At 71.1% G+C, this 56,742-nt stretch carries 51 protein-coding genes (2 of these 51 cut by a window edge); 26 read left to right on the top strand and 25 right to left on the bottom strand.

Annotated features, from left to right (window positions below; translation table 11 throughout):
- The 4 genes from AB0F88_RS37900 to pdhA form a co-directional block, all read right to left on the bottom strand.
- Positions 1–1,445, bottom strand: the 5' portion of a protein-coding gene (locus tag AB0F88_RS37900) for an ABC transporter ATP-binding protein (protein WP_362695720.1). The gene continues 298 nt to the left of window position 1, outside the view; the window shows 1,445 of its 1,743 coding nt (coding positions 1–1,445); the start codon lies at positions 1,443–1,445; its stop codon lies beyond the left edge, outside the window.
- Between the two features lie 892 nt (positions 1,446–2,337).
- Entirely contained in the window at positions 2,338–3,891 is a 1,554-nt protein-coding gene (locus AB0F88_RS37895; protein ID WP_362695718.1) for a 2-oxo acid dehydrogenase subunit E2, read from the bottom strand.
- 13 nt (positions 3,892–3,904) lie between these two features.
- The gene (locus AB0F88_RS37890) at positions 3,905–4,882 is read right to left on the bottom strand and encodes an alpha-ketoacid dehydrogenase subunit beta (protein ID WP_362695716.1); all 978 of its coding nucleotides are present in this window, start codon (positions 4,880–4,882) and stop codon (positions 3,905–3,907) included.
- Complete coding sequence (pdhA, locus tag AB0F88_RS37885) at positions 4,879–5,970, bottom strand: pyruvate dehydrogenase (acetyl-transferring) E1 component subunit alpha (protein WP_362695714.1); 1,092 nt, start codon at positions 5,968–5,970, stop codon at positions 4,879–4,881. Before pdhA ends, AB0F88_RS37890 begins: the two co-directional genes overlap by 4 nt.
- 431 nt (positions 5,971–6,401) lie before the next feature.
- Here pdhA and purS point away from each other — a divergent pair, with 431 nt between their 5' ends.
- The 4 genes from purS to purL all read left to right on the top strand — a co-directional run bounded on the left by purS (position 6,402) and on the right by purL (position 10,361).
- On the top strand, positions 6,402–6,647 hold the full coding sequence (gene purS, locus AB0F88_RS37880; RefSeq protein ID WP_362695712.1) for a phosphoribosylformylglycinamidine synthase subunit PurS: 246 nt from the start codon (positions 6,402–6,404) through the stop codon (positions 6,645–6,647).
- A gap of 175 nt (positions 6,648–6,822) precedes the next feature.
- Positions 6,823–7,257, top strand: a complete 435-nt coding sequence (locus tag AB0F88_RS37875; protein WP_362695710.1) for an ATP-binding protein — start codon at positions 6,823–6,825, stop codon at positions 7,255–7,257.
- Positions 7,258–7,425: 168 nt separating this feature from the next.
- Complete coding sequence (gene purQ / locus AB0F88_RS37870; protein ID WP_362695708.1) at positions 7,426–8,109, top strand: phosphoribosylformylglycinamidine synthase subunit PurQ; 684 nt, start codon at positions 7,426–7,428, stop codon at positions 8,107–8,109.
- Complete coding sequence (gene purL / locus AB0F88_RS37865) at positions 8,106–10,361, top strand: phosphoribosylformylglycinamidine synthase subunit PurL (RefSeq protein ID WP_362695706.1); 2,256 nt, start codon at positions 8,106–8,108, stop codon at positions 10,359–10,361. Before purQ ends, purL begins: the two co-directional genes overlap by 4 nt.
- 299 nt (positions 10,362–10,660) lie before the next feature.
- Here the strand turns inward: purL and AB0F88_RS37860 are convergent, their stop codons facing one another.
- Complete coding sequence (locus AB0F88_RS37860) at positions 10,661–11,644, bottom strand: hypothetical protein (protein WP_362695704.1); 984 nt, start codon at positions 11,642–11,644, stop codon at positions 10,661–10,663.
- A 242-nt stretch (positions 11,645–11,886) separates the two neighbouring features.
- Here AB0F88_RS37860 and AB0F88_RS37855 point away from each other — a divergent pair, with 242 nt between their 5' ends.
- The 3 genes from AB0F88_RS37855 (at position 11,887) to AB0F88_RS37845 (ending at position 16,311) form a co-directional block, all read left to right on the top strand.
- The gene (locus AB0F88_RS37855; RefSeq protein WP_362695702.1) at positions 11,887–13,935 is read left to right on the top strand and encodes an adenylate/guanylate cyclase domain-containing protein; all 2,049 of its coding nucleotides are present in this window, start codon (positions 11,887–11,889) and stop codon (positions 13,933–13,935) included.
- 57 nt (positions 13,936–13,992) lie between these two features.
- Positions 13,993–14,661: a Crp/Fnr family transcriptional regulator gene (locus tag AB0F88_RS37850; protein WP_344747629.1), complete on the top strand. Its 669-nt coding sequence runs from the start codon at positions 13,993–13,995 to the stop codon at positions 14,659–14,661.
- 165 nt (positions 14,662–14,826) lie between these two features.
- Positions 14,827–16,311 carry an MFS transporter gene (locus tag AB0F88_RS37845; protein WP_362695700.1) on the top strand — a complete coding sequence of 495 codons (1,485 nt, stop codon included), beginning with the start codon at positions 14,827–14,829 and terminating at the stop codon, positions 16,309–16,311.
- Here the strand turns inward: AB0F88_RS37845 and AB0F88_RS37840 are convergent.
- Positions 16,297–16,962, bottom strand: coding sequence for a TetR family transcriptional regulator (locus AB0F88_RS37840; protein WP_362695778.1), 666 nt, complete (start codon positions 16,960–16,962; stop codon positions 16,297–16,299). The two genes, AB0F88_RS37845 and AB0F88_RS37840, sit on opposite strands and share 15 nt — an antisense overlap.
- Positions 16,963–17,044: 82 nt before the next feature.
- Here AB0F88_RS37840 and AB0F88_RS37835 point away from each other — a divergent pair, with 82 nt between their 5' ends.
- Entirely contained in the window at positions 17,045–18,481 is a 1,437-nt protein-coding gene (locus AB0F88_RS37835; RefSeq protein WP_362695698.1) for an MFS transporter, read from the top strand.
- 197 nt (positions 18,482–18,678) lie between these two features.
- Here AB0F88_RS37835 and AB0F88_RS37830 read toward each other — a convergent pair whose 3' ends face one another.
- Positions 18,679–20,769: a PhoX family phosphatase gene (locus AB0F88_RS37830; RefSeq protein ID WP_362695776.1), complete on the bottom strand. Its 2,091-nt coding sequence runs from the start codon at positions 20,767–20,769 to the stop codon at positions 18,679–18,681.
- 172 nt (positions 20,770–20,941) lie between these two features.
- On the opposite strand from AB0F88_RS37830, the gene AB0F88_RS37825 reads away from it, so the two are divergent.
- Positions 20,942–21,397, top strand: coding sequence for a sterol carrier family protein (locus tag AB0F88_RS37825; protein ID WP_362695774.1), 456 nt, complete (start codon positions 20,942–20,944; stop codon positions 21,395–21,397).
- A 42-nt stretch (positions 21,398–21,439) separates the two neighbouring features.
- Here the strand turns inward: AB0F88_RS37825 and AB0F88_RS37820 are convergent, their stop codons facing one another.
- Positions 21,440–23,041 carry a hypothetical protein gene (locus AB0F88_RS37820; protein ID WP_362695696.1) on the bottom strand — a complete coding sequence of 534 codons (1,602 nt, stop codon included), beginning with the start codon at positions 23,039–23,041 and terminating at the stop codon, positions 21,440–21,442.
- Between the two features lie 160 nt (positions 23,042–23,201).
- Between AB0F88_RS37820 and purF the strand changes: the two genes are divergently transcribed.
- Positions 23,202–24,647, top strand: a complete 1,446-nt coding sequence (gene purF / locus AB0F88_RS37815) for an amidophosphoribosyltransferase (RefSeq protein WP_362695694.1) — start codon at positions 23,202–23,204, stop codon at positions 24,645–24,647.
- A 28-nt stretch (positions 24,648–24,675) separates the two neighbouring features.
- Positions 24,676–25,701 (top strand): phosphoribosylformylglycinamidine cyclo-ligase, encoded by a 1,026-nt coding sequence (purM, locus tag AB0F88_RS37810; protein WP_362695692.1) that lies wholly within the window; start codon positions 24,676–24,678, stop codon positions 25,699–25,701.
- A 313-nt stretch (positions 25,702–26,014) separates the two neighbouring features.
- Here the strand turns inward: purM and AB0F88_RS37805 are convergent, their stop codons facing one another.
- Together AB0F88_RS37805 and AB0F88_RS37800 are read right to left on the bottom strand one after the other, a co-directional pair.
- Positions 26,015–26,248 (bottom strand): DUF3073 domain-containing protein, encoded by a 234-nt coding sequence (locus AB0F88_RS37805; protein WP_344747622.1) that lies wholly within the window; start codon positions 26,246–26,248, stop codon positions 26,015–26,017.
- A gap of 149 nt (positions 26,249–26,397) precedes the next feature.
- Positions 26,398–27,504 carry a Glu/Leu/Phe/Val dehydrogenase dimerization domain-containing protein gene (locus tag AB0F88_RS37800; protein ID WP_362695690.1) on the bottom strand — a complete coding sequence of 369 codons (1,107 nt, stop codon included), beginning with the start codon at positions 27,502–27,504 and terminating at the stop codon, positions 26,398–26,400.
- 179 nt (positions 27,505–27,683) lie between these two features.
- Here AB0F88_RS37800 and AB0F88_RS37795 point away from each other — a divergent pair, with 179 nt between their 5' ends.
- Entirely contained in the window at positions 27,684–28,541 is an 858-nt protein-coding gene (locus AB0F88_RS37795) for a hypothetical protein (RefSeq protein WP_362695688.1), read from the top strand.
- A 318-nt stretch (positions 28,542–28,859) separates the two neighbouring features.
- On the top strand, positions 28,860–29,063 hold the full coding sequence (gene bldC / locus AB0F88_RS37790; RefSeq protein ID WP_013133571.1) for a developmental transcriptional regulator BldC: 204 nt from the start codon (positions 28,860–28,862) through the stop codon (positions 29,061–29,063).
- Between the two features lie 211 nt (positions 29,064–29,274).
- Here bldC and AB0F88_RS37785 read toward each other — a convergent pair whose 3' ends face one another.
- On the bottom strand, positions 29,275–29,997 hold the full coding sequence (locus AB0F88_RS37785) for a TetR/AcrR family transcriptional regulator (RefSeq protein ID WP_362695686.1): 723 nt from the start codon (positions 29,995–29,997) through the stop codon (positions 29,275–29,277).
- Between the two features lie 135 nt (positions 29,998–30,132).
- Between AB0F88_RS37785 and AB0F88_RS37780 the strand changes: the two genes are divergently transcribed.
- From AB0F88_RS37780 to AB0F88_RS37770, 3 genes are all read left to right on the top strand, one after another.
- Positions 30,133–31,221: a LacI family DNA-binding transcriptional regulator gene (locus AB0F88_RS37780; protein WP_362695684.1), complete on the top strand. Its 1,089-nt coding sequence runs from the start codon at positions 30,133–30,135 to the stop codon at positions 31,219–31,221.
- A 123-nt stretch (positions 31,222–31,344) separates the two neighbouring features.
- A complete protein-coding gene (locus AB0F88_RS37775; protein ID WP_362695682.1) occupies positions 31,345–31,593 on the top strand; it encodes a hypothetical protein in 249 nt (82 codons plus the stop codon).
- Positions 31,594–31,807: 214 nt separating this feature from the next.
- Positions 31,808–32,713, top strand: a complete 906-nt coding sequence (locus tag AB0F88_RS37770; protein ID WP_362695680.1) for an N-acetylmuramoyl-L-alanine amidase — start codon at positions 31,808–31,810, stop codon at positions 32,711–32,713.
- Positions 32,714–32,733: 20 nt separating this feature from the next.
- On the opposite strand, the gene AB0F88_RS37765 is transcribed toward AB0F88_RS37770, so the two are convergent.
- Positions 32,734–34,272, bottom strand: coding sequence for a N,N-dimethylformamidase beta subunit family domain-containing protein (locus tag AB0F88_RS37765; protein WP_362695678.1), 1,539 nt, complete (start codon positions 34,270–34,272; stop codon positions 32,734–32,736).
- 131 nt (positions 34,273–34,403) lie between these two features.
- On the opposite strand from AB0F88_RS37765, the gene AB0F88_RS37760 reads away from it, so the two are divergent.
- Positions 34,404–36,044, top strand: coding sequence for a beta-N-acetylhexosaminidase (locus AB0F88_RS37760; RefSeq protein ID WP_362695676.1), 1,641 nt, complete (start codon positions 34,404–34,406; stop codon positions 36,042–36,044).
- Between the two features lie 196 nt (positions 36,045–36,240).
- Here AB0F88_RS37760 and AB0F88_RS37755 read toward each other — a convergent pair whose 3' ends face one another.
- The 5 genes from AB0F88_RS37755 to AB0F88_RS37735 all read right to left on the bottom strand — a co-directional run bounded on the left by AB0F88_RS37755 (position 36,241) and on the right by AB0F88_RS37735 (position 39,529).
- Complete coding sequence (locus tag AB0F88_RS37755) at positions 36,241–36,444, bottom strand: heavy-metal-associated domain-containing protein (protein WP_362695674.1); 204 nt, start codon at positions 36,442–36,444, stop codon at positions 36,241–36,243.
- A 399-nt stretch (positions 36,445–36,843) separates the two neighbouring features.
- Positions 36,844–37,953, bottom strand: coding sequence for a quinone-dependent dihydroorotate dehydrogenase (locus AB0F88_RS37750; protein WP_362695672.1), 1,110 nt, complete (start codon positions 37,951–37,953; stop codon positions 36,844–36,846).
- An 11-nt stretch (positions 37,954–37,964) separates the two neighbouring features.
- Complete coding sequence (locus tag AB0F88_RS37745; RefSeq protein WP_362695670.1) at positions 37,965–38,309, bottom strand: STAS domain-containing protein; 345 nt, start codon at positions 38,307–38,309, stop codon at positions 37,965–37,967.
- Entirely contained in the window at positions 38,306–39,013 is a 708-nt protein-coding gene (locus AB0F88_RS37740) for a GAF and ANTAR domain-containing protein (RefSeq protein WP_362695668.1), read from the bottom strand. The genes AB0F88_RS37745 and AB0F88_RS37740 overlap by 4 nt, the downstream gene beginning before the upstream one ends.
- A 45-nt stretch (positions 39,014–39,058) precedes the next feature.
- Positions 39,059–39,529, bottom strand: a complete 471-nt coding sequence (locus AB0F88_RS37735; RefSeq protein WP_362695666.1) for a GAF domain-containing protein — start codon at positions 39,527–39,529, stop codon at positions 39,059–39,061.
- 186 nt (positions 39,530–39,715) lie between these two features.
- Here AB0F88_RS37735 and AB0F88_RS37730 point away from each other — a divergent pair, with 186 nt between their 5' ends.
- The 4 genes from AB0F88_RS37730 to AB0F88_RS37715 all read left to right on the top strand — a co-directional run bounded on the left by AB0F88_RS37730 (position 39,716) and on the right by AB0F88_RS37715 (position 42,392).
- Positions 39,716–40,099: a hypothetical protein gene (locus AB0F88_RS37730; RefSeq protein WP_362695664.1), complete on the top strand. Its 384-nt coding sequence runs from the start codon at positions 39,716–39,718 to the stop codon at positions 40,097–40,099.
- Between the two features lie 324 nt (positions 40,100–40,423).
- Positions 40,424–41,128 (top strand): phosphatase PAP2 family protein, encoded by a 705-nt coding sequence (locus AB0F88_RS37725; protein ID WP_362695662.1) that lies wholly within the window; start codon positions 40,424–40,426, stop codon positions 41,126–41,128.
- A gap of 40 nt (positions 41,129–41,168) precedes the next feature.
- Positions 41,169–41,834, top strand: a complete 666-nt coding sequence (locus tag AB0F88_RS37720) for a phosphatase PAP2 family protein (RefSeq protein WP_362695660.1) — start codon at positions 41,169–41,171, stop codon at positions 41,832–41,834.
- 291 nt (positions 41,835–42,125) lie between these two features.
- Positions 42,126–42,392, top strand: coding sequence for a hypothetical protein (locus AB0F88_RS37715; RefSeq protein ID WP_362695658.1), 267 nt, complete (start codon positions 42,126–42,128; stop codon positions 42,390–42,392).
- Between the two features lie 605 nt (positions 42,393–42,997).
- On the opposite strand, the gene AB0F88_RS37710 is transcribed toward AB0F88_RS37715, so the two are convergent.
- The gene (locus AB0F88_RS37710; protein ID WP_362695656.1) at positions 42,998–44,899 is read right to left on the bottom strand and encodes a glycoside hydrolase family 15 protein; all 1,902 of its coding nucleotides are present in this window, start codon (positions 44,897–44,899) and stop codon (positions 42,998–43,000) included.
- A gap of 494 nt (positions 44,900–45,393) precedes the next feature.
- On the opposite strand from AB0F88_RS37710, the gene AB0F88_RS37705 reads away from it, so the two are divergent.
- Entirely contained in the window at positions 45,394–46,320 is a 927-nt protein-coding gene (locus AB0F88_RS37705) for a hypothetical protein (RefSeq protein ID WP_362695654.1), read from the top strand.
- Positions 46,321–46,512: 192 nt separating this feature from the next.
- On the opposite strand, the gene AB0F88_RS37700 is transcribed toward AB0F88_RS37705, so the two are convergent.
- Positions 46,513–47,487: an AraC family transcriptional regulator gene (locus AB0F88_RS37700; RefSeq protein ID WP_362695652.1), complete on the bottom strand. Its 975-nt coding sequence runs from the start codon at positions 47,485–47,487 to the stop codon at positions 46,513–46,515.
- 80 nt (positions 47,488–47,567) lie between these two features.
- Here AB0F88_RS37700 and AB0F88_RS37695 point away from each other — a divergent pair, with 80 nt between their 5' ends.
- From AB0F88_RS37695 to AB0F88_RS37685, 3 genes are all read left to right on the top strand, one after another.
- Positions 47,568–48,404 carry an NAD(P)H-binding protein gene (locus AB0F88_RS37695; RefSeq protein WP_362695650.1) on the top strand — a complete coding sequence of 279 codons (837 nt, stop codon included), beginning with the start codon at positions 47,568–47,570 and terminating at the stop codon, positions 48,402–48,404.
- 210 nt (positions 48,405–48,614) lie between these two features.
- Entirely contained in the window at positions 48,615–49,127 is a 513-nt protein-coding gene (locus AB0F88_RS37690; protein WP_362695648.1) for an anthrone oxygenase family protein, read from the top strand.
- Positions 49,128–49,353: 226 nt separating this feature from the next.
- Positions 49,354–50,508 (top strand): serine hydrolase domain-containing protein, encoded by a 1,155-nt coding sequence (locus tag AB0F88_RS37685; RefSeq protein ID WP_362695646.1) that lies wholly within the window; start codon positions 49,354–49,356, stop codon positions 50,506–50,508.
- 168 nt (positions 50,509–50,676) lie between these two features.
- Here AB0F88_RS37685 and AB0F88_RS37680 read toward each other — a convergent pair whose 3' ends face one another.
- The 6 genes from AB0F88_RS37680 to AB0F88_RS37655 form a co-directional block, all read right to left on the bottom strand.
- Positions 50,677–51,534, bottom strand: a complete 858-nt coding sequence (locus AB0F88_RS37680) for an NAD(P)-dependent oxidoreductase (RefSeq protein WP_362695644.1) — start codon at positions 51,532–51,534, stop codon at positions 50,677–50,679.
- A 230-nt stretch (positions 51,535–51,764) separates the two neighbouring features.
- On the bottom strand, positions 51,765–52,796 hold the full coding sequence (locus AB0F88_RS37675; protein WP_362695642.1) for an ABC transporter ATP-binding protein: 1,032 nt from the start codon (positions 52,794–52,796) through the stop codon (positions 51,765–51,767).
- Positions 52,793–53,527: a molybdate ABC transporter permease subunit gene (gene modB, locus AB0F88_RS37670; protein WP_362695772.1), complete on the bottom strand. Its 735-nt coding sequence runs from the start codon at positions 53,525–53,527 to the stop codon at positions 52,793–52,795. The genes AB0F88_RS37675 and modB overlap by 4 nt, the downstream gene beginning before the upstream one ends.
- Before the next feature lie 76 nt (positions 53,528–53,603).
- Positions 53,604–54,011, bottom strand: coding sequence for a TOBE domain-containing protein (locus AB0F88_RS37665; protein WP_362695640.1), 408 nt, complete (start codon positions 54,009–54,011; stop codon positions 53,604–53,606).
- A gap of 305 nt (positions 54,012–54,316) precedes the next feature.
- A complete protein-coding gene (locus AB0F88_RS37660; RefSeq protein ID WP_362695638.1) occupies positions 54,317–55,297 on the bottom strand; it encodes an SMP-30/gluconolactonase/LRE family protein in 981 nt (326 codons plus the stop codon).
- Positions 55,298–55,606: 309 nt separating this feature from the next.
- A complete protein-coding gene (locus AB0F88_RS37655) occupies positions 55,607–56,329 on the bottom strand; it encodes a helix-turn-helix domain-containing protein (protein ID WP_362695636.1) in 723 nt (240 codons plus the stop codon).
- Positions 56,330–56,701: 372 nt separating this feature from the next.
- Here AB0F88_RS37655 and AB0F88_RS37650 point away from each other — a divergent pair, with 372 nt between their 5' ends.
- Positions 56,702–56,742 carry the 5' portion of a serine hydrolase domain-containing protein gene (locus tag AB0F88_RS37650; protein ID WP_362695634.1) on the top strand. The gene runs 1,189 nt beyond the window's last position, so 41 of the gene's 1,230 nt are visible here — the first part of the coding sequence; its start codon is at positions 56,702–56,704; the stop codon falls past the right edge of the window.

The following is a 56,742-nucleotide window of genomic DNA, read 5'->3' as shown; positions in this document are numbered from 1 at the left end:
CCGCGCTGCCCGATCGGCGTGTCGTACCCGAGGGGAAGCGTGGTGACGAAGTCGTGGACGTCCGCCATCACGGCGGCCCTGACGACGGCGTCCGGGTCCGCGCCGGGACTTCCGTAGGCGATGTTCTCGCGTACGGTCCCGGAGAAGAGCAGGTTCTCCTGCTGCAGGATGGTGATGTTGTCGCGCAGCGACTCACGTGACAGCTCCCGGATGTCCATCCCGTCGAGGAGGACGCGTCCGGCCGTGGGGTCGTAGAAGCGCAGCAGGAGCTTCGCGATCGTGGACTTGCCCACGCCGCTGGGCCCGGTGCACACGACCAGTTCCCCCGGCTCGACGGCGAAGGACAGGTCCCGCAGCGTGGGCCTCCTCCTGTTCGGATAGGTGAAACCGATCCCCTGGAACTCGATGTGGCCTCGTCCGCGTCCCACGTGGACGGCGTCGTCGCGGTCGGTGACGGTCGGCCGGGTCGTCAGGATCTCGATGACGCGGTCGGAGCCCGCCGCCGCCTCGGAGACGGTGAGGGCGATCTGCCCCAGGTTCTGCACCGCCGGGTAGAGGTAGGCGAGGTAGGCGGCGAAGGCGAGCAGGCCGCCGATGGTGAGGCGTCCCGAGGAGATCTCCCACGCGCCGAACCCGAGGATGGTGATCAGGCAGATGGTCTCGATGACCTGCAGGACGGGCCCGTACAGGGAGGAGAGCCACGCCTGCGCCACGTTGGCCCGCATCCAGGTGCTTCCCTCTCCGTGCAGCCGCTCGGCCTCGACGCCCTGGCGGTTGTAGGACTGGACGAGCGACTGGTTGGACAGGCCCTCCTCGATGACGCTGTTCATGATCCCGTTACTGAGCCGCTCGCGCGCCGACACGGTCCTGAACCTGCTCGCGAAGATCTTGGCGACCAGCAGGAAGGCCGGGACCAGCAGGAACGTCAGCAGCGCCAGATCCCACCTGATGTAGAAGGCGGCACCGGCGAAGAAGACGATGCTGACGAGCGTGGTGAAGAGTTTGACCAGGCCGGAGCCGATGAGTTCCTCGATGGCCTCGATGTCGTCGGTGAGCCTGGCCATCAGGTCACCTAGGCGGCGGTTGTCGAAGAAGTCGGGCGTGAGCGTCTGGATGTGCTCGAACACCCTGTCGCGCAGCCGCAGCAGGAAGCGCTCACCGCCGAGGGCGGTGAGGTAGGAGCCCACGAAGGAGACCAGTCCCGCGGTCGCCGCGAGGCCCAGCCAGGCGGCGGCGGGAAGCCAGAAGGCCCCCAGGTTCTGCTTGCTGAGGACCTCGTCCGTGATGTACCCGAACAGGCCGATCGCGGCGACCTCGCAGACGGCCGCGACGATGGCGAGCACGCCACCGGCCACGAGCAGATGGCGGATGCCGCGGGTGTACGGCCAGAATTCTCGGAATGTCCTGCGAATGGAGACCGTCGGCGCCAGCGGGGGACGGCGCACCGCGGCCCTCGCCCCGTGAGGCGAGAGCGACTTTGAGAATGAGAGCCGACGGTTGACCCGCCGGCTCTCATTTGTTTCGGCTAGCACCGGATCTGGCTTACCACCACCACCCGCCGCCCCCGCATCCACAGCGGCGGCGACGACGGCAGCATCCCCACTCCAAGAACCGGCCGGTCGGGAAGAGCTGCTTGAAAGTCATGGCTTCCCCCTTCGTGCTGAGCTTGTCGCGCTTACCAACCACGACACTAGCACCCATACCCCGACAAATCACCAAATTCAGCACGCATTAAAGATGTTTTAACAAGCCATTCGCGAAAGCCATAAAACGTATTGAGGGTAAAGGCTCACACAAGTTCCAAGTGTCGCTCCACACCCTCGTCCGAGCTGGGGATGCGCACCTTAAAGCTTGATCCACAGGAGCCAAAAAGGGGTTTCTCATTACCGCCCGACCGACGGCCGGTACGGCGCCCCGGCGGCCGGGCGAGGCCGTTCGAAGCCCTCGTCGTTTTCCCGTCGCGGCAATTGACACGCGAAGCCGGAAAATGCCAGGCAAGCACTTCGGGGTATATCGGAAGGCCCCGCCCTCCCCGCCTTCCGACGGGCGCGAAGGGAGCCGGATCCGGGGAGCGGGCGCGAAGGGAGCCGGATCCTCCGGGGGAAGAGCGAAGGGAACCGGATCCCCGGGAGAAGGAAGGGAGGGCCCTGCCCCGAACCGTCCACGGGACCACGCCGGGCTTCCCGTCCGGCCACGGGACACGCGCCTGTCTCCCGGCCGTCCACGAGACACGCAGGCCACGGGGCCACGCTGCCCTCCAGGCCGGCCACGGGACACGCCTGCGAACGATCCGCGGGTCCGCCCCCAGGAGGTGGCGGACCCGTCGGTGTCGTGGGGTCAGCCCCAGGCCAGCATGCGGAGCGGGTCCTCGAGCATGGCGCCGACGTCGCGGAGGAACAGCGAGCCCAGCTCTCCGTCCACCACCCGGTGGTCGAACGAGAGGGCGAGCGTGCAGACCCTGCGCGGCACGACCTGACCGTCCACCACCCACGGCATGTCCCTGACCTGGCCGAAGGCCAGGATCGCCGACTCGCCCGGATTGAGGATCGGGGTACCCGCGTCCACCCCGAAGACGCCCACGTTGGTGATCGTGATCGTGCCCCCCGCCATGTCGGCGGGCTGGGTACGGCCCGCCCTGGCGGTCTCGGCGAGGGCTCCGAGGGCACCGGCCAGGTCGGGCAGCGACAGGCGGTGGGCGTCCTTGACGTTGGGGACGAGCAGGCCCCGGGGCGTGGCCGCGGCGATCCCCAGGTTGACGCGGTGCTTGACCACGATCTCCTGGCGGGCCTCGTCCCAGGCAGAGTTGATCATCGGGTAGCGGCGGGCGGCGACGAGCACCGCCTTGGCGACCAGGAGCAGCGGGGAGACCTTGACCCCGGCGAAGTCGGGCAGCCCGCGGAGGCGCTGGACCGCGTCCATGGTCGCCGTCACGTCCACCTGGAGGAACTCCGTCACGTGCGGCGCGGTGAACGCGGACGCCACCATGGCCTGCGCGGTCGCCTTCCGGACCCCCTTGACCGGGATCCGCTCCTCGTCCTCGCCCTCCCACGCCACGGCCGGTACCCGCGGCCGGGCGGGGGCGGCCTGGACGTCGTTCTCCCGGGCGGGGGCGGCGAGCGCGGCCTGGACGTCGTCCCTGGTGATCGACCCGTGCGGACCGGTCCCCAGGAGGGACGCCAGGTCGACCCCCAGGTCCTTGGCGAGTTTCCGCACCGGGGGCTTCGCCAGGACCGCGCCCCGCCCCGCCCCCGGCGAGGAGACCGCGGGCGAGGTCGTGGACGAGGCCGTGACCGCACCGGGCCCGTTCACGCCAGGTCCGTTCACGCCGGACCGCGCCGCGGACACCGTTCCCTCGGGAGCCCGCGCCGCGGACACCGTTCCCGCGGGCACGCCAGGCGTCGCCTCGCCGGGCCGCGCCGCCCCGGAAGGCGTATCGGACGTACCGGATGTATCGGACGCGGCAGATGTACCGGACGCGCCTTCGGGGGAGGACGGCTTTCGGGGGCGGCGCTTGGCCGCACCCGGCTTGACGCCGTATCCCACCAGCACCGGCTGCCGCACCTCGGCCGGCGGGGTCGGCACCATGTCGTCGGCCAGGGCTCCCGCCCGGTCCGCCGTCCCCTCCCCCGCCTGGGCGGGGGCCGGAGGGGGACCCGTGCCGTCGTCCACCGAGATGATCGGCCTGCCGACGTCCACGACCTCGCCCTCGTCCGCCATCAGCGCGGCCACCACGCCCTCGAACGGGCAGGGAAGCTCGACGACGGCCTTGGCGGTCTCGATCTCCACGATGATCTGGTTGACCTTGACCGGATCACCGGTCTTCACGTGCCAGCGGACGATCTCCGCCTCGGTCAGGCCCTCTCCCACGTCGGGGAGCTTGAACTCCTTCATCTCCAGCCCTTCCTCAGAACGCGAACGCGCGGTCGACTGCGTGCAGGACCCGGTCCAGGTCGGGCAGGTAGTGGTCCTCGAGCCGCGAGGGCGGGTAGGGGGTCGAGGGCCCTCCGGCCCTCAGGACCGGGGCCTCCAGGTGGTAGAAGCACTCCTCGGTGACGCGGGCGGCGACCTCGGCGCCGAAGCCGTTGAAGACCGGCGCCTCGTGCACCACGACGCATCGCCCGGTCCGGCGCACCGACTCCACGACCCTCGCGGTGTCGAGCGGGTTGAGCGAGCGCAGGTCCACGACCTCCAGGGAGCGGCCGTCATCCTCGGCCGCCTTCGCGGCCTCCAGGCAGGTCTTCACCATCGGCCCGTACGCGAGCAGGGTGAGGTCCGTCCCCGGCCGCACCACCTTGGCCTCGTCGAAAGGGGTCCAGCCGGAGGAGTCGACGTCCACCTCGGCCTTCTCCCAGTAGCGCCGCTTGGGCTCGAAGAAGATCACCGGGTCGTCGCAGCGGATCGCCTGCTGGATCATGGTGTAGGCGTCGGCCGGGTTGGAGCAGGCCACGACGCGCAGCCCCGCCGTGTGGGTGAAGTAGGCCTCGGGCGACTCGCTGTGGTGCTCCACCGCACCGATGCCGCCGCCGCACGGGATCCGTATGACGACCGGCAGTTTCAGCTTGCCCAGCGAGCGCAGCGGCATCTTGGCGAGCTGCGTGATGATCTGGTCGGCCGCGGGGAAGACGAATCCGTCGAACTGGATCTCGCAGACCGGCCGGTAGCCGCGCAGCGCCAGGCCGATGGCCGTTCCGACGATGCCCGACTCGGCGAGCGGGGTGTCGATGACCCGCTGCTCGCCGAAGTCCTTCTGCAGGCCGTCCGTCACCCGGAACACCCCGCCGAGCTTGCCGACGTCCTCACCCATGACGAGAACCTTGGGGTCGTCCTCCATGGCCTTGCGCATTCCCTCGTTGAGCGCCTTGGCCATCGTGAGAATGCTCATGCCTCGAACCCCTCCAGGTAGGTGGCGAACTCGGCACGCTCGGCGTCGATCAGGGAGTGCCGCTCGGCGTAGACGTTGTCGAAGATGGCCAGCGGCTCGGGGTCGGGCAGTTCGAGACAGCGCTTGCGGACGTCTCGTCCCAGCTCGTCCGCCTCGGCCTCGACCGCGTCGAAGAACTCCTGGTCGGCGATCTGGTTCTTGAACATGTAGGCCCTGACCCGCTCGATCGGGTCCTTGAGCTTCCACGCCTCCAGTTCGGCGGCCACCCGGTAGCGGGTCGGGTCGTCGGAGGTGGTGTGGGCGCCCATCCGGTAGGTGAAGGCCTCGATCAGCATGGGCCCCTGCCCTGACCTGGCGTCGGCCAGCGCCTTGCGGGTGACGGCCAGGCAGGCGAAGACGTCGTTGCCGTCGACCCGGACGCCGGGGAACCCGAACCCGCTGGCCCTGCGGTACAGCGGGATGCGCGACTGCTTCTCCAGCGGCTCGGAGATGGCCCACTGGTTGTTCTGGCAGAAGAACACCACCGGCGCGTTGAACACCGACGCCCAGATGAACGACTCGTTCACGTCGCCCTGGGAGGTGGCGCCGTCGCCGAAGTAGACGATGCTCGCGGCCTCCGCGCCGTCGCGCTGGATGCCCATGGCGTAGCCGACCGCGTGCAGGGTCTGGCTGCCGATCACGATGGTGTAGAGGTGGAAGTTGTGCTCGGCGGGGTCCCAGCCTCCGTGGTTGACGCCGCGGAACAGGCCGAGGAGGTTGACCGGGTCGACCCCCCTGCACCAGGCCACGCCGTGCTCGCGGTAGGTCGGGAACGCCATGTCGGCCTCGGTCAGCGCCCGGCCGGAGCCGATCTGCGCGGCCTCCTGCCCGAGCAGCGAGGCCCACAGACCCAGCTCGCCCTGGCGTTGCAGGGCCACGGCCTCCAGGTCGACGCGGCGGACCATGACCAGGTCCCGGTAGAGCCCGCGGATCTCCTCGGGCGTCAGGTCTATGTCGTAGTCGGGGTGCTCGACCCGTTCTCCTTCGGGGGTCAGCAGCTGGATGAGCTCCGGAGGTGCTTCCGCACCACGAGAGGCGTCGGCTGTCACGTGCCACTCCTGTGTGCTCGGGGCCGTCTGGATGGGTTCTCCACCGTGGTCCGGCCGATTCGCGACGCGTTCGACCCGTCTGGTGGTGGTTCGCCCGCGCTTGTGGCCATCGTGGCAGAGGTCACATACATGTGCGCAAGACCTGCCTCGGCGTCCATATGCTCCCCGTTCCCCGCGTGTTCCCTTTCACCCGCCCGTTTCGTCCGCGTGGCGCGGAGCCGCCCCGGCCCTCTCGCGCGTACGAACACGGGCCTCGAGCTCCCGCCATCTTCGCGCGTACGGCGCGGGTCCGGCTCCCGTCATCCTGGCGCGTACGGCCCGGGGTTCCTCGCACGGGATCCGGATCCGGGTCGGCCCCCGCGCCGGAGCGCGGCCGGAGCCCGTTACTCTTGAGGCGCCGGACCGTCCCCGTCACAACCAGGAGGAACACCGTGGCGCGCGTCATCGTCGACGTCATGCTGAAGCCCGAGATTCTCGACGCGCAGGGGCAGGCGATCGCCCGCGCACTGCCGCGGCTCGGCTTCTCCGGTGTCTCAGCGGTACGGCAGGGCAAGCGGTTCGAGGTGGAGGTCGAAGGACCCGCCGACGAGGCGGCACTTGCGGACGTCCGAAAAATGGCCGAGACCCTGCTCGCCAACACGGTGATCGAGGACTACACCGTCACCGTCGAGTCCTAGGCCGTCACTCCCCGCAGATCAACCGCCCAGATCCGGCTATATCCGACTTTGTGGGCGGAGCAATCCCACGGCTTGACCACCAGTCAATAACATTACGGTTATTTTGCGGTTAGCCCGGATTCTGCAGGGAAGCCTTCACGAGGTGACATCTGACCCCGGGAGGAAACCGGTGGACATGGAGTTCTCGCTGGCTCTGCCGCGACAGGCCGTCGGTATTCCGATGGTCCGCAGAGCGCTCGGTGACTCCCTGCGCTCGCTCGGAGTCACGGAAGACTGCATCGCCGACATCCTGCTGGCGGTGACCGAGGCGTGTGCCAACGCCGTACGGCACGGGGGTCCGGCCAACCGCTACGAGGTCGAGACCGCCGTCGGCCACGGCCGCTGCGACGTCCGCATCATCGACCGGGGCCAGGGCCTCGTCCGGGTGCCGGAGTACTACCCGCCGACCGACGCCGAGAACGGCAGGGGCCTGCTCATCATGCAGGCCGTGGTCGACGAGATCTCCTTCGACATCACCCCCGGCCGGGGCACCGTCGTGCACCTGCGCAAGCACCTCGACTGGGACGACGACGCCACCTACCCCCGTGGCCGGGTGCTCGCCGCCGTATAAGGCCGTATAAGACCGCATGGACCCGTCCGCCCTTCGCTGAGCTGTGCGATCGGACACTCCGCGCCTGACCGCTCGCCGGGAGCGGATAGCCTGGGGGCACCGCCGCAGACCGCCGTCCGAGTGTGTGAGACGCCGGCGCGGCGCTCGTTTGTGGAGGGGAACGCTGTCATGAGTGCTGCCCGTGTGGGCGTGGTCACTTTTCCCGGAACTCTTGACGATCAGGACGCGGCTCGCGCCGTGCGCCACGCGGGCGGCGAAGCCGTCCCGCTGTGGCACGCGGACCCCGATCTCAAGGGGGTGGACGCGGTCTTCCTGCCGGGCGGGTTCTCCTACGGAGACTACCTGCGCTGCGGGGCCATCTCCAGGTTCGCGCCGCTGATGGAGGAGCTGATCCCCGCCGCCGGAGCCGGGCTGCCGGTGCTCGGCACCTGCAACGGTTTCCAGATCCTCTGCGAGGCCCACCTGCTGCCCGGGGCGCTGATGCGCAACGCCGGGCTGCACTACATCTGCCGCGACCAGGGCATCCGGGTCGAGAACACCGCCACCCCCTGGACCTCCGACTTCACCGAGGGCCAGGAGATCGTGCTGCCGGTCAAGCACGGCGAGGGCCGCTACGTCGCCGACGAGGCGACCCTGGGCGCGCTGGAGGCGGGCGGCCAGGTCGTCTTCCGGTACACCGGCGGCAACCCCAACGGCTCCCTGAACGACATCGCGGGCATCCGCAACGAGGCCGGCAACGTCGTCGGCCTCATGCCGCACCCCGAGCACGCCGTCGAGGACCTCACCGGCGCCCCGAGCACGGACGGGCGCGCCTTCTTCTCCTCGATCCTGAAGAAGCTGGTGAACGCATGAGTCTCGACACCGTCAAGCGGGCCGAGGACACCCCCGACGAGCGCCAGCCGTACGCCGAGCTGGGCATGAAGATCGACGAGTACGAGCGGGTCCGCCAGATCCTCGGCCGCCGGCCCACCGGCTCCGAGCTGGCCATCTACAGCGTCATGTGGAGCGAGCACTGCTCCTACAAGTCGTCCAAGGTGCACCTGCGCCAGTTCGGCACCAAGGCCCCCGAGTCGGCGGCGCTGCTCGTCGGCATGGGGGAGAACGCCGGGGTCGTGGACATCGGCGACGGCTGGGCCGCCACCTTCAAGATCGAGTCGCACAACCACCCGTCCTACGTCGAGCCCCACCAGGGCGCGGCGACCGGCGTCGGCGGCATCGTCCGCGACATCATGTCGATGGGCGCCCGGCCGATCGCGGTGATGGACGCGCTCCGCTTCGGCGCGGCCGACGCCCCCGACACCCGGCGGGTGCTGCCCGGCGTGGTCGAGGGCATCAGCCACTACGGCAACTGCCTGGGGCTGCCCAACATCGGCGGCGAGGTCGTCTTCGACCCCTGCTACATCGGCAACCCGCTGGTCAACGCCCTGTGCGTGGGCCTGCTGCGCAAGGACCAGATCAAGCTCGCGGTGGCCCCGGGGCCGGGCAACAAGGTCGTCCTGTTCGGCGCGCTGACCGGCCCCGACGGCATCGGCGGCGCCTCGGTGCTGGCCTCGGCCACGTTCGAGGACGAGTCGCAGGCCAAGCGCCCCAGCGTCCAGGTCGGCGACCCCTTCATGGAGAAGCTGCTGATCGAGTGCTGCCTGGAGCTGTACCAGGCGGACGTGGTCGTCGGCATCCAGGACCTCGGCGCCGCCGGAGTCTCCTGCGCGACCACCGAGCTGGCGGCCAAGGGCACCGGCGGCATGGACGTCAGGCTCGACCTCGTCCCGCTGCGCGATCCGTCGCTGCGGCCCGAGGAGATCCTGATGAGCGAGTCGCAGGAGCGCATGATGGCGGTCGTCGCCCCCGACGACATCGACGCCTTCATGGCGATCTGCGCGAAGTGGGACATCCCCGCGACCGTGATCGGCGAGGTCACCGACTCCAACCGCCTCGTGATGACCTGGCACGGCGAGACCATCGTCGACATCCCGCCGGGCACCGCGGCCGACGAGGGCCCGGTCTACGAGCGGCCGTTCCACGAGCCCGCCGGCCAGGCCGCGCTGAACGGCGACGACCCCGGCCGCCTCGACCGCCCCGCCGACCTGCGCGCGGCGCTGCTGGAGCTCCTCGGCTCGCCGAACCTCGCGTCCAAGGAGTGGGTCACCTCCCAGTACGACCGGTACGTCCGCGGCAACACCGTGCTGGCCCAGCCCGCCGACGCGGGCGTGCTGCGCGTCAGCGAGGCCATGCCCGGTGCCGAGGAGACGACCAGGGGAATCGCGCTGGCCACCGACGGCAACGGCCGCTACGCCCGCCTCGACCCGTACGCGGGGGCCCAGCTCGCCCTCGCCGAGGCGTACCGGAACGTGGCCGTGACCGGCGCGACGCCGCTGGCGGTGACCAACTGCCTCAACTTCGGCTCCCCCGAGGACCCCGAGGTCATGTGGCAGTTCTCCGAGGCCGTGCGCGGCCTCGCCGACGCCTGCAAGACCCTCGGTGTCCCGGTGACCGGCGGCAACGTCTCGTTCTACAACCAGACGGGCTCCGTCCCGATCCACCCGACGCCGGTCGTCGGCGTGCTGGGCGTCATCGACGACGTGGCCACGCGCGTACGGAGCGGCTTCACCGGCGACGGCGACAGGATCGTCCTGCTCGGCGAGACCGAGGAGGAGTTCGGCGGCTCGGAGTGGGCGCACGTGGCCCACGGCCACCTCGGCGGCCTGCCGCCCGTGGCGCGGCTGGAGTCGGAGCGCGACCTGGCCCTCGTGCTGGCCGAGGCCGCCTCGCGGGGGCTGCTGACCGGTTCCCACGACCTGTCGGACGGCGGGCTGGCCATCGCCCTCGCCGAGGCCTGCATCGCCCAGGGCGTGGGCTGCGAGGTCGCCCTGACGGGCGACGACGCGTTCGTCGACCTGTTCAGCGAGTCGTCGGCCCGCGCGCTGGTGACCGTCGCGCCGGAGTCGTTCGACGCCTTCGCGGAGCTGTGCGCGGCCCGCGAGGTGCCCTGCTACGGCCTGGGCACCACCGGCGGCGACTCCCTGAACGTGGCGGGCGTCCTGGACATCCCGGTCACCGAGCTCAGGGAGACCCACACGTCCACCCTGCCGGGCATCTTCGGCTGATCGTCTCCCGGATGAGGCACTTTCGTGGGCCAGGCCCCTCACCGTCATCTGACGGTGAGGGGCCTGGCCCGTTTATATGGATCACACGGTCGGCGCCGGGGGGCGGCACGACGGGGACGAGGGGTCCCCGCCGCACCGCCCGCCCGTCGCGTTCCCGCGAACGGGTCGGACGATCAGGCGGCCGCGCGGATCACGTACACGACGCCCTGGGTCTTGCCGTTGTCCCCGCCCCCGTGACCGGCGGGAACGCCTTCTCTCGATCTCGTGTTCGGCGTTCCGCGCCCGGCCCGGGGTCGGGACTACATGCAGATCGCGTAGACGGTGCCGCTGCTGTTCTTGCCGCTCACGGTCCAGCCGGTGGGCGTGGAGCCGGTGGGCGCGCTCGTGTAGATCTGGCCGGAAGCGCTGCCGCTGCTGCTGAAGCCGCCGCCCGTGGCGACCTTGCCCGGACCACAGCTCACGCTCTGGCTGCCGCCCTGGCCACCGAAGTTGAACTGCGCGCTGACGGTGGTGACGGTGGGGATTCCGCCGCCGCCACCCGATCCCGGCGTGCCGGGGTCGCCCTTGGGGCCCTTCAGCGACGCGATGAACTCCGTCTTGGACTTGCCCCTGTTACCCGGCAGTTCGAGCCAGATCTCGTAGGCGCTCTTACCGTCGTCGCCGTCCCTGCCGTTCCGGCCGTCGTGGCCGTCCCTGCCGTTCCGGCCGTCGTCGCCGTCCCTGCCGGGCTTGCCGTCGGCACCCTTGGGACCGGGGGCGCCCGGCTTGCCGTCGTCGCCCTTGGGACCGGCCGGACCCGCAGGGCCCCTCTCGCCCTGAATGCCGTTCCTGCCGTCGTCGCCCTTGAGGCCCTGCGGCCCTTGCTTGCCGTCATCCCCCTTGGGACCCTGCGGGCCGGTCTCACCCTTGGGTCCCTGCTGGCCGGTCTCACCCTTGGGTCCCTGCGGGCCGACGGCGCCCTTGAGGCCCTGCGGCCCCTGCGGGCCCTGCGGTCCGGTGTCGCCCTTGGGACCCTGCGCGCCTCGCGGGCCCTGCGGGCCGGCGGAGGCGATGCCCTGCTGGCCCTGGGTCGTCTGCCCCCACTTGATGCGGACCTCGGTCGGCCTGCACCTGGCCGTCGCGTTGACGATCCGGGTGTAGCGCGTCTGCTTGTGGACACACGCGTGAATCTCCGCCGCCGACGACGAGGCGACGGCGCTGCCGCTCGCGGTGAACAACGTTCCAACGAGCACGCCAACGGTCACTACGGCGAGCGTGCGTCCGCCCGGCAACGTGATAGCCACTGGGCTTCCTTTCTGCGACACCAGAGCATGGTGTGATGGGAGAGGTACAGGTAGTACACGTTTCGACCGTTCCAACGGTTGCCACCTGAAACATCACACTTCGGTGTCGAAAGCCCGGCGATTAACTCGCCTGCCGACACCGGCCCCGTACGGGATAATCGGACCGTTCGGGGGAACCCGCCCGCTGGGCGTGGACGAACAAGACAGGGAACCCGCAGGGTTCTCCAGACGCGGAGGCCACCGTGCCGACCATCAACCCGACAGACGCGGTCACGGAAGACCGGGCCCGACGGGAACCGTACCTACCACCGGCGACCCAGCCGATCCGCACCGTGGTGTGGGCACTGCATCTGGCGCTGCCGATGCTCGGCCTCTGGCTGCTGCTCGCCGAGCCCGACCTGAACATCGTCTTACATGACAACCCCAGCCACTTCTGGCTGATCATCACCATCGCCGGGGTCAACCTGGTCCTGGGCCTCATGGTCGGCGAGGCGTCGGCCCGGCGCGCGGACGCCCGGCTGCTGCTGGTCTCGCTGGTCTTCCTGAGCGGCGCGGGATCGTTCCTGGTGCACGGGCTGACCACGCCGACGGTCATCCTGGACAAAATAAGCTACGGCTTCGATCTCTCTCACCCGGTCGGTCTTCTCGTGGCCTCGGTGTTCGCGTTCGCGTCGGCACTGCCGCTGGGCGAGCGGGCGGCCGCGGCCGTGCTGAGGAACCAGATGTGGCTGCGCGGCGGTCTCGCCCTCCTGATCACCCTGTGGGGGGTGGCCTGCCTGGTGCCGCGCCTGACACCGCTCAGCGGTCCGCCTCCCGAGAACATCGGCCTGGGCGGGGTGGAGTGGGTCGGGGTGGCCCTGTTCGCGGTGGCGGCGGCGATGATGTTCCAGCTGCACCGCAGGCGCCCGGCGGTCGTGCTGATCAGCCTGGTCACCGCGTACGCGCTGCTCGCCGAGGCGCTGATCGCGGGGTTGTCCCACCGCAACTGGCACCTGTCGTGGTGGCTGTGGCACGCGCTGCTGACCACGGCGTTCGTCTTCGTCGCCTACAGCGCCTACCTGCAGTTCCGGCGGGAGGGCACGAGCGCGGGGCTGTTCGACTCGGTGGCGCTGTCGGCGACGGTCAGCAGGATCAGGGCCGACTACGAGGCCGCCCTGGAGGAGCTCGTCGGCCACCTGCGGCGCAGGGAGGAGAGCAGGGTCCCGATCGCGAACAGGCTGGCGGGCAAGTTCGGGCTCACCGACGCGCAGGTGGCGGTGCTCGACCGGGCGGGCGAGGCGCTGGCCAACGAGCGGGAGCTGAGCGACCGGCTCGCGGCGCTGGCCGACATCGGCAGGCAGGCCCGCGTGGGCCTGCCGGAGAAGGAGATGCTGGCCCAGGGCCTCGACCGCGTACGGCAGGCGTACGGGGACGTCCGGATCAAGCTGGTCGACAACGGCCGGGTCACCGTCAACTCCAAGGAGTACGGCCAGCGGGACTTCCCCGAGGACCGGCCGATCCGGCTGGAGGGGAAGGTCCTGCACCCGCTGACGGTGAAGGGCAGGCTCGCCGGGGCGCTGGAGGTGCCGATCGGCAGGACCCCGCAGGACGAGGCGCTCGCCGCCACGCTGGCCGGCCAGATGTCCATCTCCCTGGAGAACGCCCGGCTCTACAGCGAGCTGGAGACCCTCTTCCGGCAGTACATGTCGCCGGACGTGGCCCAGTCGCTGCTCGCCGACCCGCAGACCGCGGCGCTCGGCGGCGAGCTGGTGGAGCTGACCGCGCTCTTCGCCGACCTGAAGGGCTTCACGAGCTTCTCCGAGCGCGTGGCGCCCGGTGAGATCGTCGAGATGCTGAACCGCTACCACACCGCGGCCGTGCCCATCGTGCTCGGCAACGGCGGCACGATCGTGCAGTTCGTGGGCGACGCGCTGCTCGCGCTGTTCAACGCCCCCGCCCGGCAGGAGGACCACGCCCTCGCCGCGGTGCGGGCGGGGCTGGCGATGCAGGAGGCGGCCGAGGAGATCGCGGCGGGAATGCCTGGATATCCTCGGTTCAGGATCGGCGTCAACACCGGTGAGGCGCTCGTCGGAAACATCGGCAGCCCCGAGTTGCGCGGGTTCAACGCGATGGGCGACTGCGTCAACGTGGCCGCCCGGCTCGAGGGGATCGCGGAGCCCGGCAGCGTCGTGATCGGCCAGACCACCCTCGACCTGATCGGCCCTCAGGCCAAGACCCAGTCCCTGGGCTGGCTCAACCTCAAGGGTAGGGAACAACCTGTCCATGCCTACGTGCTGTCTGGACTCTCGTAAAAGTACCTTTCGCCGCGAGAGCCATACGAACACAATCGAGATCGCCAGGAGGTGGTTATGACTTCTTCCCCCGAACCGGGCGAATTCATCACATTGCTCACAGAGGACGAGGTAAAGGCCCTGTACGCCGCCGGGCGACCCCGGCGCTGGGACAGGGGCGCGACGATGTTCACCGAGGGTGACGTGAGCGACTGGGTGCTCATCCTGACCTCCGGCCGCGTCAAGGTGTCCTCGCACACCGCGGTCGGCAGCGAGGTGGTCCTCGCGGTGCGCGGGCCCGGGGCGCTGCTCGGCGAGTTCGCGGCGATCGACGGGCTGCCCAGGTCCGCCACGGTCACCGCCCTCGAACCCGTGGAAGGGATCACGGTCCGCGACTTCTCCTCGTACCTGCAGGCCCATGGGAGAGTCGCCGTACTGCTGATGCAGATGGTGACCGGCAAGATGCGCGACTCCGACCGCAAGCGCATCGAGTACGGCGCGTTCGACACCACCGGCCGCGTGGCCACCCGGCTGGTCGAGCTGGCCGAGCGGTACGGCGAGCCGGACAACGGCGGGGTGCGGGTGGCGCTGCCCCTCTCCCAGGACGAGCTGGCCGGCTGGACCGGGGCCTCCCGCGAGGCGGTCAGCAAGGCGCTGCGCTCCCTGCGCGATCGCGGGCTGATCGAGACGGGCCGGCGTCGCGTGATCATCCACGACATGGAGGGTCTGCGCAAACGGGCCCGCTGAGGGCACGCCGTACCGAAAAGGGCCGTACGACCGGCCGTACGGATCAGCGGAGGGGCGTGCCCGCCCTGGAGAGGAAGGGCACGCCCTCGGCGCGCGAAAGCCGGGACGCGCTTCGGGGCGAAACCGGATCACGGTCGACGTACAACGTACGTCAGACTGGGAGCCATGGTCGCAATCCCCCAAGACCTGCCCGGATCTCCTGAATACCTATCAAAACTCCGCTACGCGTGGCGGGTCTGCTCGGTCACCAGCCTCGGCCTGGTCATGATCGGCATCTCCGGCAGCACCCTGAACGTGGCGCTCCCCACCGTGGTCAGGCACTTCCACGCGGACGCGTTCTCCGCGGGCTGGGTCCTGCTCGCCTTCCTGCTCGTCAACACCGCGACGCTGGTGTTCTTCGGCCGGGTGGCCGACCTGCTCGGCCGCCGGGAGATCTACCTGGCGGGGTTCGTCCTGTTCACCGCCGGATCGTTGCTGGCCGGGCTCTCGCCGGGCATCTGGTTCCTGATCGCGATGCGCGCGGTGCAGGCGGTCGGCGCCGCGATGATCCTCGCCAACGGAACCGTGATCATCACCGACGCCTTCCCTCCCGACCGGCTCAGCCAGGGCATGGGCGTCTACATCGGCACCCTCTCGGTCGCCCAGCTCGCCGGCCCCACCCTGGGCGGCCTCGTCGCCGAGACCGCCGGCTGGCAGTGGATCTTCTGGATGAACGTGCCCGCCGGGTTGATCGCCCTCACCTGGGGCGCGTTCACGCTGCGCCGCGTCCCGCGAGGAGAGCGCCGGCCGGTGGACGCGCTCGGCAACCTGATCGTGTTCGCCGCCCTCTCCGCCGCCCTGATCGCGCTGTCCGAGGCGGGCTCGCGCGGCCTGTCGAGCCCCGTGGTGATCGTCGGCGCGGCGATCGCGGCGGTGCTGGTGCCGGTACTGGTCGTGGTGGAGCGCCGGGCCTCGCATCCCGTGCTCGACCTGCGGCTGTTCGGCGAGCGCATGCTGGCCTTCGCCAACCTCGCCTCCTTCTGCAACGCGCTGGCGCGCTCCGCGCTGATCCTGCTGGTCGCCCTCTACTTCCAGGCCGCCAGGGGCGTCGACGCCGTCACCGCGGCCCTGGGCGTGCTCCCCGTCCCGATCGGCATGGCCCTCGCCTCCCCCGTCGCCGGCGCCCTCGGCCGCCGCGTCAGGCCGTACGCGCTGTCGGTGGGCGGCGCCCTGATGAGCACGACCGGGCTGGGCGTCCTGCTCCTGAACACCGACCCCGTCACGCCGTACTGGATCATCGCGGCAGGCCTGTTCCTGTGCGGCTGCGGCAGCGGCACCTTCCTGACCGGCAACACGACCCAGGTCATGTCCGCCCTGCCCCCCGGGAGCCTGGGCGTGGTGAACGGCTTCCGGCTCATGATCATGAACGTCGGGATCGTGCTGAGCGTCGCCCTCACGCTCAGCGTCCTGACCGGCTCGGTCAGCGCCGAGCTGCGCGGGCAGGTGTACGCGGGCACGCTGTCGCGCGTCTCCCCCGTCGCCGTCGAGCATCTGATGACCGGCTTCCAGCGGACCTACGCCGTCCTGTTCGCCGTCGCGCTCACGGGCGCCCTGACGGCCGCTCTCGCCCGCCCACGCCGCTCCGGGCGCGCGGGGTCAGATTCCCCCTGAGCGGGCGGCGAGCGCCTCGATGCCGGCCATGAGGAGGTCGACGCCGAAGGTGTCGTAGAGGTCGGGGGCGCCGCCCTCGGAGAGGGGCACGGCCATCTCCACGATGTGGGGGTAGACGTCCGGCGGCAGCGACTGGAGCCTGAGCCGCTTGAGACGCGTCCGCTCGGCCGCCTCCTGCTCGGGGAGCCCGGGAGGGCAGGGCTTCCTCGGACCCGCCGCCAGCGCGATCGCGCCGCTGAGCAGGTACTGGGAGATCATGCAGCTCTCGTCGCCGGAGAACCCGCCGCGCTTGGCGAGACCGAGGGCCGTGTCCCAGACCGCCAGGTAGGCGGGCACCTCTATGTGGTCCACCGCGCCCAGCACGTCCGCCGCGCACGGGTGGCGCCGCAGCACCCTGACCAGGCCCGCGACGAGCTCGCGGAGCCCTTCCTGCCACGGGCCCGTGTAGCCCCCCTCGATCACGAAGCCCTCGATCAGGTGGCCCGCCATGCCCGCGGTCAACTGCTCCTTGTTCTTGAAGTGCCAGTAGAGCGCCATCGGGGTGACGCCCAGCTCCTGGGCGAGCCTCCGGATGGTCACCGCCGCCAGCCCCTCGGCGTCGCCGATCTCCAGCGCCTGCTCGACGACCGCCTCGCGGGTCAGTTTCCCCATCACGCTTGACAACTATACGCCGTACGGGTTCCACTGTGCACCGTACATGTACGACGTATAAGTACAACGTAGAGGACGGGGAATGACGGACACCCGCAGGTGGTGGGCGCTGGGAGCGATCTCGCTCGCCACCTTCATGACATATCTCGACAACAACGTGGTGAACGTGGCGCTGCCCACGATCCAGCGCGACCTCGGGCTGAGCATCTCCGGGCTGGAATGGATCGTGAGCGGCTACATCCTGGTGTTCGCCGGGCTGATGCTCGTCGGCGGGCGCCTGGCCGACGTCTTCGGGCGGCGGCGCGTCTTCCTGATCGGCCTCGTCGTGTTCACCGCGGCGTCGTTCGCGGCCGGGATGGCCACCGACGGCGGCGTGCTGATCGCCACCCGGGCGGTGCAGGGCGTGGGGGCGGCGTTCCTCACCCCGACGGCGCTGGCCCTGCTGACCTCGATCTTCCCCGACACCAGGGAACGCGCGACGGCGGTCGGCCTGTGGAGCGCGGTCGGCGCGCTCGCCCTCGCCCTCGGCCCGCTGACCGGCGGGCTGATCAGCGAGCGCTGGCACTGGGGCTGGATCTACCTGATCAACGTGCCGATCGGGATCGTGACGCTCGGCCTCGGGCTCTGGGCCATCAGGACCGCTCCCCAGGAGACGGTACGGCGCGGCCTCGACGTCCCGGGCCTGGTGACGTCGAGCCTGACGCTGTTCGCGCTGACGTACGCGCTCATCGAGGGCGCGGGGGCCGGATGGACCTCCCCGGAGATCCTGGGCGCCTTCGGGATCGCGGCCGTGTCGGCGCTCGCCTTCGTCACGATCGAGCGCCGGAGCCGGGAGCCGATGATCGACCTGTCGCTGTTCCGGTCGCGGGTGTTCAGCGGGGGCACGCTGTCGATGGGCCTGTGGTCCTTCGGGGTGTTCGGCATCTACTTCTTCACCGCGCTGTACCTGCAGAACGCGCTGGGCTTCTCGCCGATCGAGGCCGGGGCGGCGTTCGTGCCGATGGCGCTGGTGATGGCCGTCACCGCCACCCTCGCCCCGAGACTGGACCGTGCCCTGGGCACCGCGCGGACCGTGGCTGCCGGGCTCCTGCTGATGGCCGTGTCGGTGTTCGGGATCTCGTTCGTCGGGGAGGGCGGATCGTTCGGCGACCTGCTGCCGTGGTTCCTGGTCTACGGGGTGGGCGGCGGCATGCTGGTGCCGCTCACCACGGCGATCCTCGGCGCGCTCCCGGCGGGCAGGACGGGGGTCGCCTCGGGCGTGCTGAACGTCTCGCGCGAGGTCTTCGGCCTGCTCGGCATCACGGTCCTGGGCGCGATCCTCGGCGCGCGGCAGTCCTCGCTCCTGGCGGAGGGCGCCGGGCAGCTGACCGCCTTCCTGGACGCCTACCGGTACACGCTGGTCGTCGCCGCGGCCATCGTGCTGGTGGGCGTGCCGGTGAGCCTGCTGTCGCTGCGGGCCTCCCGGACGGCCGGCCCGCCGGTGGCCGCCGAGGAACGTCCCGCCGTGCCGGTGGGCTGACGTCCCGACACGCGGAAGGGCACCGGCCCGCGTTCCCTGGACGGGACGCGGGCCGGTGCCGGAAGCGGTGCGAACCGGCGGCCGGATCGGGACCCGGCCCACGTCCCCCCGAGCGGGCGCGGGCCGGTGTCCGGACGGAGCCGGCCGGTGCCGGGGCGCGAACCGCGAGCGGACGCGGGTGCGAACCGGCGGCCGGATCAGGAACCGATCTTGTCGCCCTTCGCGTGCCAGGCGACCACGACGGACGGGCGGGGCTGGGAGGAGCCGCCGTCGGGCCAGTGGCTGGTGGGGGCCTCGGGGGTGGCGCCGGTGGTCTCACCGGGGTGCTGCACGGCCACGAAGACGCTGCGCTGGTCCGCGCTGACCAGCGGGCCGCAGGTCTCCGCGCCGACCGGCACGCTCAGGAACTGCTTCAGGTGACCACGCTCGGGACCGCGGACCGGCATGGCGAACAGGCCGTCGTGGGCGCCGAGCTGGCTGCCGTCGGTGGAGATCCAGAGGTTGCCCTCGGCGTCGAAGGCGAGGTTGTCCGGGCAGGAGATCGCCGAGACCTTGGTCTTGTCGAACCCGGCGAAGTAGGTCGCCGGGTCGTTCGGGTCGCCGCAGACCAGGATCAGGGACCAGGCGAAGGTCGTGGCCCCGGCGTCGTTGCGCCGCTCGACGATCTCCAGGACGTGGCCGTGCTTGTTGGCCGGGCGCGGGTTGGCCTCGTCCACCTGGGCCGGGGTCCGGTTGGTGTTGTTGGTCAGGGCCACGTAGACGGCGCCGGTGACGGGGTTGCGCTCCACGTCCTCGGGACGGTCCATCTTGGTCGCGCCGACCTTGTCGGCCGCCGTACGGGTGTAGACGAGCACCTCCGCGGCCGTCATCCCGGGAACGTGCGAGACCTTGCCGGTGACCAGCGGGATCCACTGGCCCGAGCCGTCGAACCGCCCGTCGGCGGGGAGCTTGCCGGTGCCGTCGATCTCGGTGGCCGGGCTGTCGCCGGTGAACTTCGCCACGTACAGCGTGCCGTCGTCCAGCAGGGTCCGGTTGTGCCGGTCGAAGCCCCGGATGTAGCGCTCCCGGGAGACGAACTTGTAGACGTACTCGGACCGGGAGTCGTCGCCCATGTAGGCCACCACCCGGCCGTCGGCGGCCAGGGAGGTGGTGGCGCCCTCGTGGGCCAGCCTGCCCAGGGCGGTGCGCTTGATCGGGGTGGAGTCGGGGTCGAACGGGTCGATCTCCACGATCCAGCCGGTGCGGTTGACCTCGTTCGGGTGCTTGGCCAGGTCGAAACGCTCGTCGACCCTGTCGAACCGGCGGTTGCCGCTCGGGATGCCCGTGGTGGTGTTCACCGCGTACCGGGTGAGGTACGGCTTCTGCGCCTCGGGCACGCCGTTGCCGTTGACGAAGTACTGGTTGAAGTTCTCCTCGCCGCTGAGCACCGTGCCCCACGGCGTGGTGCCGCCCGCGCAGTTGTTCAGCATGCCGATCGGCGTGGTGCCCCTGGGGTCGGCGGCGGTCTTCAGCAGGTCGCTGCCGGCCGCCGGGCCGGTGAACTTCATGGGGGTGTGAACCGTGATGCGGCGGTTGTAGCGGCGGGAGCCCCGGGTGACCAGCTTCCACTGGCCGGACCCTCCCACCCGCTCGATCTCGACCACCGAGCCGCCGTGCGCGGCCAGCGCGATCCTGATCTGCTCCTCCGTCGCGGAGGTGCCGTCCGTGTAACCGCGGAACATCAGGTTCTCGTCGGTGTACTCGTGGTTGACCCAGAGCAGGCCCCGGTGCTGCCCCAGCGGGAAGAGGGTGACGTAGTCGCAGTTGTAGCCGAACTGCTTGGCCTGCGCGGCGGCCGTCTGGTTCTCGAAGTCGAACGCGGGGGCGCCGGGCAGCACCGGGTCGCCCCAGCGCACCACGGCCGCCGACAGGTAGCCCGAGGGAACCGTCACCTTGTCGTCGGTGTTCGGCGCGATGGCGGTGAAGCGGAGGCCGCTCTTCTGGCCGGGCCCGTGGCCGTTCCCGTGACCGTGGCCCCCGCCGAAGGTGTTCGCGTCCACGTCCGGGTCGGCGAGGGCGGGGAGCGCCGTACCGATCCCGACTCCGGCGACGATGGCGCCCAGGGCACCGGCCCGCAGCATGCCGCGACGGGTCATCGCCTCGGCGACCACGTCACCGAAGTAGCTGTTGTCGCTGGTGTTCGTCACATCGTGGGCGCACTGGTCACCGCAGCGGAACCGGCAGGTGAGCGCGCTGCGTCCACCCTTGTGCGGGCTCGTGAGCAGGGGGAGCAGTCGGCGCGGCGACATGTTCGCCACAGGGTCCTCCAAAAAGGGGCGAGGTCTTCCGGCCCGGAGGCTACGCGGGCCGGCCGAACCCCAGGTGAACGACGTCGACCGGGACGATGAACCGTTCGCCGGAACGAGCCGCCCGGGGCGCCGTCCCAGGGTGCTGTCCCGGGACGCGGCCCCGGCGGGCATCATGGATCACGTGCCACCTCACAAACCCGACGCGGCCAGGGTCCGCGCCGCCCTCGACACCCAGCTGAGCGCTCTCGACGAGCCGCCCTACGACGGACCCGGAGGGCTCGCGGCGCTGCTGGGCGCCTGCGTGAGCGTGGTGACGCGAGCCTTCGAGCGGGAGATCCGCCCGGAGCGGGAGATCACCCGCTTCGCCGTACGGCACCTGCTGGACGAGCTGGCGACGGCCGCGCCGGGCAGGACCGTCGAGGTCCGGGTCCCGCCCTACGCGGCGGTGCAGTGCGTCGAGGGTCCCCGCCACACCCGGGGCACCCCGCCCAACGTGGTGGAGACCGACGCGCGCACCTGGCTGGCACTCGCCACCGGCGCTCTGACCTGGTCCGAGGCGATGGCCGCCGGAAAGATCGCGGCGAGCGGGGCCCGCGCCGACCTGTCCGGCCACCTCCCTCTCCGGTAGCCGCCCCAGGCGGGCCGTGACCCCGTCGACCCCCGTCCGCCGTTACGGGGCGGCCGGCACCTGGACGCCGAACCTGTCCTCGATGCAGCGCCGCTGCAGCTCCGGCGGCAGGTTGACGCAGTCGCCGACCTTGCTGTAGAGCCAGCTCATGAACACCGCGGCGATCACCAGGGTGAGGAGGCTCAGCGCGATCCCCACCCAGGCCCGGCCCGGCCTGGACTTCTTGACGAGCGCGACGATGCCGACGATCAGGCCGACGATCGCCACCAGCACGCCGAGGCCGCAGATGACGAGCGACACGATCGCGACGATCCCGAGCACGAGCGCGGCGGTGCCCAGCCCGCCGCCGGACTTGCGGCCCTCGTCCTGGTACGCCGGGTAGGGCGGGGCGTACGGATAGCCGGGCGCGCCCGGCGGGGCCGGGTACGGCGTCCCGCCCTGGAGCGGCTGGGAGGGACCGGCCGCGGGTGACGGCTGCGCGCCGGGACCGCCGTAGGGCTGCCCGGCCTGCTGCGCCTCCCCGTACGTGGGCTGCTCCCCGTAGCCCTGCCGGCCCGTTTGCCGTGGATGGCCCGGCTGGGGCGCTCCCGAGGCGCCGGGAACGGGCGGCCGGTCCGCCTGGAAGCCACCGGCGGGCTCGACGGGCTCGGCGGGCCGCTGCGGAGCCGCCGGTTCCCCGGAAGACTCCGGTTGCTCGTAGCGCGAGGGCGGGGTGGGGGCGGCCGATGTCCCGGGGTGGTCCGTCCTCCCGGGCCGGTCGGACTCGCCGGAGGTCTCCGAGGCGCTCTCCCAGCCGGGGTAGGCGGACGGCGTGGTGCCCGGCACCGTGTAGGGCTGCCCCTCGGGAGCCGCCCCCTCACGAGTCCCCTCGGACGCCCCCTCACGGGTGCCCCCGGGCGCGCCCTCCCGCGCTCCCTCGGATGTCCCCTCGGACGGGTCGCCCGTCGATTCCCGGGCCCGTCCCCCGGACTCCGGCGCCTCGTACCCCGAAGACCCGGAGGCTTCCGAGGCCCAGGAGGGTCCGGGGGTCCCGGACTGCCCCAGGTACCCCGGCGCGGCGTACGGGCCGCCCGCCTGGTCCGGCGGCGGCACCTCGGGCGCGGACGGCGTGTCCGGATGCGGCGGAATCCGCGGTTCGGCGGGAACCGCGGACGGCGGCCAGGTCGGGGCCTCGCCGGGATCGGGCACGGGCGCCTCGGGATCCGGCTCCTCCCACGGCTCCGGGGTCGGCGGCGTCGGGGGCGTCTGCGTCCCCGACCCCCACACGGAACCCTCGCCGGGCTCGCGGCCCTGCGGCTCGGCCCGGCCGGGGATCTCCGTCCACCCGGTCGGCTCGGCCCGGCCGGAAGGCTCGGCGGAACCGGCCTGGCCAGGAGACTCGGCGGAACCTGAGGGATCGGCCCACCCTGCGGACTCGCCCGCCGGGGCGGGGGGTTGCCGCCACGTGGGCGGCTCGTTCGAGGGAGGGACGGGCCAGGCGGTCGTCTCCGGGACGGCGGGCTCCTGCTCGCCGGGGACGGCCGCCTCCTCGGAGGTGTCCTGTGGCTCCTCCGAGCCGGACCCTTCCTGTCCCTCCTGCTCTGGGCGCCTGTCCCGCGGCACTCGCCGTGGGTCGGGCTGGTTCGGGTCCACAGGTGTTGTCACGTCTCTTCTCCCGACGCTCGGGCATGCCGGATATCTCACACTCCCCTGTCAGCCACCGGCGAAACAGGCTGACACGGCAAAACACCGATGATCGTTCGGTCAGGGTGCTACATGCCGCGGAACGGACCCTGGGTGCGAGCAGGGAAGAAGCCGACCTAGAATGAAGCATGTGCTGAAGGGCGACGGCCATCTGAGCCATGACCTTGATCCTCACGACCGGCCTCCGAAGGACGCATGTGGCGTCTTCGGGGTGTGGGCCCCTGGGGAGGAAGTCTCCAAACTCACCTACTACGGGCTGTACGCGTTGCAGCACCGCGGCCAGGAGTCCGCGGGCATCGCGGTCAGCGAGGGCAGCAGGATCCTCGTCTACAAGGACATGGGCCTGGTGGCCCAGGTCTTCGACGAGTCCGTGCTCGGGACCCTCCGCGGCCACCTGGCGATCGGCCACTGCCGCTACTCGACCACCGGGTCCAGCGTCTGGGAGAACGCGCAGCCGACGCTGAGCTCCACGGAGTCCGGCGGGCTCGCGCTCGCCCACAACGGCAACCTGATCAACACCCCGGAGCTGGCCAGGCGCCTGGCTCCCGGGTCCACCAGGGCGACCACCGACACCGAGGTGCTGACGACGCTGCTGGCCCAGGACCGCAGCCAGCCCATCGACGACGCGGCGGCCGAGCTGCTTCCGCAGGTCAGGGGCGCCTACTCGCTCGTCTTCATGGACGAGAAGACCCTTTACGCGGCCCGTGACCCGCAGGGCGTCCGCCCGCTGGTCCTGGGGCGCCTGGAGCGCGGCTGGGTGGTCGCCTCGGAGACCGCGGCGCTGGACATCGTGGGCGCCACGTTCGTCCGCGAGATCGAGCCCGGCGAGCTGATCACCATCGACGAGCGCGGCGTGCGCTCGCGCAGGTTCGCGCTCGCCGAGCCCAAGGGCTGCCTGTTCGAGTACGTCTACCTGGCCCGCCCGGACACCACGATCGCCGGGCGCGGTGTGCAGACCACGCGCGTCGAGGTCGGCCGCGTGCTGGCCCGCGAGCACCCGGTAGAGGCCGACCTGGTCATCCCGACCCCGGAGTCGGGCACCCCCGCCGCCGTCGGCTACGCCGAGGAGAGCGGGATCCCCTACGGTCAAGGTCTGGTCAAGAATTCCTACGTGGGCCGGACCTTCATCCAGCCGTCCCAGACGATCCGCCAGCTGGGCATCCGGCTGAAGCTCAACCCGCTGAAAGAGGTCGTCGCGGGCAAGCGCCTGGTGGTCGTGGACGACTCGATCGTGCGGGGCAACACGCAGCGGGCGATCGTCAAGATGCTGCGCGAGGCGGGCGCCACGGAGGTGCACGTCCGGATCTCCTCCCCGCCGGTCAGCTGGCCGTGCTTCTACGGCATCGACTTCGCCACCCGGGCCGAGCTGATCGCCGGTTCGCTGAGCGTGGAGGAGATCCGCGCCTCGCTCGGCGCCGACTCGCTCGGATACATCTCGCTGGAGGGCCTGACCGCGGCCACCACGATCCCCGCCGACCGGCTCTGCCGTGCCTGCTTCGACGGCGAGTACCCGATCCCGATCGACCAGGACAACGTGGGCAAGTACGTGCTGGAGGCCAAGCGTTGAGCGGGCCGGGCGCGCAGAGAGAGGCTTCATGACCAGCTACGCGGCCGCCGGAGTGGACATCGACGCGGGCGAGCGCGCCGTCGAGCTGATGAAGTCGAAGGTCGCGCGGGCGCGCAGGCCCGAGGTCGTGGACGACGCCAGCGGTTTCGCCGGCCTCTTCGACGCCTCGGCCCTGCTGTCGTACCGGCGGCCGCTGCTCACCACGTCGACCGACGGCGTGGGCACCAAGGTCATGCTGGCCCAGCGGCTCGGCAAGCACGACACGATCGGGATCGACCTGGTCGGCATGGTCGTCGACGACCTGGTCGTCTGCGGCGCCGAACCGCTGTTCATGACCGACTACATCGCCTGCGGCAAGGTGGTCCCCGAGCGGATCGCGGAGATCGTGGGCGGTGTCGCCGAGGGCTGCCGCCTGGCAGGCTGCGCTCTCGTCGGCGGGGAGACCGCCGAGCACCCCGGGGCCATGGAGGCCGGCGAGTACGACCTCGCGGGCGCCGCCACCGGGGTGGTGGAGGCCGACAGGATGCTCGGCCGCGACAGGGTCCGCGCGGGCGACGTGGTCCTCGCGCTGGCCTCCTCGGGCGTGCACTCCAACGGTTACTCGCTGGTCAGGCACATCATCGACCGGGCCGGGCTGTCCCTGGAGGCCGAGCTGCCCGAGCTGGGGCGGACGCTGGGCGAGGAGCTGCTGGAGCCGACCAGGATCTACTCCCTCGACTGCCTGGAGCTGGCCCGCGCGGTCGACGTCCACGCGTACGCCCACATCACGGGCGGCGGCTTGGCGGGCAACCTGTCCCGCTCGCTGCCTCCCGGCCTGGACGCGCTGCTCGACCGCTCGTCCTGGACCCCGCCCGCCGTCTTCGAGGTGCTCGCGGGGCACGGCGGGGTGGCTCAGGCCGACATGGACCGGACGTTCAACCTGGGTGTGGGCATGGCCGCGGTCGTCCCCGCCGAGGCCGTGGATCCGGCCCTGGCGCTGCTCGGGGAGCGCAACCTCCCCGCCTGGGTGCTCGGCGAGATCGTCGAGGGCTCGGGCCAGGCGCGTTTCCGCTGATCCGCCCGCCTTCCCGGCGAAGGCGACCCCGCGGCTCCCGTGTCCCTTCCCGGCCGGTGTCACCGGCCGGGAAGGGACGCGCCGGGTCCTGTCACCGGCCTGAGGATCTCGTCACCTGTCCGAGGAGCCGGCCGATCCGAGAGCCGGCCGATCCGAGAAGAGCCGGGAAGGGACGCGCCGGATCCCCGGCGGGTACGGCGAAAAGCGCTCCGGACCACCGGAGCGCCGCATATCGTCGACTCGTAGCGAGAAGAACACCCGGCGGCTTGTGCTCACCACCGGGTGTCCTGCTCACCGTCAACCTGAAATCCGCCTAGCGGCGGCCGGATGTCCCGTCGTCGCGGTCATCTCCGGAGCCGAAGTCATCGGCGTAATCGGCGTACCGATCCGCCAGCTCGTCGTAGGCGTCGTTGGAGTCGTCATTGTGGTTGGAGTCGTCTCTGACTCCGAGCTCGTCGCGCAGACGCTCAAGATCAGTGCCACCGCTGTTGTACTTCAGCTGGCGAGCAACCTTGACCTGCTTGGCCTTTGCTCGGCCGCGCCCCATTGGCTCGACCCCCTCGTGTGGGGTCGTGCCCGACCCCTCGTCGCTAACGCACCACGCACTGACGCCACCTGACTTAGGCGTCAGCTCTCGTTCGCCTACAACCGTACCCGTTTTACGCCCGGCTCGGTACGTCGTATGGGCGTGTGGGGCTAGTGGCCCAGCCAAATGCCCCTAATTCGCCCGACTTCCGACATTCTGCGCTCAGCCAGCCTATCGGCTGCGACGGCCGGAGGGACGCCATCCTCCGCCGCGCTAGAGAAGATCTTGAGAGTCGTGTCGTAGATCTGGGTGGCCTTTGCCTGGGCCCGCTCCATGTTGAATCCCCTGATCTCGTCCGCGACCTGGATGACGCCGCCGGAATTGACCACGTAGTCGGGCGCGTAGAGGATCCCGCGGTCGGCGAGCTGCTTCTCCACGCCCGGGTGGGCCAGCTGGTTGTTGGCCCCGCCGCAGACGATCGCGGCGCGCAGGCGGGCCACCGTCTCGTCGTCCAGCGCCCCGCCGAGGGCGCACGGCGCGTAGACGTCGACGTCGGCGGCGGTGAGCTCCAGCCGGTCGGCGACGACCTCGACCTGGGGGTGGACCCGCCGCAGCCGTTCCACGGCCCGCTCGCTCACGTCGCAGACCACGACCTCCGCGCCGTCCTCGATCAGATGACCGACCAGGCGGTGGCCGACCTTGCCCACACCCTCGACGCCGACGCGCCTGCCGCGCAGTGTCGGCGTCCCGTACGTGTGCTCGGCGGCGGCGCGCATGCCCTGGAACACGCCGAGGGCGGTCAGGATCGACGAGTCGCCGGCCCCGCCGTTGGCCAGCGTGCGGCCGGTCACGTAGGAGCACTCGCGGGCCACGATGTCCATGTCCTCGCTGTAGGTGCCCACGTCGCACGCCGTGTAGTAGCGGCCCCCGAGCGACTGGACGAACCGGCCGTAGGCGCGCAGCAGCGCCTCGCTCTTGTCCGTCGCCGGGTCGCCGATGATGACGGCCTTGCCGCCGCCGAGGTCGAGCCCCGCCAGGGCGTTCTTGTAGGCCATCGCCCGCGAGAGGTTGAGCACGTCGGCCAGCGCGGCCTGCTCGCTCTCGTAGGGATAGAACCTGGTACCGCCCAGGCCGGGGCCCAGGGCGGTGTTGTGGATGGCGATGATCGCGTGGAGGCCGCTGCGCTCGTCGGAGCAGAAGACGACCTGCTCGTGCCTCGCCTGGCCGCCGGTTACCGGGCCCGTGTCCTTGTGGGACAGCCCGAAGACGTCGGTCACTGTGGTGACTCCCAGTCGTTCGTTACCGCCGCACCGTCGCGGCGGAGATCACCCTCAGCGTAACCACATGTCCGTAAAGGCACGACGTGCGCGAACGTCCCATCTCAATGGCCGAGACGGCCACCGCGGAAGCCGGTCCGCTACGGACAACGGCCGGTCCTTCGTGACACGATGCGGTCGTGCTGCCCTATGCCGCGTACCTCCGCGTCTACGAACCGCTGGTCGCGTTCGCCCCGGCGGAGCGCGTCTCGTGGGCCGCCTACGCCGAGGCGGCCGACCGACCGCGCCGAGCGGGCGCCCTCCACGCCGAACACGGCGAGGCGATGCGACGCCTTCTGGGGGTGCCACCGGCTCCGGCACCCGCCCAGGAGAGCCCCAACGCCTATCTGAGGCGCGTGGAGGAGGTCCTGTACGTCTGCCCGTGGCAGAGCAGGTTGAGGTCCTGGCTCGCCTTCTCACGCTTTCGCGGGACGACCCCGCCCAAGTTGATGGAGCGTTTCGTGCCACCCGCCGTCGCGGAGCAGACGGCCGACGACTTCGACCGGTTCAAGCGCCGCACCGACTCCGCCGCGCTGCGCACGCACATCCGCGGCTCCACCTGGCACGTTCCGACCTCGTGGTTCGTCCCCTTCGACGGCAACGAGCGCTGGCTGGTCATCGACGGCGGCGAGGGCAAGGGGGGCACGACCACCACGCGCAACCTGATCTACGTCACGTCCATGGCCCACGCCAGGCGCCGCAGCGCCCGCGCCCTGCAGATCATCAGGAGGCAGGTGGGCGAGGTCTCGGTCACCGCCGAGGTCGAGGACGTGGCGCGCTGGCTGGAGGAGTTCCACCCGCATTCGCTGGTCGAGCTCGACTACGGCGGCATCGTCAACCTCATGGACGACGAGACGCTCCAGGCCGACGAATCCGTGGCGGAGCTCGCGGCGGCGCTGACAGGTCTGGAAAAAGGCGAGGAAGAACTGGCGTTCGCCATGTACCAGCGCGTCATCCTCCGCTGGCGATCAATACAACTTCTCGAATCGGCAAACTGAGTCGCAAATCATCCCTTCGACCTGCGTAAGTAGGTCCGTCGATGACCGGGGATGCACCTACGAACTGAGTAGTTTGCCGTTTTCACTGCGATACCACGAAACGTGTCGCTAGAATCACCGAGCGTGACAACAACACGTGCACAAGAGAGATGAGTCGCTCAAAGACTCGCCAATCGCTCTACGTGGCTGTATGGTCACATCGGGTGATGCCGCATATGGCCCAAACAGCCGCACGCAAGGGCCATAGGCGGACATCCGTGACAAGCGTCAAGTCGCAGGATCGCTGTCGCCGGTCCACATGGAGGAGAGGCCGCACAAATGTCAGCTCGTACACCCGAGGCAGAGCCGCTGCTCACCCCGGCGGAGGTCGCAACCATGTTCCGCGTCGATCCCAAGACCGTGACCCGGTGGGCGAAGGCGGGCAAGTTGACGTCCATCCGCACCCTGGGTGGACACCGCCGGTACCGGGAGACTGAGGTTCGCGCGCTGCTCGCGGGGATTCCGCAGCAGCGCTCAGAGTAAGACGGGGGCCGTCACTGACCTAGGGGGATTGGTGCGCGCTCACCCTTTGAGCGTGTAGGCCACACGGGTTTGTGGGGAGCGGCGTCGCCCGCCCGGCGCCGCCCCAGCACGCACCCCGCCCTCCGGCACGTGCTCCGAACGACCGAGCGCGTGCTCCCGAAGGGCTCAGCAGTAACTTGTAGTAACTTGCAGTAACTTCCAGGGGTTTCTCTCAGCCGTCCGCCCCGGGCCTCTCCCGGTCCGCAGGACGGCTCGCCCCACCTCTGACCAGGTTGTCCAGCAACTCGCCGACCTGCGAGTCGTGCTCGGCCGCCACGCCGAGCAGCGCCACCATCTGGCCGATCAGCATGCGCTCCAGCACCGGCCGCTCGATGTCGCGGCGCTCCAGCCAGTCGAGGCCCGCGGTCTCGACGGAGGCGATCCACGAACGCAGCGTGACGCGGAGCACGGGGCCCGGCTCCTCGACCCGCATCTGCTTCATGATCAGCTTGAGCAGCCGGTGCCTGACCGCGTCGACGACCTCCCCGATCTCGCCGCTGCTGTTGGCGGGGCCGCCCTTGAGCAGCGCGGCGAAGCCCGTCGCGTGTTCCTCGACGAAGTCGAAGTAGCGGGTGAGGCCTCCGGTCAGCTCGTCCAGCGGGTGTCCGCCCTGAGGTCTGAGCCTCGCCTCCAGCTGGGCCGCGGCGCTCTTCAGCGCGGCGACGTAGAGCTCCTGCTTGCCGCCGAAGTAGTGGTAGACCAGGGCCCGCGACGCGCCGGCCGCGGAGGCCACGTCGTCGATCGACACGTATTCGGCGTCACGTCTGCTGAACAGCTCCAGGGCCGCCGCCATGAGCTCCTCGCGGCGCCGGTCGACGGTGAGCCTGCGCCGCGCCGGTCGCGCGCCGCCCGCCGCGGGTTTCGCCCGTTCGGCGGCTCCGGATGTCGACCCCACATCGCGAAGCCTATCGGAGCCGATCCGCCCGGCGCCGGGGTCAAGATCGGAGTTCCCTTCCGCGCAAGCCGTACCCCATTCGGAACTCGATCGTTTTGAGTGACAGGTGCCCATCCACCATCGCGGGGGAGAGCCATGTCAGGACCGCCGGTCAACACCACCGTCACCCGAGCCCGCGGGTTCGCCGAACCCGTTCTGTCCGAGGGGGGCGGCGGGCCACGCCCGAGACCCACGATCCGCAACGTGGCCGAACGAGCCGGTGTCTCCAAATCACTGGTCTCGCTCGTCCTGCGCGGATCGCCCCACGTCAGCGAGCATCGCAGGCAGGCCGTACTCCAGGCGGCCAGAGACCTCGGCTACCGGCCCAACGCTGTCGCGCGCAGCCTGGTCGAGGGCCGCACCCACCTGGTCGGGGCGCTCGTCGCCGACCTGCACAACCCGTTCTACGCGGAGTTTCTGGACGGCCTGCAGGAGAGCCTGCACGGCGACGGGCTGAGACTCCTCATCGGCAACAGCCAGTGGGACCCCGCCTTCGAGGACGAGGCGGTCGAGGCGTTCCTCGAACTGCGCGTGGACGGGCTCGTCCTGCTCGGCATCGCGCCCACCAGCGGGACGCTCATCGAGGCCACCGGCTACACGCCGACCGTGGTGGTGGGCGAGCGCGACATCGACCTCGGCGGCGTGGACATCGTCGTCGACGATGACCAGCTCGGCGCCCGCCTCGCCGTCGACCACCTCGTGGAGCTCGGTCACCGCAGGATCGCCCACATCGAGGCCTCGGGCATCTCCTCCGGGCGTTTCCGGTGCGAGGGCTACCTGGTCGCGATGCGCAGGCACTCCCTGGCGCCGTACATCATGGTCGAGGAGGGCGAGTCCAGCGAGGAGGGCGGCGCGAGGGCGGCGCACAGCCTGCTCACGCGTGACCCCCGGCCCACAGCGATCTTCGCCGCCAACGACCTGGTGGCCATGGGCGTGCTGTCGGCGGCCGCCGAGCTGGGCCTGCGGGTGCCCGAGGACCTGTCCGTGGTCGGGTACGACAACATCCACCGCGCCGGGACCCAGCCGATCTCGCTGACCACCGTGGACCAGCCGCGCCGCGCCATGGGCCGCTCCGCCGCCGCGCTGCTGAACGACCGGATCGGCGACCCCGGCAAGACCTCGCGCCTGCGCCAGGTCGCGCCGCAGCTGGTCGTACGGAACAGCACGAGTTCCGCCGAACGTTAAAGAGCCTGCCTGGAGCGTTACAGCACGCCCGGGCAGGCTCCATGACCTCCCCAAAACCGGGTCAACATCGTGAACGGCGGCGCGCCGCCGGTGTTGACTCTGGCCGAGACGAGGGGGGTAACAATGCGTGATCCGGAACTGGTGTCATGCGCCCAGCGGGCCGCCGCCGAACTCGAGCGGGCGTGGGCGCACTGGCGGGCCGCCCGGGGCCGCAACGGCGACGCCGGGGCTGAGTCCGTGGCCAGCTACGTGGCCCATTCGATCGACCATCCCTGGGGACGGCCTCGCGTGGTCCTCGGGCTGGACGCCGAGGACGCCAGGGAGCTCGCCGCGCTTCTGCAGAAGCTCGAGGTCGGCGAGCACGCCTGGTGACGGGCCCGCACCGCCTTCCGTCTTCCGCGACGGAAAAGCACCTCTGACGGGAAGGCACCTCTGACGGGGAAGGTACCTCTGGCGGGGAAGGCACCTCCACCTCTGGCGGGGAAGGCACCTCACGCCTTGTGACGGGCGGGCACATATCGCGACAACGGCCGTGTCACGCCCTCAGGCCACGTAAGTTGGGTGGTCGACGACTTCCTTGGGGGCGATGAGCGTGACCGGTAAAGCACTCGCGGCGACCCTTGTCCTGTGCGGGCTCGGCGTCGCCGCCTGCGGCGGAACCGCCGCGGGCGCGGACCTCGCGCGTGAGCGCGGGCCCGTCCCTCCCGCGGCCGGAACGGCCGCGGCCCCGGCGGCCGACGGCGCCGCCGAGACCCTGACCGGCCCGGCGGCCGGCGCGGCGGGCGATCCCACCGCGACTTCCGCCGCCGGACGTGGCGGCGAGAGTCGCGAGCCGCTCAGCGGCAAGATCGTGGTCATCGACCCCGGCCACAACGGGCAGAACTACCGCCACCCCGCGGAGATCAACAAGAAGGTCAACGTCCTGACCCAGTGGAAGGCCTGCGACACCACCGGCACCGCCACCGACAACGGCTACAGCGAGGCGGCCTTCACCTGGGACGTCTCGCAGCGCCTGGCCAAGATCCTCAAAAGCCGCGGCGCGACGGTGAAGCTGACCCGCGACAGCAACTCCGGCGTCGGGCCGTGCATCACCCAGCGGGCCGCGATCGGCAACAGGGCGAAGGCGGACGCGGCGATCTCGGTCCACGCCGACGGGGCGGACGCCGCCGACCACGGCTTCCACGTGATCATGCCGAAGAGGATCGGCGGCCCGGTCGACCCGGTGGTCAAAGCCTCCGGCAAGCTCGGCCTGGACGTGCGGAACGCCTTCAGGCGCGGCACCGGCCTGTCGTACTCCACCTACATCGGCAAGAACGCCCTCGACTATCGCAACGACCTCGGCGGCCTGAACCTCTCCACGGTTCCCAAGATCTTCATCGAGTCCGGCAACATGAGGAACCCCGCCGAGGCGGCCAAGTTCCAGCAGCCGGCGTTCCGGCAGAAGATCGCGCTCTCCCTGGCCAACGGGCTGCAGCAGTACCTGGAGCGGTAAGCCCCTCGTCCCGGCCCGCGTCAGCGGCCCGGCGGGCCGTCCAGGCCCAGGGCCTCAAGGTTGTCGCGGGCCGGGTGGCGGCGCGCGGCCGGGCCCGCGGCGAAGGCGCGCAGGATGTTCCCCGTCGCCTTGCGGACGAAGGCCCCGGCCCGGTCCGTGACGCCGTGGCCGCAGCGGGCGCCCCGCATGGCGCACACCCAGCGCATCGTGCCCGAGCTGAACACCGCGGCACCGCTCGGCACGGTGTAGTAGGCGCTGTGCGCGACCGTGGCGCGGCCTCCGCAGTCCACCGGGGACACCGACAGGACCTCCATCGGGCGTGGCACGCCCGCGCCGACCCTGTCGGTCTCCACACCCACCATCCCGGGGAAGGTGGTGCCGCGCCGCACCCCGGTCCCCCTGAAGATCCAGTTGCCGGGACGCCTGACCACGTAGGCGGACTCGGAGGGGAAGCAGTCGTACATCGGGCCGGTCAGCGAGCTCTCCGGCCTGGCGGTGGCACGCCACAGGATCGTCCCGGGGTCCTCGGCGGCGTCCTTGTGACAGACGACCAGGCGGCGCGGGCCCAGGCGCGTCGCGGCGAGGCGGACCCGCCAGTAGACGGCGTTGGCGCCCAGGAAGGCGAGGTTGGTGCCGCGGTCCCGGGCGGCCTCGACGGTGCGGCGCATGCCCGGCGACCAGTACTCGTCGTGCCCCAGGGACACCAGGCCCCTCGCCCCGTCGAGAACGCGCGGATCGCCGTCCAGGTCCAGGCTCGTGACGTAGGCGAGCGGCAGGCCGCGACGCTCGGCGAGCTCGATGGCGTCGCGTTCCATGTCCAGGAAGAGCCGCGCTCCTGAGGCGTCGTACGGGCGGTCGAAGCTGACCGCCCGGGACCTGTCCCCGAAGCCGCCGGGTCCCTCGTAGAGGCTGCGGCCGCCCCAGCCGTTGTACGCCTGCCAGGTGGTGACCGCGTTGACGACGACCAGGCGTCCCCGGGTGGAGGCGGACCTGACGGTGAGGGGGACGTAGCGCCGTCCCCCGGTGGCGGCGTCCAGCCGGATCAGGTAGGAGCCCTCGGGCCAGCCCGAGGTGTCCACCTCGGGGCCGGGTTCCCAGTGGGCGGCGGTCACCGTCCCGGTGGCGGCGATCGTCCTGGGCGGCGCCTGCCTCGTGCCGGGCAGCCCGGCCGCCCGCCAGACCTGCCTGGCCCCCGCTCCGCCGTACCAGCCCATCCGGAAGGCCCTGGCGGTGTAGCGGCCGGCGGTGGTCGAGACGTACAGCCGGAAACGCTCTCCGGGCAGCACGCTCACCCGGTCAGCGAAGCCCTCGATCTCGTGCTCGGCGCCGCGCCGGCGCAGCCGCCAGCCGGGATCGCCCTCCCTGGCGTTCTCCGCCACGGTGGCGTCGCCGTCCCCCTCGGCGCTCCGCACCGCGGAGGAGGACTCCGACGGAGTGGGCGAGGGCGGGGTGGGGCGCTCGACGGCGGCGGAACACCCGGCGGCCAGCATGATCGCCGCCGGTATCGCCACCAGGGCCGCCAGCGGTGTGCGGGCCGGGTGCCTGGACGCTTGGAACATGAGCAGCAGCATGACCGCGCGGGGGTTCTCCCCCGGCTCTCCCGCGCGGTACTTGGGCGGTTCTTGGTTCCATGTCCGGGGTCGCCAGGGTAAAGGGCTTATTTCTCTGGCGGTTTGGCATGATTTAAGCCATGGACCTCCTGCCGCTTCCCTCCGCTTTCACTCCTGCCGGCGGTTTTCTCGGCCTTCCCCACGGGGTGGTCGTCTCCGGTCCCGCCGAATTGGTGGACGCCGTACGCCTCGCGCTCGCCGTGCTCGATCCGCGCCCCGGCGAGGCGGGGACGATCACGGTGGAGCCCGACGCCTCGCTCGGCGCCGAGTCGTACGTCCTGGACGTGACGGACGGGGGCGTGCGGATCGCGGCCGGAGACAGGGCCGGGGCCTTCTACGCGGGCCAGACGCTGCGGCAGCTGCTGCCGGCGGCGGCGTTCCGCGCGGTGGCCGGCGCCGGGGCGGGCTGGAGCGTTCCCCTCGGCCAGGTGCGGGACGCGCCCCGTTTCTCCTGGCGCGGGGTGCACCTGGACGTGGCGCGGCACTTCATGCCCAAGCGCGAGGTGTTCAGGATGGTCGACATCATGGCGGTCCACAAGCTGAACCGCCTCCACCTGCACCTGGTGGACGATCAGGGGTGGCGGGTCGAGAGCCGCCGGCACCCGCGGCTGCACGAGGTGGGCGCGCACCGCCCGCGTACGACCACCAGCTACTACCGGGAGGAACCGGCCTTCGACGACGTCCCGCACGGCGGCTACTACACGCTGGAGGACCTCGCCGAGATCGGCGCCTACGCGCGGGCCCGCGCCGTGACGGTCGTGCCCGAGATCGACGTACCGGGACACGCCTCGGCGATCCTCGCCGCCTACCCCGAGTTCGACGCCCGCGCCACCGGCGGCCGCCGGCCCGAGCCCTTCACCGTGCTGGATCGCTGGGGCATCTCCCCGGCGATCCTGTCCCCGCTGCCGGGGACGGTCGACTTCCTGACCGGCGTGATCGAGGAGATCACCGAGGCGCTGGGCGAGACCCCGTACGTCCACATCGGCGGGGACGAATGCGTGCTCGACGACTGGGCCGCCTCTCCCGAGATCGTCGCGTTCCAGGCGGAACTGGGGCTGGAGAGCGTGAGCGACCTGCACGCCTGGTTCCTGCGCCGGCTCGCGGACGAGCTGGCCGAGCGCGGCAGCAGGGCGGTGGTGTGGGACGAGGCGTTCGTCAGCGGCATGCTCAGGCCCGACACGATCGTGATGCCCTGGCGCGGGCCGGGGGTGGCCAGGCGCGCCGCCGCCGCCGGGCACGACGTGGTGCAGACCCCGGTCTTCCCGCTGTACTTCGACTACGCCGAGGCCTCCTCAGAGGAGGAGCCCGTAGCGATCGGCGACGCGATCACCGTCTCGGACGTCGCGGCCTACGTCCCGGCGCCGGAGTCGTGGACGGCCGGGGAGCGGGAGCGCGTGCTCGGCGCGCAGTTCCAGCTGTGGAGCGAGCGGCTGCCCGACGGGCGCGCGGTGGACTACCGCGCCTGGCCCCGGGGATGCGCGCTGGCCGAGGTCGCCTGGTCGGGCTCGGCCGGGAACGGGTTCGACGCCCGGCTGGAGGCGCACCTGGGCCGCCTCGACGCGCTCGGCGTCGAGTATCGGCCGCCGGCCGGCCCGCGTCCCTGGCAGCGGGGCGGAGCCGGTCACCGGCGCCACCGCCCGGGGGTCGTCAAGGTGGACGAGACCATGAGGCACCTGGAGAAGCTGACCCACGAGGCCGACTCGACCCGCCCCAGCATGTGACCGGTCTCCCGGCCCCTGAGGGGCCGGGACGGCACGGATGACGGGGGTGGAGAAGGGCTGTGGTGTCCCGGTCTCTGAGAGGCCGGGCCGGCGCGGGTGACGGGGGTGGAGAAAAGCGATGTCCCGGTCTCTGAGAGGCCGGGCCGGCGCGGGTGACAGGGGTGCGGGGAAGGAGCGGGGTCGCGCCGCTCCCCCGTCAGGCGAGAGCCTCGTAGCCCGCTTCCTTGACGGCGGCGCGGACGGCCGCGTCGTCGAAGGAGTCGCCGGAGACGTCGACCCTGCCGGTCTCGAGATCGACGTCGACACCGGTGACACCCGGGACCTCACCGACCTCCTCCTTGACCGAACTCACGCAGTGGCCGCACGTCATGCCGGTGACGGTGTATGTGGTCGTGCTCATCGTGCCTCCCATGTCCTGAGATTACCCACCCAGGGTATAACGTGATCCGCCTTCAGGCCTGATGGGGTGAAGAATCGGGACCCGCCGTAAAGGTTCGGACCGCGACGATTCCGACCGCGCCGCGACCGAATCGGGCCGGACCGGATCGGGCCGGACCGGATCAGGCCACGACCCGAGCGGCACGTGGACCGGATCGGGTCGCGGCCCTGAGCGAAACGTGGACCTGAGCTGAAGGACCTGAAGCCGAAGGACCTGAGCTGAACGGGGGCCCGCGTGGCGCGTGGGCGGGATCGGGCCGCGGACGGATCGGACCATCGGACCATCGGACCATCGGACCGCGACCGGATCACCGTACGAGCAGATCAGGCCGTGATCGGGCCACGCCGTGCCACGACCGGGTCAGATCACGGGGCTCCGGCTCGCGGTACGGCCGATGATCTGGCGGAGGTCGACCACGCCGTGGCGGCGGAGGCGGCGGGAGAGATCGCGGTTCACGCGGTGCGCCCAGAGGGGCCCCTCGTAGATCAGCGCGCTGTAGCCCTGGACGAGCGTGGCCCCGGCGAGCAGGCGCTCCCAGACGTCGTCCACGTCCTCGACGCCACCGACGGAGACGAGCACCAGGCGATCGCCCACCCTGGCGCGCAGCCTGCGCAGGACCTCCAGGGAGCGGGCCTTCAGCGGACGCCCCGACAGGCCGCCGCTCTCGCGGCTGTGGTCACGGCCCGCGGGCTCCGCCCCGGCCAGCGCCTGCCTGCCGATCGTGGTGTTGGTGGCGATGATGCCGTCGAGCCCGAGATCCAGGGCCAGGTCGGCGACCGCGTCCACGTCGGCGTCCGCCAGGTCAGGAGCGATCTTGACCAGCAGCGGGGTGCGCTTGGGCGTGGCGTCGGCGACCTCCTTCACCGCGCGCAGCAGCGGGCCCAGCAGCTCCACGGCCTGGAGGTCGCGCAGGCCGGGGGTGTTGGGCGAGCTGACGTTGACGACCAGGTAGTCGGCCAGGGGGGCGAGCTCCCTGGCGCTGGCCACGTAGTCGGCGACGGCCCCCGACTCGGGCACGACCTTCGTCTTGCCGATGTTGACGCCGACGATCGCGGGGACTCCCCGTGGCCTGGCCAGCGACCGGGCCGCGGCGGACGCGCCCGCGTTGTTGAAACCCATCCGATTGATGATCGCCCGGTTTCCCACGAGGCGGAACATCCGGGGTCTGGCGTTTCCCGGCTGGGCATGGGCGGTGATCGTGCCGACCTCGACGTGGCTGAAGCCGAGGGCGGACATGGCCTCGACACAGCCGGCGTCCTTGTCGAAGCCGGCCGCCAGCCCGAACGGGCCGGGAAAGTGCACGCCGAAGGCCTGCACGCGCAGCGCGGGGTCGCGTGGCGCGAGGCGGCGGTGAACCAGCCGCCTGACCACGGGTGTCATCGAGAGGACGCGGAGGGCGCGCACCGCCATGTGGTGCGCGTCCTCGGGGTCGAGGTGGCGGAGGACCTGCGAGAAGACGAATCGATACATCACCGATCAGGTTAGTGCCCCGGCGGGGTGCGGCTCGCGCCGACCGCGTCTCCAGGGTGTCTGATCAGGAGGTACCGGTCGAACTCCAGCAGTCGCAGCAATCGGAGCACCGGGCCCGACGGCCGCACGATGACCATCTCTTGGCCCAGGCCGCGCACGTGTTCGTCGGCCCGCAACAGGGTCCGCGCGCCCGCGCAGTCGATGAAGACCACCTGAGCCAGGTCGAGTTCGACCGTCGCCGCGGCGAGCCCTCCGAGGACGCGCCGCAGGTCGGCGCCCTTGACCGCGTCGAGATCACCGCGAACGACGATCTCGACCCTGTCCCCGGCGGGTTCGGGCGACGTGAGCAGGATCACCGTATTTCGCCCGCCCCCTCCCCGAGCACCTCGGCCGCCAGGTCGGCGACGCGGCGGCGAGTGTCGCGGGCCTGCTTGCGCAGGCCGGTGAAGGCCTGGGTGGCGGTCAGGTCGTGCTTGCCCATCAGGTAACCGATCGCCCGCTCGATGATCACGCGGTAGTCGAGGGCGTACTGGAGCTGGTCGGCCAGGGCGCTCTTCTCCTCGGCGGCCATCGCGGCGGTGAGAAGCTGCTCGATCACGTCCGCGTAGCCGTAGAGCGCCTGGACGTCCGACTCGTCCCACTCGTAAAAATCGGCCTGGTAGACGTTCAGGGTGCCCACCGGCTCGCCTCCGAGACGCACCGGCACCCCGGCCACCGCCCGTACCTCCGGGTGAAGCCGGTCGGCGAGCTTCGGCCAGCGCGGATCGACGCGCACATCACTCGAGGTCACCGCGGAATTCTCCTCGTACGCGGAAACGCACGGCCCCTGGCCGAGATGGAGTTGTGCGCCCTCAAGACTGCGTCCCCGCTCATCGGTGGCGACCAAATAGCGGAGATCTTTACCTTCTTCGGCAAACATCAGACCCGCACCCGCATATCCGAACAGCGAGTTCACCACATCCACGGCACGCTCCAACTGATGAACTATGCCTGTGGTGGACGAGGCCGTCTGAAGCCTTCTCAGGCTCGCGACCAGCGCTTCCGGATCAATGTGAGTCATATGTGTGGCGCCTTTCAGCGTCGACCTGGTTACTTGACGTGCACACTACGGCTTCCCCGAAAAAGGAGGTCTATGAGCCATGGTCTGGAGGACCATCACCATGAGCTCGCCGAGGCGCTCTCCCGTCCGGACTTTCGCGGGCTGCCATTCATGGTGCGTCCGGTCGTAGAAATTCAGCGCGCCGATCAACCGTTCCTCCGCCCGCAAAGGCACGGAGAGCACCGCCCGCACCTCCGAGACCCGCGCGGCCACCCCGGGGAACCCGAACGGCCTGGCCGCCCTCAGGTCGTCGACGGCGACGTCCTCACCCCGGGACAGGGTCTCGATGGCCGGTCCGGCCCCGATCTGCTCCTGGATCAGCTCCAGTCGCCGGCCCCGGTCGTCGGACCCTCCGATCGCCCGCAACCGGTCGTGGTCGTCTATCAGCATGAGGGCCGCCCCGTCGGAACCGAGGACATCGGCGAGGGCGCTCAGGGTACGGTCGACGAGCCGGGAGAATTCAAGGACCTGGGTCATGGGCGGGCTTCCTCCATGTCGAGGTAGCTCCGCGGACACAAGGCGGAATGAGCTGCGGAGCAGAGCCTAGTGCCGCCTGGCGACTCCGGCCAAGCGGCCCACCCCTCGGCCGGATGGCCGAGGCTGGACATCACCGTCAATACATCGTTAAGCATTCGGCAAACGATGGTTGGCAGGGTAGGCGTCATGAACATCCTGTCACGTTCGGCCATCGCCCGGCGACGGCGCACCCTGGCCACCCTCGTGCTCCGCGACCTCGCCGACACCGGTGACGTCACCGTCCCCACCTGGTGGGACGAGGAGATCCAGCGGGAGTTCGGCGGGCTGGGCGGGTTCCTCGCCGAGCTGAGCCGCCAGTGGTGGACGGCCTACGCCGCGCACCTGGACGCGCTGATCGAGCTGGGTCTCGACGACCCCTCCCAGGCGTGGGACGACGTCACCGAGCAGATGCCGTGGCTGCGGGCCGTCCTCGACGCCTACACGGACGACGCGGCGCTCGCCGAGGCCGAGCGGCGGCACTGCGACGTCCTGCGCTGGACGACCCGCCGCGAACCCCGGCACGCGGCCTGACACACCGCGTGGAACCTGACACACCGCGTGGAAGGAGTGGAAGGACTCGGAGCCCGGCGGCCCCGGCCCTGACATCGGCATCGGCATCGGGATCGGGATCGGCGACCCGGGATCCCAGCGGTTCGCAGCCTCCGCACCCTCGGATTCCACGGGGATTCCGCGTGGATTCCATGTGCCGGGGGCCCCGCCGGCCCGGTCCCTCACCTGTCGTGTGGGGAATATTCGCGGGGAATCGGGTAGCCATGAACGATGGTCAGATTTGTCGAGGGTAAACCCCCGCCTCACAGAAATCCCGATGATCACGCTGCTGACCTGCGCCTGGGTGTGCGCCTGACGATGGCGCTGGCGGCGGTGGCGGTCTTCACGGTGCCGTTCGTGATCCTGCTCGTGCTCGTGAGGACCTCTTTCTCCCCGCTCACGGAGCTCGACGAGAGCATCGCCCTGAACCTGCACGCCCACGCGCTGGAGAACCCCGGCTACACCACCTTCCTCAGCGTGGGGACCGAGGTGTTCGGTCCCTGGACGTGGCGTGTGCTGGTGGTGCTGACCGCCGTCTGGCTCTGGCGCCGGGGCGCGCCGCGCCTGGCGATCTGGGCGGTCGCCACGATCACCTTCGGCGGCCTGCTGAACCTCGCCCTCAAGATGATCGTCGATCGCGCCAGGCCCGCTCTGCCGGATCCCGTGGCCTGGGCGCCGGGTGCCTCCTTCCCCTCCGGGCACGCGATGGGAGCGGCGCTGGGCGCGTGCATCCTCGTGCTCATCCTGCTGCCCTTCCTGCGCGGCACGGCCTCGCGGATCGTCGTCTGGGCCGTCGCGGCGGCCATCATGGTGTTCGTCGCGTACACCCGGGTGGCGCTCGGCGTGCACTGGACCAGTGACGTGATCGCGGGGGTCGCGCTGGGCGTGGCGGTCGTGGTGGGGGCGGCGGCGGGCTTCGAGGCCTGGCGCCGGGGAGAGGGCCGCAGGCCCGCCGAACCGCACGTGGAAGGCGTCGAACCCGAGGCGTTCCGGAGAGGTCATTCTGGGTAGCTGGCGCGCCATGTCGAAAATGTCGGTGGATTTCAAGGGCGTGACGCGCCTCATCCTGGCGCCCCTGGCCATCATGGCCGTGTTGACGATCGGCGTCGGACTCCTCATCACCAAGGTCCTGCAGACGACGACCCTCATCGCGAACGACGAGGGGGTCAACGCGCAGCTGGCCGGAGACCGTACGGCCTACTGGAGTTCGATCACCGATGTGGTGTCGAGCATGTCCGACACCCCGGTGATCATCACCGGCACCGCGCTGCTGGCCGTCGTCTTCCGGCTGGCCTTCAAGCGCTGGAACGAGTCGATCTTCCTCGCGCTGGCGGTCTTCTCGCAGTCGGCGATCTTCCTGCTGGCGACCGTCTTCGCCGAACGCAAGCGCCCGGCCGTCCAGCACCTCGACCCCGCCCCGCCCACCTCCAGCTTCCCCTCCGGGCACACCAGCGCCGCGGTCGCCTTCTACTGCGGCATCGCCCTGGTACTGACCATCCACACCCACCGCTACAAGATCCTGAACGTGCTGTGGTGGGCGGTCGGCCTCGGCATTCCCCTGGGCATCGCCTACTCGCGCATGTATCGCGGCATGCATCACCTGAGCGACGTGAGCTGGGGCTTCCTGCTCGGCGTGGTCTGCATCACGGTGGCGGCCAACGCGCTGCTGTTCCGGTCGGTGATCCAGGAAAAAAAGAAAAAAGTTCTGAGCACGTGACGACCCCCGGCCACGCCGGGGATCCGGGAGCGGCGAAGATCGCTGGGACGAGGATCGGCGGGGGTGAGAGAGGGACATTCACCACCCGCCGGGTCGCTTCACATGAGACCGTTGTGAAGCAACACCACCAAGGTTCAACCTGTCACCTCGTGTGGCGCAAAGATCACAATGTGCTACGAAGTAAGATGGAAACCTCGTCGGGGAGATTCAAGTCCTCCCGCCGGGGCACGAGCAGCCAGCCGGCCGGACCGAGAGACGTTCGACGGCTACCCTCAAGGAAGGAAGCCGGCCATGGATCGCCAGTCCGTCGTCTGCCATAAATGTACGGGCGTTCTCCTCGCCACCGACTCTCGCACCTACACGGCGCAGCGAGGACGCCTGATCGTGACCAACGGCTACTGCACCTGCCCCGCCGAGCGGGCTCCCGTGGAGCAGGCCGCCCAGCAGCAGCCCCAGCCCGTCGCGGAGCAGTCCACCCCGCACCGGCAGCCCCACCCCCAGCAGCACCCCCAGCAGCAGAGCGCGCCCGCGGGCCAGAACTCGATGGTCGTCGCCTAGCGTTCCCTCGGGGAGCGGTCGCGGCGTCGAACGGCGCACGCAACGGCTCGGTTCCTCGACGACCGCGCACCGCCACCGCGGCCTCGCGGGCCGTCCCCTCTGACTGATCCGGTCATATTCGCCGATCAGCCGATGTCACGGATCCGGACACCCCTCCGGTCGTCCACCCTCTCGGATCCGGGCACATCTTCCCCGCCCGTCCGCTTTCTCGGGTCTCTCGATCCGGATACATGTCTCCGGTCGCCCCACGGGCCCGGACGCACTCGCCGATCAGCCGCACTCCAGGATCCCGGCGCACCTCTCCGGTCGTCCACCCTCCAGGATCCCGGCGCGCTCCCGGGGCCTCCCGGAACCGGCCGCCGAGCCTCCGGCGACATCACCCGGCGGCGCTCAGCCGCTCAGCCCCCAGGCCAGCACCACGGACAGACCGCTCGTCGCGAGCAGGCCGACGAGCACCACTATCGCAATCACCCGACGGTTCATGCCCGAAAGCCTAGCCAGGCATCCGGGTGGTCTCGCACGCCGACGCACAACGACGCACGCCGGGGACCACGCGGGGAACACGCGGGGAACACGCGGGGAACACCGCGGGGAGGAGTCCGAGATCATGACGGCCAGCCCGTCGAGGGGATCTGACCGCTCTCGGCGCGGATGATGTGGATGACTGCGTTGATGAGCGCCAGGTGGGTGAAGGCCTGGGGGAAGTTGCCGAGGTGGCGCCCGGTCACCGGGTCGATCTCCTCGGCGTAGAGACCGAGGGCGCTGGCGAAGGAGAGGACCCTCTCGCAGAGCCTGCGGGCGCGGGTGTGCTCCCCGATCTCCGTCAGCGCCGAGACGAGCCAGAACGAGCAGATCGCGAAGGTGCCCTCCTCCCCGGTCAGGCCGTCGTCCGTGCTCTTCGTCTCGTAGCGCAGGACCAGGTCGTCGGCGGTCAGCTCGTCGGCGATGGCCAGCACGGTGGCGCGGACCCTGGGGTCGTCGGGCGGCAGGAACCGCACCAGCGGGATGAGCAGGAGCGACGCGTCGAGGGCGTCGGTGCCGTAGTGCTGCCTGAAGACCCCGTGCTCGCTGACTCCGTTGGCGCACACGTCGGCGTGGATCTCGTCGGCGACCGCCTGCCAGCGCGCGGCCAGTTCCGGCTCCTCCCTGAGCCGGGCGAGCCTGGCGCCCCTGTCGGTCGCCACCCAGCACATGACCTTCGAGGAGGTGAAGTGCTGGGGCTCTCCGCGTACCTCCCATATGCCCCGGTCAGGCTCTCGCCAGTGCCTGATGGCGGACTCGACCTGCCGCTTCAGGATGGGCCAGATCCGCTCGTCCAGGCGGTCCCGCGACCGGGTGTGGATGTAGAAGGAGTCGAGGACGGATCCCCAGACGTCGTTCTGGCGGTGCCGGTACGCGGCGTTGCCGACCCTGACGGGCTTGGCGCCCTCGTACCCGTGGAGGTGGTCGAGGACGTGCTCGTCCAGCTGGCACTCGCCGTCGATGCCGTACATGACCTGGAGTTCCTCGTCCCGCTCCGCCACGTCGGCGATGAACCAGAAGAAGTCGTCCGCCTCCCAGTCGAAGCCCAGCGTGTACAGGCCCCAGAGGGCGAAGGTCGAGTCCCTGATCCAGGCGTAGCGGTAGTCCCAGTTGCGGTCGCCGCCCGGGGTCTCGGGCAGGGAGGTGGTCGAGGCCGCGATGAGGGCACCCGTGGGGGCGAAGGTCAGGCCCTTGAGGGTGAGGGCGCTGCGCTCCAGATACCTCCGCCAGGGGTGGTCGGGGAAGACGCCCCTGGCGAGCCAGTGCTGCCAGTGGTGGGCGGTCCACACGAGCCGCTCGTAGGCGTCCTGGAAGGTGTACGGCGGCTCGTGCGTGGTCCACGACAGCGCGCAGAAGCGCGTGTCGCCCTCCTTGAGGAGGGTGCGCGCCGTCGCGCGCCCGGCCTCGAACCCCAGCCGCATGTCGGTGGTGAGCCGCAGCTCCAGGGGCTCCCCCTCGGCCGTCGCGACGCCCTGGTGGTAGCCCCTGTCGGCGTACGCCCAGCGGGCGGGCCTCCGGCCGTAGTCGAAGATCGGCTCGCAGTCGAGCGTGATCTGCACCTCCCCGCTGACGCAGCGCACCGTGCGGAGCAGCACGTGGGAGGCGTCGTAATCGGTCGGCGCCCTCCTGTGCGTGTGGGAGAGCTCGTCGTGGTGGTGCCAGGGCCCCATGAGCAGCAGGTCGCGCACGACGATCCAGCCGGTGGGGGTGCCCCAGCTCGTCTCCAGGATCATGGTGCCGGGCAGGTAACGGCGCGCGGCGGGCACCCTCAGGTCGGCGGGACCGAGCCGGAAGCCCCCCGCGCCCCGGTCGAGAACGGCGGCGAAGACACTGGGAGAGTCCATTCGCGGCAGGCAGAGCCACTCGACGTTCCCGCTCGGGGCGACCAGGGCGGTGACCTCGCAGTCGGACAGGAAGCCGTAGTCGGCGATGGGCGGGAAGGGGGAGGGTCCGGGCAGCGCATTCGCCGTTGAATCCAGTGTCATCGGCTCTCCTTGAGCGTGGAGACCCCCGCCCTCGAACGGAGATGCTCTCGAACGGAGAAGAACGTTAGGCGCCCTTCCTACCCCGGCTGCCGGGCTCAGGCACGTCTTTCCGCTGATCAGGCGCGTCCTCGCGCTCTCCTCCTCTCATGAGGGGACCGTACTCCGCCACGGTGCGGACGGGTTCCGTTGACGTGCCTGTACGTCCGTGTCCCCCGCCGGTACGGGAGCCGGCTCTCCCTCCCGGCTCCCCTTGTCGGCTTCTCGCTCCGGCTTCTCGCTCCGGTTTCTCGCTCCGGTTTCTCGCCATGGCTCATCGCTCCGGCTCCCCGCCCCGGATACCAGCCGCTCAGCGAAGAATGGCGCGGTCCATCACCGATCCACTACTTGACCCCATAAGTCACATTATTCCCAGCTGTACGTGAACTTTTCGGACAAGTTGCTGTCGGATCTGCTATCAAGATGCCCGACCAAGGTTCACATCAGAGAGGGTCATCGTGGGGCGCGACGATATCCAAGGACCGTACGAGGAAGACCCTCGCGAGCAGACCGGTCCCCTCGGACCGGCGCAGTACGAACCCGAACGTCCCGCCGGCGACGTGTTGTCGGACGGATGGAACGAGATCGACTTTCCGGAGCTCACGCCGGGCGACGGGTCCCAGGTGATCGTCCACGTCGACGGGTCCCGGGAGATCGTCCGGGCCGACGGGTCCCGGGAGATGGTCTACCTCGACGAGCGTCGCGAGATAGGGGACACCGACATCACGTCCGACGGCCCCCTCTACCGCGAGGAGGACGAGGCGGCGCCGTCGCGCGGTTTCCTGGGGTCGGGCTGGCGCGAGGACCCCGATCCCTACGAGGAGCGCCGCCGCAGGGGCAGGAGCAAGAGCAGGATCCTGCTGGCGGTCGTGGGTGGCGTCGTGATCGCCGGGGTCGCGGGCGGCTGGTTGCTCTCCGCCTCCCTGGACGGGGAGACCGGCACCACGTGCGCACCCGGCGCGCGGTGCTCGGTGGCCGACCTGCCGCAGGTGCCCTCGGAGACGCCGACACCCCGGCCCGAGGAGAAGACGGCGGAGCCGTCCGACGAGCCGTCCACGGCCGACGAGCCCCCGACCACCGCTCCCACCAGGGCTCCCCGGACCCAGGAGCCCTCAACCCGGCCGTCGCCGACCCGCAGTACCTCTCCGAGGGAGACCCGTCCGACAGCGTCCTCCGAGGACGCCGAGCAGGAGGAGACCTCACCGCAGGACTCGTCCCCGAACTCGCGCATCACCTCCGAGCCCGCGCCCTCGCCGACGAGCCAGGCCCCCACGGAGACCGCCACACCGAGCCAGGAGCCGACGACGGCACCGCCGCCGCAGGACAGCGGGACGAACGACAACTCGGGCGACGGCCGGGGCGGCCTGCTCGACTGGCTGTTCTGACCGTCACGGCGCAGACGTGCCGTGAGCGCGGCCCGGCGACGCCGGCGGCTTCCTCTGCGCCCCCGGTGAGTTCCGGCGGGCCCAGGGGGCTTCAGGGGGCTTCAGAGGACTCCGGGGAGCGCCGCCGGCCGACGGGGCCTCCGGGCGCGTCGACCGGCGGGCCGGGGCTCGTACCGGCATGCCCGCCGGGACCTACCGCGCGAGCGTGCCGGCGGCGTGGTCGCTCCGGGGACGCCGGACCCCGGAGCGGTGCTCCTGGGGGCTGACGCCGCGTTCGCGTTTGAAGGCGGCGCTGAGCGCGAACGCGCTGCCGTAGCCGACCTGCGTGGCCACCGCGCCGACGGTGGCGTCGGTCTCGCGCAGCAGGTCGGCGGCCATGGCCAGCCGCCAGCCGGTGAGGAACGTCATGGGCGGCTCGCCCACCAGCTCGGTGAAACGGCGGGCCAGGGCGGCGCGGGAGACACCGGACCCCGCGGCCAGCGTGGCCACCGTCCAGGGGTGCGCCGGGTTGCCGTGCAGCATGCGCAGTGCCCTGCCCACCACGGGATCGCTGTGGGCGCGGTACCAGGCGGGGGCGCCGGCCTCCGGGCGGGAGAACCAGGCACGCAGGACGGCGATGAGCAGGAGGTCGAGCAGCCGGTCGAGCACGGCCTCCTGGCCCGGCTCGTCCTTGACGATCTCGTCGCCGAGCAGCGGGATGAGGGGGCAGTCCCAGGCGTCCTCCGGGAGGACCAGCAGCGGTGGCAGCGCCTCCAGCAGACGGCGGCTGATCTCCCCGCGCATCTGGTAGGCGCCGGTGAGGATGATCGTCGACCCGTCGGGGTCGTTGCCCCAGGTGCGGACGCCCAGGTCCATCTCCTGGGCCAGGCTTCGCCCGTCGAGGGTGGTGCAGTGCTGGCCAGGATGGATCACCACGTCGGGCGGTGTGGCCGGATCGTCGGCGACCGTGTAGGGATCGGGGCCGAGGATGATCGCCACGTCCCCCGGGCCCAGGCGCACCGGGGCGGCGTCGTCGAGGACCACCCACGCCTCACCCCGCACCATGGCCGTCAGGGCGAGCGGCGCCCGGTCCTGGATCCGCAGGGACCAGGGCGGGTTCAGGATCGAGCGGAGCAGGAACGCTCCTCTGGCCCTCGGGCCGTCCAGGAAGTCGGTGAGCGCGTCCACGACTTCACTGTAGACGCTGAAACATGGAATTGCGCTTCTCGACCATGGCCCGTCTCACCTCTGGCCAGTTCACTGGTCCTATGACAGAAAACACACATGAGCGGAACACGACGCTGGTCCTCGGCGGCACGGGCAAGACCGGCCGCCGCGTGGTGGAGCGGCTCACCGCGCGCGGCCTGCCGGTGCGGGTCGGCTCCCGCTCGGGGGAGCCGCCGTTCGACTGGGAGGACCGGGCGACGTGGGGGGCCGCGCTGCGGGACGTGGCGTCGGTGTACGTCGTCTACTACCCGGATCTGGCCTTTCCCGGGGCGGCCGAGACGATCCGCTCGTTCGTCTCGCGCGCGGTCGAGGGCGGCGTGCGGCGGCTGGTTCTCCTGTCCGGCCGTGGCGAGGAGGAGGCCCAGGTGAGCGAGCGGACGGTCCAGGAGTCCGGGGTCGAGTGGACGATCGTACGGACGTCCTGGTTCTCGCAGAACTTCAGCGAGGACTACCTGCTGGAGCCGGTCCTCTCCGGCGAGATCGCGCTCCCGGCGAGGGACGTGGCCGAGCCGTTCGTCGACGCCGACGACATCGCGGACGTCGCGGTCGCGGCGCTGACGGAGGACGGGCACGCGGGCGAACTCTACGAATTGACCGGTCCCCGGCTGCTGACCTTCGCCGACGCCGCCGCGGAGATCTCCAAGGCGACCGGCAGGGAGGTCCGCTACGTGCCGGTCCCCTCCGAGGAGTACGTGGCCGGGGCGGTCGAGCACGGCGTGCCGGCCGAGTACGCCACGCAGCTGGCGGAGCTGTTCACCACCGTGCTGGACGGCCGCAACGCCCACCTGACCGACGGGGTCCGGCGCGCCCTGGGACGGGAGCCCCGCGATTTCGGCGACTACGCGCGCGAGGCCGCCGCCACCGGGGTCTGGGGCTGACCGCGGGACGGCGGGACGGCGGGAGTCGTGCGCACTGGCGCGGCCCGCTTCCCTGTCCCGCCCCTGTCCCGCCCCCGCCCCGCTTCCCGTCCCGCTTCCGTCGCGAGCACCCGAGCACCCGAGCACCCGAGCACCCGAGCACCCGAGCACCCGACGGTGAGCATGTCCGATCCCGCCGCCGGGATCCCCCCAACAGCCAAGGAGAATGTGATGTTGCTGTTCCGAGGCGTCGCGCTGGTCGCGGCGGCCATCACCGTGGGACTCATGGCCGGTCTCTTCTACGCCTACGCCTGCTCCGTCATGCCCGGCCTGGCCCGGGCGGACGACCGGACCTTCGTCAGCACGATGCAACGGATCAACGTGGCGATCCTCAACGGCTGGTTCGCCGCCTGCTTCGGCGGCGGGCTGGTGCTGACCGTCCTGTCCGCGGTACTCCACCTCCAGGCGGACGGACGGCCCGTGCTGCCCTGGATCGTGGCCGCGCTCGTCCTGTACGTGGTGATGCTCGCCATCACGATGGGGATCAACGTGCCGCTCAACAACGCGCTCGACGCGGCCGGGGATCCCGACCGCGTCGCCGACCTCGCGGCGGTGCGCGAGCGGTTCGAGGCGACGTGGGTCCGCTGGAACCTCATCCGCACGCTGGCGTGCGTGGCCGCCTTCGGCTGCATCACCTGGGCCCTCGTCGTGTACGGGCGTACCGGCCTGCCGAACGGGTCATGACCGCGGCGGCCCCGACCACGTGGGTGGTGACCGGGGCATGGCCGGGCGGGTGGTGATCGGGGGACATGACCGGGACTGCCCGCCCGTCCGGACTTCTGCCAGGATGTCGTCCGTGTACCCGCCGGGCCTCGGTCCTCGTCGCGGATCCGCCGGAGATCTGCTGAGAAAGTACGGCGTGCTCCCCGCCGTACGCGAGCGGCCCGCCCGCCGAACCCACGGGGGGAACATGAGAAGGATCGACACCGCCCATCGCCTGCGAGGACCCGCCGTCGCGACGATCGCCGCACTCACGCTGGCCGGCTGGGCGGTTCCGGCCCGCGCCCTGCCCCGGGCGGCGCCGACCCCCCTCGCGCCCGCCGCACCGGTCTCCGCACCGGACGTCGCCGGAGCGGGCTCCTTCGACCTCGTACGGCCGTCGGCGCATCCGGTCGAGCTGCGGAGCGCCCCGAGACGGCTCTCGGTGACCTACACCTACGAGGGAGACGAGCGCACGTTCGACGACTTCCTCGCGCGCACGAAGACCAACGGCCTCGTCGTCCTGGACGGCCGGCGCATCGTGGCCGAGCGCTATGTCAAGGCCGATCGCGACACCCGGTTCCAGTCCTGGTCGATGGCGAAGTCCTTCACGTCGACCGCGATCGGCATAGCCCTGCACGAGGGCCGCATCCGCTCGATCGACGACCCCGTGACCCGCTACCTGCCCGAACTGCGCGGCTCGGGCTACGACGGGGTGTCCATCCGGAACCTGTTGCGAATGTCGTCGGGAATCGCCTGGGACGAGCGCTCCGACGTGCCGAAGTTGCAGATGGCCGCGAACCGGGGCCGGCCGGTCGGGAAGCTGGCGGCACGGCAGGTGCGCGGCTGGGAGCCCGGCAGCAGGTTCGAGTACACGAGCATGAACTCCTTCGTGCTCGCCAAGCTCGTCAGCCGCGCCACGGGCATGCCGTACCACCGGTACGTGGAGAAGAAGATCTGGAAGCCCGCCGGCATGGCGTCCACGGTGCGCGTCGACAAGGATTCCAACGGCGACAGCCTCGGTTACTGCTGCTATTACGCCACCGACCGCGATTTCGCCCGGTTCGGCCTGCTCTACCTTCGTGAGGGGAAGGCGGGAGGGCGCCAGGTCGTGCCGCGTTCCTGGGTCAGGACGTCGACCACGCCCTCCGCCTCCTTCAATCCCGGCTACGGGCTGCACTGGTGGCTAGGCGGCGACGGCCGGGGGGACTTCATGGCCGCCGGATTCGGCGGGCAGTACATCTACGTCTCCCCCAGGCAGGGGGTGGTGATCGTCAAGTCGTCCCTCTCCGCGCCGGCCAACGACCGGCGCGAGGCGCTGACCGCGTTCCGCGCCGTGGCCGCCGAGGTGGCGAGAACCCGCTGACGGCGGCCGGACCGGCCCGTCGGGGGGATCCGCCGGCGGGAGGATCCGCTGGAGCACAGGGGTCCAGTAGGTGACACCGCCCCGGGCCGAGCGCGGTGACGGGCGCGGTGACCAGCGACGTGACGGGCACAGTGACCAGCGATGTGACGGGCACGGTGACGGGCGACGCTAGCGCGGTTTCCCGCGCAGCAGCTCGACGACCGCGCCGATGTCCGCGTCACCCCAGCCGCGCTCGGCCGCCTCCTCGTAGCGCTGCTCGACCAGACGGGCGATCGGCAGGTCGAGGCCGCCCGACTCCGCCATGTCGATGGCGAGCCGCACGTCCTTGGCGGCGAGCCTGGTCGTGAACCACCCTCGGTGGTCACCGCTCAGGATGTCGTCGACGCGGTTGTGCAGGGCGGGCGCGACGGTGGGCCAGGTGAGGAGGAAGTCGTGCAGCAGCGTCTCGTCGAGATCCGCCGCCAGCCCCGTGGCGGCCGCCTCGGAGAGCGCGGCGATCCCGGCCATCAGCAGGTAGTTGTTCAGCAGCTTGAAGGCGAGCGCCGCGCCGGGATCCCGTCCGCAGTAGGAGTAGGAGGCGAACACCTCCGACCACACCGGCTTCAGCACGTCGGCGACGTCACGCTCGCCACCCATCAGGACCGAGGCCTGCCCCTCGGCGACGGCCTGCGGCCCGCCGATGACGGGCGCGGCCACGAACCGGCCCCCGGGCGCCATGTCCCGCAGCGCGCGGGCCGTGTCCGGAGCGACGGTGCTCGTGTCGGCCACGACGGGCCCGTCGGAGCCGATTCCGGTCAGCTGGGACATCACATCGCGGACCGCCTGGTCGTCGGCGAGCGACATCAGCACCCCTTCGGCCTCCCGCGCGGCCTCGGCGGGCGAGGCCGCCTCGACGGCACCGAGGCCGACCACCTCCCCCGCCCGTCCCGGCGTGCGGTTCCACACCGTGACCGGGAAGCCGCGCACCAGCAGCCGCCGGGTCAGTGCCTGCCCCATCATGCCCATCCCGAGTACAGCGACGCGCATAGATCATCCCCCCTCACGCCATTGTGCCCCCAGGGGTCCGGGCGACCTGGGCCGCCACGCGGGTGACCTGCGGCATCTCGGCGGTCGTACGGGCGGGAACATCGCGGGGCCTTACAGGCGGGCGGTGCCGCAGGGGTCCAGGCGGGGCGGGAGCGGGTCACGGGAGCTCAGGCCGGGTGAGCACGGAGGTCACGAGAGCTCAGGCCGGATGAGCACGAGGTCACGAGAGCTCAGGCCGGGTAGGCGTGGGTCTCGGTGGCCTTGACGGACGCCCAGATCCGCTGCCCCGAGGTCAGGTCGAGGTCCGCGACGGCGGCGGGGGTGACGTCGGCCGAGGCGGTGATCGGCCCCTCCAGATGGATGCGGACGTTGTCGCCGTGCCGCTCGATGCCCTCGATCGTGGCCTCCCAGAGATTGCGCGGGGTGCCGTCCGGGCGGGTCCGGTAGAGCGCGACCGCCCCGGGTCCGAAGGCGACGAAAGCGGGACCGTCCAGATGCTCGGCGACGCTGAAGCTCACCTCGCCGACGGTGACCTGTCGCCCCGCGGCGAGCCCCCGGTAGAGGTTGAGGCCGACCAGGCGGGCGACGTAGTCGGTGCGCGGGCGCCGGGCGACCTCGGCGGGGGTGCCGCGCTGCACGACGGCGCCGTTCTCGATGACGACCAGTTGGTCGGCGAGCACCATGGCGTCCAGCGGATCGTGGGTGACCAGGACGGTCGCGCCGCCGAAGTCGGCCAGGTGGCGGCGGAGCCCGGAGCGGATCTCCAGGCGGGTGTGGGCGTCGAGGGCGGCCAGCGGCTCGTCCAGCAGCAGCAGGCGGGGTCCCACGGCGAGGGCGCGGGCCAGGGCGACGCGCTGGGCCTGACCGCCCGACAGCTGCCGGGGTTTCGCCGCGACGTGCCCGGCCAGGCCGACGCGCTCCAGCCAGGCGGCGGCGGTGCGCCGCGCCTCCGCTCTGGAGGCACCTCGGCAGCGGGGCCCGAAGGCGACGTTTTCCAGAGCCGACAGGTGCGGGAAGAGCAGGTAGTCCTGGAAGACCATGCCGATCGGGCGACGTTCGGGCGCCAGGGTGTGCAGCGCCTCGCCGTCCAGGAGGATCTCCCCTCCGGACAGGGCGGTGAGCCCGGCCAGCGCGCGCAGCGCGGTGGTCTTGCCCGCGCCGTTGGGGCCGAGGAGCGCGACGACCTGGCCGGCGGCGACCTCCAGCTCGATGTCCAGGTGGAAGCGGGGCCGGGTGACGACCAGGTGGGCGTTCAGGGTCACGGGCCGCTCACCCACCGGTCGCGCAGGCTGGCCAGAATGATCACCGAGACGGCGAGCAGGACGAGGCTGAGCACGATCGCGGCCTCGGGTTCGGTCTCCAGGGCGAGGTACACGGCCAGCGGCATCGTCTGGGTCCGGCCGGGGAAGTTGCCGGCGAAGGTGATGGTGGCCCCGAACTCGCCCAGCGCGCGGGCCCAGCACAGCACGGCGCCCGCGACGACGCCGGGGGCGATCAGCGGCAGGGTGACGCGGCGGAAGATGGTCCAGCGAGAGGCGCCCAGCGTCGCGGCGGCCTCCTCGAAGCGCAGGTCGGCGGCGCGCAGCGCGCCCTCGACGCTGATGACCAGGAACGGCATGGCGACGAACGTCTCGGCGACGACGACTCCGGCCGTGGTGAACGGCAGGGTGACGCCGAAGGTGGTGTCGAGCCACTGGCCGACCAGGCCGCGCCGCCCCAGGACGAGCAGCAGGGCGACCCCGCCGACCACCGGGGGCAGCACGAGGGGGACGGTGACCAGCGCCCGCACCAGGCGGCGGCCGGGAAAGGCGACACGGGCCAGCAACCACGCCAGCGGTACGCCGAGCAGCAGGCACACCAGCGTGGCCACGGTCGCGGTCACCAGCGACAGGCGCAGCGCCTCCAGGACCTGCGGCTCGCCGAGTCTTTCGGCCAGGGTGGACCAGGGTGCGCGTACCAGCAGCCCGGCCAGCGGCAGCGTCAGGAAGACCATGCCCGCCACGGCGGGCAGCACCAGCACCCAGGGCAGGCGGCCCGCCACCCCGCCGGACGGACCGCTCACGGTGCCGTCAACCCGTCGTACGGGCGTGGTCGGCGATCTCCACGACCACGTTGGTGGACTTGATCACGGCGACCGCCCTCACTCCCACCTCCAGGCCCAGCTCGTCGGCGGCCTGGCGGCTCATCAGCGACACCACCCGGTACGGTCCCGCGGCGATCTCCACCTGGGCCATCACCGCGTCCCTGATCACTTCGGTCACGATCCCGCGAAGGCGATTGCGGGCCGACGAGTGCCCCGTACCGTTCTCGGACTCGATCTGGGCACGCGCGAACGCCGCCAGGTCGATACCCTCCACCATCCGGTGGCCGTGCTCGTCCCGCCGGGCCGCGAGCCGCCCGGCGTCCACCCACCGGCGGACCGTGTCGGAGCTCACCCCGAGCAGCGCGGCGGCCTCGCTGATCCGAAACGTCGTCACGAACAATCACCATACCTTCGCGTATTCACACCCATATGCCCCTCCCCCATGGCAGTCGCGCCGCGATCAGCCACTCCGTTGCCGCTCCTGCGAGCTCGGACGGTCTGGAGGACCCTTTCCCCGCGCCGGGGGCCCGCTCACACCGGCGCGCAGGAACACCGGCGCACCGGGGCGCCGTCACACCGGGGCGCCGGGGCGAGGAGCGCCGTCGCGGCGAAACCGGCCCGCTCCGGCGTGACCCGCTTCCCGCCGTCGAGCGCCCCGGACCCGCTTCCCGCCGGGGAACGCCCCGGGGCGGGAACGTCCTATTCCGAGATCCGGCGGGTGGGGGCGGGACCGGACCAGTAGGGGGTGGCGAGCCCCCGCGTGCCGACGTCCGCGAGGAAGACGCGACCGGCGTCCGGATGGCGCGCGGCGTCCGCCGGCGTCATCCCCACGCGGGCCGACGTGATGAGCAGCGTGTCGAGCCGCGGGCCCGCGAAGGCGACGCTCGTCACGTTGGGTGCCGCGACCTCCACGGTCGCGAGATGCTCGCCCCGGGGAGAGTAGCCGCGCACCTGGCCGGCACCCCAGAGCGCGAGCCACAGGTTGCCGTCGACGTCGACGCACAGCCCGTCCGGCGTACCGTCGGAGACCTCCAGCAGCACGCGGCGCTCACCGTACGCGCCGGTGACGGCGTCGTAGGCCCTCGTCCAGATCGTTCCCGGGACGCTGTCGACGCTGTACATCGTCGACAGGTCCGGGGACCAGGCGAGACCGTTGGAGAGCGCGAGGTCGGTGTCGAGGGTCGTGACGGTTCCGTCCGTCTCGTACCGGTACAGGCACTCCTGGCCGTGCCGGTCGTCGAGGGCGAGGCTCCCCACGAGAAAGCGTCCCCCGGGATCGCACGCCCCGTCGTTGAGGCGGCTGTCCTTCCCCTCGGGAATCAGGTCGACGAGGTACGCGCGCTCGCCCCGCTCGCCCTCTGAGGTGGACGGGCCCCCGTCCCCCGCGCCGGACGGCCGTCCCGGCTCGTCCCCGCCCGCCACGGTGAGCAGTCCCTTCCGCCCGGCGACGAGCAGCCTGCCGTCCCGGTCGCACACGACGGCGCCGACGGTCTCGCCGAACTCGTGCCTGCGGTCCACGCGAACGGAGTCACCGGCGAGCCGTCCCTCGAAGACGTGACCGGCGTCGATGTCCACCCACAGGAGACGTTCCCTCCCGGCGTCCCACACGGGCCCCTCGCCCAGCAGGTAGGAGTCCGCGCTCGCGACCCGCGCCTCGAAGCGCCGGACCTCCCGCCTCACGACGCGCCTCCGACCGGCTTCCGAGCGACCGGCTTCCACACACCCGTCCTCCGTACGACGGCATTCCGTACGACGACCCTCCGCACGACGGCCTTCCGTACGACGGCCTCCTGCACGACGGCCTTCCGCGCGACGGTCAGGCCTCCGGCGGGATGCCGGACGGGCGTCCGCCGCGTGACGTCCGGTGTCCGGGGGCCGGTGGGGTGGGCGGGCACGGCCGGACGGCCGCCGTTCCCGGGTCTCACACGTTCTTGGGATCGCATGAAACCCACAGTGTCCCAGATCGCGGGATTCTCCGGCGACGTCCCGCTATCGCCCGGCGTTCCGGGCGGCCAGGCTCTGCTGCCACTGCTCCATGACCTGCCGGAAGGCCTTGCTCACGAGGAGAAGGAGTTCGGCGGAGGACTCGAAGCGGGCACCCGCCGGGGTCGTGGCCCCGAGAATCTCGGCTCCGCGCTGCGATGCGGCGGCCAGGGCCTCGTTCATCTGCAGAGCCGCGAGGAGGGACGGGAGCCAGATCCCGTCGTCGATGACATAGCGTTCACGCCGCGCGCCGGGGACCCGTTCCCGCTTGAGCATTCCCTGCCGTTCGAGGAAGGCGACGGCGTGCGAGATCGACGCCGGGCTGACGCGAAGCCGCTTCACCAGGTCGGCGGCGGTGAGATCGCCGGAGTCGGTGATGTACAGGCAGGCCAGCACCCTGGCCTCCATCCGGGGCAGGCCCTGCTGGATGAGGAGAGTGGTGAAGGACTCCGTGAAGTCCTGCACCGCCTGCGGATCACGCCCGTGGCCGCTGTCGGGGACCGGCGGCGCGGCAGGCCGAGCCTGCCTGTGCCGGCGCGCACGATGCCGCGTGGCCTCGTGCGCCCGGTCCGCCCCGTAGTCGTCGGGTCCGCCGTTGCGGGTGACCTCCCGCATGATGGTCGAGGCGGGCCGTCCCAGGCGCTTGCCGATCTCCGTGTATCCGAGTCCCTCGGCCAGCCCCGCGGCGATGTGCTGCCGATCCTGGCCGGTCAGTCTGCCTCCGGGCATCGGTGCTCGTCTCCCATCCGTCGACCTGTCGACACGCGCGGAACGCGACGCCCCGGCACGCTCCGCTGCACAGTATGCATTCACACCCATCCCATTGCAACGCTCGTTCTGGCAACCTATTGCGTTCAGTGTCATGTTCATTGCAATATCGGCTTAATCTGCCAGTGTTTACAGGGCATGAGCATCATTTTGAATGTTGCAGGATTTGTGAACGCAATGTAGTGTCGCAGATGTTCAGGGATTTCCGAACGTTCGCCGGTGCCGGTGGCGCCGCGGAGGAAGTCCCGTGACCGAGCTCCGGCTCGCCGAGGCCACGGGCGTCACGCCGGGACGGGTCTCGCGGATCGAACACTGTGCGCAAGGAGATTCATGATGGAAAAAGGCAATGGCGGCTTCTCGGAAACGGGGCTGCG

It is taken from the genome of Streptosporangium sp. NPDC023963 (genome assembly GCF_040639135.1).
GTDB lineage: Bacteria > Actinomycetota > Actinomycetes > Streptosporangiales > Streptosporangiaceae > Streptosporangium.
This window is presented reverse-complemented; position numbering and strand designations above follow the sequence as displayed.

Excerpts from the sequence above, each read along its gene's own strand:
- AB0F88_RS37735 (WP_362695666.1), bottom strand. The coding sequence starts at position 39,529 with ATGACCCAGGTCCTTGAATTCTCCCGGCTCGTCGACCGTACCCTGAGC.
- AB0F88_RS37875 (WP_362695710.1), top strand. The coding sequence starts at position 6,823 with ATGGAGTTCTCGCTGGCTCTGCCGCGACAGGCCGTCGGTATTCCGATG.
- AB0F88_RS37840 (WP_362695778.1), bottom strand. The coding sequence starts at position 16,962 with ATGGGGAAACTGACCCGCGAGGCGGTCGTCGAGCAGGCGCTGGAGATC.
- AB0F88_RS37760 (WP_362695676.1), top strand. The coding sequence starts at position 34,404 with ATGGACCTCCTGCCGCTTCCCTCCGCTTTCACTCCTGCCGGCGGTTTT.
- AB0F88_RS37825 (WP_362695774.1), top strand. The coding sequence starts at position 20,942 with ATGGATCACGTGCCACCTCACAAACCCGACGCGGCCAGGGTCCGCGCC.
- AB0F88_RS37780 (WP_362695684.1), top strand. The coding sequence starts at position 30,133 with ATGTCAGGACCGCCGGTCAACACCACCGTCACCCGAGCCCGCGGGTTC.
- AB0F88_RS37895 (WP_362695718.1), bottom strand. The coding sequence starts at position 3,891 with ATGAAGGAGTTCAAGCTCCCCGACGTGGGAGAGGGCCTGACCGAGGCG.
- AB0F88_RS37685 (WP_362695646.1), top strand. The coding sequence starts at position 49,354 with ATGAGAAGGATCGACACCGCCCATCGCCTGCGAGGACCCGCCGTCGCG.
- AB0F88_RS37755 (WP_362695674.1), bottom strand. The coding sequence starts at position 36,444 with ATGAGCACGACCACATACACCGTCACCGGCATGACGTGCGGCCACTGC.
- AB0F88_RS37850 (WP_344747629.1), top strand. The coding sequence starts at position 13,993 with ATGACTTCTTCCCCCGAACCGGGCGAATTCATCACATTGCTCACAGAG.
- purM (WP_362695692.1), top strand. The coding sequence starts at position 24,676 with ATGACCAGCTACGCGGCCGCCGGAGTGGACATCGACGCGGGCGAGCGC.
- AB0F88_RS37830 (WP_362695776.1), bottom strand. The coding sequence starts at position 20,769 with ATGTCGCCGCGCCGACTGCTCCCCCTGCTCACGAGCCCGCACAAGGGT.
- AB0F88_RS37845 (WP_362695700.1), top strand. The coding sequence starts at position 14,827 with ATGGTCGCAATCCCCCAAGACCTGCCCGGATCTCCTGAATACCTATCA.
- bldC (WP_013133571.1), top strand. The coding sequence starts at position 28,860 with ATGTCAGCTCGTACACCCGAGGCAGAGCCGCTGCTCACCCCGGCGGAG.
- AB0F88_RS37740 (WP_362695668.1), bottom strand. The coding sequence starts at position 39,013 with ATGACTCACATTGATCCGGAAGCGCTGGTCGCGAGCCTGAGAAGGCTT.
- AB0F88_RS37750 (WP_362695672.1), bottom strand. The coding sequence starts at position 37,953 with ATGTATCGATTCGTCTTCTCGCAGGTCCTCCGCCACCTCGACCCCGAG.
- AB0F88_RS37730 (WP_362695664.1), top strand. The coding sequence starts at position 39,716 with ATGAACATCCTGTCACGTTCGGCCATCGCCCGGCGACGGCGCACCCTG.
- AB0F88_RS37890 (WP_362695716.1), bottom strand. The coding sequence starts at position 4,882 with ATGAGCATTCTCACGATGGCCAAGGCGCTCAACGAGGGAATGCGCAAG.
- AB0F88_RS37715 (WP_362695658.1), top strand. The coding sequence starts at position 42,126 with ATGGATCGCCAGTCCGTCGTCTGCCATAAATGTACGGGCGTTCTCCTC.
- AB0F88_RS37835 (WP_362695698.1), top strand. The coding sequence starts at position 17,045 with ATGACGGACACCCGCAGGTGGTGGGCGCTGGGAGCGATCTCGCTCGCC.
- AB0F88_RS37765 (WP_362695678.1), bottom strand. The coding sequence starts at position 34,272 with ATGTTCCAAGCGTCCAGGCACCCGGCCCGCACACCGCTGGCGGCCCTG.
- AB0F88_RS37680 (WP_362695644.1), bottom strand. The coding sequence starts at position 51,534 with ATGCGCGTCGCTGTACTCGGGATGGGCATGATGGGGCAGGCACTGACC.
- purQ (WP_362695708.1), top strand. The coding sequence starts at position 7,426 with ATGAGTGCTGCCCGTGTGGGCGTGGTCACTTTTCCCGGAACTCTTGAC.
- purF (WP_362695694.1), top strand. The coding sequence starts at position 23,202 with ATGAAGCATGTGCTGAAGGGCGACGGCCATCTGAGCCATGACCTTGAT.
- AB0F88_RS37770 (WP_362695680.1), top strand. The coding sequence starts at position 31,808 with ATGAGCGTGACCGGTAAAGCACTCGCGGCGACCCTTGTCCTGTGCGGG.
- AB0F88_RS37775 (WP_362695682.1), top strand. The coding sequence starts at position 31,345 with ATGCGTGATCCGGAACTGGTGTCATGCGCCCAGCGGGCCGCCGCCGAA.
- AB0F88_RS37655 (WP_362695636.1), bottom strand. The coding sequence starts at position 56,329 with ATGCCCGGAGGCAGACTGACCGGCCAGGATCGGCAGCACATCGCCGCG.
- AB0F88_RS37805 (WP_344747622.1), bottom strand. The coding sequence starts at position 26,248 with ATGGGGCGCGGCCGAGCAAAGGCCAAGCAGGTCAAGGTTGCTCGCCAG.
- purL (WP_362695706.1), top strand. The coding sequence starts at position 8,106 with ATGAGTCTCGACACCGTCAAGCGGGCCGAGGACACCCCCGACGAGCGC.
- AB0F88_RS37710 (WP_362695656.1), bottom strand. The coding sequence starts at position 44,899 with ATGACACTGGATTCAACGGCGAATGCGCTGCCCGGACCCTCCCCCTTC.
- AB0F88_RS37695 (WP_362695650.1), top strand. The coding sequence starts at position 47,568 with ATGACAGAAAACACACATGAGCGGAACACGACGCTGGTCCTCGGCGGC.
- AB0F88_RS37690 (WP_362695648.1), top strand. The coding sequence starts at position 48,615 with ATGTTGCTGTTCCGAGGCGTCGCGCTGGTCGCGGCGGCCATCACCGTG.
- modB (WP_362695772.1), bottom strand. The coding sequence starts at position 53,527 with ATGGTCTTCCTGACGCTGCCGCTGGCCGGGCTGCTGGTACGCGCACCC.